Origin of the sequence: Bacteroides sp. AM16-24 (genome assembly GCF_003471885.1) — a bacterium.
Classification (GTDB): Bacteria; Bacteroidota; Bacteroidia; order Bacteroidales; family Bacteroidaceae; genus Bacteroides.
The window spans coordinates 120,102-176,211 of record NZ_QRKI01000014.1 but is presented as its reverse complement, the minus strand read 5'-3'; the positions used below and the strand labels follow the sequence as shown (position 1 = coordinate 176,211).

Here is a 56,110-nt window from a genome sequence, read left to right as displayed (position 1 = left end):
GAAAGCCTCCATATCGAGTGATATGGGGGCTTTTTGTATTTATACCCCCTGTCCAGATAATATTCTCTTTGTTTTTTCGTTTATATGTTGTAAATTTACACCTTATTTATATATGCTAAAGCAAATCCGTCCTATAAAGTTCTGGTTGATATTGATTGCTGTGATTATAGCTATCTCTTCCCTGTATGTTTCCCATTCTCTGATAAGCGATTTATCTGCTGAAGAACGGGTACGTATGGAAGTGTGGGCCGAAGCAATGAAGAATCTCCAAACCGCTGATGGAAATACGGATTTGACTATGGTACTGAAAGTCCTGAATGCCAATCATACGATTCCGGTAATTGTAGTGGATCAGAATGAAGATGTACAGACTTACAGGAATATTGAACTATCTCCAACCGATACAATTGCTTCGCTGAAAGAAAAACTGAATCACTTCAGCCATGAAGGGAACTGCATCCGTATTGACTTGAATGGTGGTGGTGACTATCTGAATGTGTATTATGGCCCTTCCCTGATGCTAACCCGGCTGGCTGTTTATCCTTATGTACAGTTGGCAGTGGTACTTATCTTTGTTTTGATTGCTATTTTTGCTCTGTTGAGCTCTAAAAAAGCAGAACAAAATAAGGTATGGGTGGGATTATCTAAAGAAACAGCCCATCAGTTGGGAACCCCTATTTCTTCATTAATGGCATGGACAGAACTGTTGAAGACGCAATATCCTCAGGATGATCTGATTCCTGCCATGGCGGAAGATGTGGAGCGCTTGCAGATGATTGCCAATCGTTTCTCGAAGATAGGTTCTGTTCCGGAGTTGGAAGAGGCGGACTTGAAAGCTCTGTTGGAACGGGTGACGGATTATATTGCCCATCGTACTTCGGACAAGGTGAAGATCATTACCCATTTGCCTGATTTACTTCCGCCTGTAAGGCTGAATGTTGCTTTGTTTGAATGGGTGATAGAGAACCTGTGCAAGAATGCGATTGATGCAATGGGAGGAGTCGGAACTCTGACTATTTCAGTACAGGAAACGTCAAGATTTTGGCATATTGATGTGGCTGATACGGGAAAGGGAATTGACAAACGGAATTTTGAAACAGTGTTTGCTCCCGGTTATACCACCAAAAAAAGAGGGTGGGGATTGGGCTTGTCATTGGCACGCCGGATTGTGGTGGAATATCATTCGGGGCGTATTTTTGTAAAGCAATCGGAGATCAATAAAGGGACGATATTCAGAATAGAGCTTAAAAAATGAATATTTCGTGGCTAATTTATACATTATGAGGATAATTATTTGTATCTTTGTCGCCCGAATAAATAAAAGAAGCTTTGGGAAAGTTTGATAAATACAAAATAGATTTGAAAGGCATGCAGGCAGACTCTTGTAAGTATGAGTTTGTACTGGATAACCTTTTTTTCGCTAACATTGATGGCCCGGAAGTACAGAAGGGCAAAGTTAATGTTACATTGGTTGTAAAGAAAACATCTCGTGCTTTCGAATTCAACTTCCAGACGGAGGGTATGGTGTGGGTGCCATGTGACCGCTGCCTGGACGATATGGAACAGCCGGTTAGTTCTACAGATAAACTGATGGTAAAGTTTGGTCATGAGTATGCTGAAGAAGGTGATAACCTCATTGTGATCCCTGAAGAAGAAGGGGAGATCAATGTGGCATGGTTCATGTATGAATTTGTTGCGTTGGCAATCCCGATGAAGCATGTACATGCTCCCGGAAAATGCAATAAGGCCGTCAGCAGCAAATTGCATAAGCATCTGCGTACAAAAGCAGATGAAGATGATGCGGAAGATGAAATCTTTATCGAAGGTGAAGACGCAATGCCGGAGAGTGATGCGGAGGAAACACAGATTGATCCGCGTTGGAATGAATTAAAGAAAATATTAGATAACAATTAAAGATTAAGAAAAATGGCACATCCTAAGAGAAGACAGTCTAAAACAAGAACTGCAAAGAGAAGAACTCATGATAAAGCAGTAGCTCCTACATTGGCTATTTGCCCGAACTGTGGCGAATGGCATGTATATCACACAGTGTGTGGTGCTTGCGGATATTACAGAGGCAAGCTTGCTATCGAGAAAGAAGCTGCTGTTTAATTTGCAGCCTGATGAAGAATATACTTGAATGCCGGATGTCTAAAAAGATTTGTAACACACAAACCTTTTTAGACTACCGTTGTTTAGGTATTTATTAACTTTAAGCAGGATTGATGGAAAAAATAAATGCAGTAATTACAGGAGTCGGCGGATATGTACCCGATTATATCTTGACGAATGAAGAGATATCAAGAATGGTGGATACCAACGATGAATGGATTATGACCCGTATTGGAGTAAAGGAAAGACATATCCTGAACGAAGAAGGACTGGGTACTTCGTACATGGCTCGCAAGGCTGCAAAGCAGTTGATGCAGCGTACTGGTTCTGATCCTGATGATATCGATCTGGTGATTGTAGCTACTACTACTCCTGATTATCACTTCCCTTCTACAGCTTCTATCTTATGTGATAAGCTCGGTTTAAAACATGCTTTTGCTTTTGACTTGCAGGCTGCGTGCAGCGGTTTTCTGTATCTGTTGGAAACAGGAGCTAACTTTATCCGCTCGGGAAGATATAAGAAGATCATTTTAGTAGGCGCTGATAAAATGTCGTCTATGGTAGATTACACAGAGCGTGCTACTTGTCCGATTTTCGGTGATGGTGCAGCTGCGGTTATGATGGAACCTACTACGGAAGATGTAGGTGTTATGGACGCTATCTTGAGAACAGATGGTAAGGGATTACCTTTCTTGCATATGAAAGCAGGTGGTTCTGTATGCCCTCCTTCTTATTTTACAGTGGATAACCATATGCACTTCATTTATCAGGAAGGCCGTACAGTATTCAAATATGCTGTATCGAATATGTCGGATGCGTGCGCTGCCATTGCAGAACGAAATAATCTCACCAAAGAGAATATTGACTGGATTATTCCTCACCAGGCCAATCTGCGTATTATCGATGCAGTAGCTCACCGTCTGGAGCTTCCCCATGAGAAAGTTATGATTAATATCGAGCATTATGGTAACACAAGTGCCGGTACGCTTCCGCTCTGTCTGTGGGACTTTGAGGATAAACTGAAAAAAGGCGATAACCTGATCTTTACAGCATTCGGTGCAGGGTTTACCTGGGGAGCCGTTTACGTGAAGTGGGGATACGACGGAAAAAAAAAGTAACTGTATAATTACACGGATTACGAATTACGGTTACTAACATATAAACTAAAAAAACGCATCCTACTTCGATTCGATGCGTTTTTTTGTCTCAACTAAAATACAGGAATGTGATGCATAAAGCTGGTTTTGTAAACATCGTGGGAAATCCGAACGTGGGTAAATCTACATTGATGAACGCCTTGGTGGGCGAGCGGATTTCGATTGCTACTTTCAAGGCGCAGACAACCCGTCACCGTATCATGGGAATCTATAATACGGATGATATGCAGATTGTATTCTCGGATACTCCGGGAGTGCTGAAGCCACAGTATAAGTTGCAGGAGTCTATGCTGAATTTCTCTACTTCGGCTCTGACAGATGCGGATGTGTTGCTATATGTAACAGATGTGGTTGAGACACCCGATAAGCATAATGAGTTTGTGGAGAAAGTGGCACACATGGAAATACCGGTGTTGCTCCTTATCAACAAGATTGATTTGTCGAACCAGGAGAAACTGGTGGAACTTGTGGAAGCTTGGAAAGCATTATTGCCCAATGCAGAGATTATTCCGATTTCTGCAACGGCAAAGTTCAATGTGGATTATGTGATGAAGCGGGTGAAAGAACTGTTGCCCGATTCACCGCCTTACTTTGATAAGGACCAGTGGACGGACAAGCCGGCCCGTTTCTTTGTAAACGAGATTATCCGAGAGAAAATTTTGTTGTACTATGATAAGGAGATACCTTACTCGGTAGAGGTAGTGGTGGAACAGTTTAAGGAGGATGCGAAGAAGATACATATCAGCGCTGTGATTTATGTGGAGCGCGATTCGCAGAAAGGAATTATTATCGGCAAGCAAGGTAAGGCACTGAAAAAAGTGGCTACTGAAGCACGCCGTGATTTAGAGAGGTTCTTCGGAAAAACGATTTTCCTGGAGACATTTGTGAAGGTGGATAAGGATTGGCGTAGTTCGGATAAGGAGTTACGCAATTTTGGCTATCAACTGGATTAGAGTATTCATACGACTGTGATAGTCGCAAAAACAAGAAGAGTGAACTATGGGAAATTTAGTTGCAATCGTAGGACGCCCCAATGTGGGAAAGTCTACTTTATTTAATCGCTTGACCAAAACACGTCAGGCAATTGTGAACGAAGAAGCAGGAACAACACGAGATCGCCAGTACGGTAAGTCCGAATGGCTGGGGAAAGAGTTCTCCGTGGTAGATACCGGCGGATGGGTGGTGAACTCTGACGATATCTTTGAAGAGGAAATACGCAAGCAGGTGCTGATGGCTGTGGACGAAGCAGACGTTATATTGTTTGTAGTAGATGTGATGAATGGGGTAACTGACCTCGATATGCAGGTAGCAGCCATTTTGCGCCGAACTCAAAAGCCGGTGTTGCTGATTGCCAATAAGACTGATAACGGGGAATTACAATATAATGCTCCCGAATTTTATAAGTTGGGTCTGGGTGATCCTTACTGCATCTCGGCTATGACGGGTAGCGGTACAGGAGATATGATGGACTTGATTGTGGGTACATTTAAAAAGGATACGGATGAGATTCTGGATGAGGATATTCCTCGCTTTGCTGTAGTGGGACGCCCAAATGCTGGTAAATCTTCTATTGTGAATGCTTTTATCGGAGAAGAACGTAACATTGTAACGGAGATTGCCGGTACAACACGTGACTCTATCTATACCCGTTATAATAAGTTTGGATTTGATTTCTATCTGGTAGATACTGCCGGTATCCGTAAAAAGAATAAAGTGAATGAGGATCTGGAATATTATTCTGTGATCCGCTCCATCCGTTCCATTGAGAATGCGGATGTGTGTATTCTGATGCTGGATGCTACGCGCGGTGTTGAAAGCCAGGACTTGAATATATTCTCACTGATACAGAAGAATGCCAAAGGTCTGGTGGTAGTAGTGAATAAGTGGGATTTGGTACAGGATAAGACTGTGAAAGTGATGAAGACTTTTGAAGATGCGATCCGTAGCCGTTTTGCTCCATTCGTTGACTTCCCTATCATCTTTGGTTCGGCATTGACCAAACAACGTATTCTGAAAGTGCTGGAGGAAGCACGCAGTGTATATGATAATCGTATGACGCGTATTCCGACTGCCCGTTTGAACGAGGAAATGCTGCCGCTGATTGAGGCATATCCGCCTCCTGCAACCAAAGGCAAGTATATCAAGATTAAATATATTACGCAGTTGCCGAATACACAGGTGCCTTCTTTTGTTTACTTCGCTAATCTGCCGCAGTACGTGAAAGAGCCATATAAACGTTTCTTGGAAAACAAGATGCGTGAAAAGTGGAACCTGACAGGAACTCCGATAAATATTTATATCCGTCAAAAGTAGATAAACCGATTACTGAGATATTGGTATGAAACCGCCCGATTTAGTTATAAATCAGGCGGTTTTTTTGTAGCTTATCAGGGAAATGTAAATAAAAAATAGGTTAATATGAATATAATATTTATTTTTGCTCTGACAACATAAAAAAGGATTAGATGAAACGTTACAGGTGGGTATTGGGATGCTGCTTGCTTCTCTCTATAGGTGTGCTGTGGGCAGAGGGCAAGTCAGATTTACGTGCATTACAACAAGAGGCAGCTCAAAACAGAAACCTGGATAGCTATGTCAAGGTCTGTAAACTCCTTTATCAGACAGAAGAAGATCCTGATTTACTTCTTGCATACGCCGATTCTATTCATCAACTGGCCATAGACACTGGGAAGCCGGAAATATTTATCGAATACTACATCTGGGCAAGTGAAGGTTACTTCATTAAAGGCGACTTCGAGCAGGGATACGCTCTGAAAAGGAAAGCCATTGGCTTGGCTGAAAAGGCTGGATTGAGATTTACAATAGCCCAGGCTTGCTGTGATATGGGATATTATTGTAATGCGGATGCCCGCTATGACTCTGCACGTTATTATTTTCATAAAGGGTTGCTAGCCGGTGAAGGTTTGCCGGGTGCGGAGGAGGCATGCCGCACCATATTGACGAATTACGCCAGTTCTTTTCTTTTCGAAGGGCAGACGGATTCGGCCTTAGTTTATACCATTCGTGCCAGTGAGCGCTCTGCTGCCGATAAAGATACAGCTATGTTGATTGAAAACCTGAATCAGTTGGGCACTATCTATCGTCGGAAAAAGAATCTGGAGGATTGTATCGCTAACTTTGAAGAAGCGCTCCACTTGTGTGAATTGTGTGGTAATTACAACACGGTCGCTTTTATATATGGAAATATAGCGACGGCTTATTGTGACTGGGATCGACCGGAAGATGCTATTTCCTTCTCCGAAAAGGCTTTGAAATATGCATTGAAGACGGATAATAAACGGAGGATAGGTACGTGTTATGTTAATTTGGGTGCCATCTTGGTGCGAATGGAGAAAATGCGTACAGAGGGCATTGACACATTACTGAAAGCTATTCCTTTTTTGGAGCAGGTGAATGACAGAAGGCAGCTATGTAATGCTTATAATTATTTGGTGAATGCCCACCGGTTGGATGGAAATCTGGGTATGGCGATGCAGTACTTGCAGAAGTTGGATAAATTGGCACATGAGATGCAGACTGATATAGAGCGTTTCAAGTATTACCAGGCAAAAGCTGCATTGTTGCAGGAAAGTAAGAACTATGCGGATGCTATTGTTTATTATCGCAAGATAGTTGATATGCTCCGTAGCGGATATAAAGATACGCGTGATTATGAGCATTACAAGAAATTATCGGAATGTTATCTAGCTGTGAATAATCTGTCTTTGGCTTATAACTATATGACGCAGGCTTATGTACTTCGTGATTCTGTGTTCCAGACGGAAGAGACTGACCAGTTGTCCGAATATTCCGTGAAGTATCGGACCAAAGAGAAGGAGTTGGAGCTTGTAAGTCTGAGGCGTGAACAGTTGGAACAGGAGACATATATGTTGCGTCACCGTATTATTGTAGGTTCGGTGATCTCTTTACTGGGTATTTTGTTACTGGGTTCACTTTATGCACGCCAGCGTCAGCGGGCAAGGATTGCTTTGCTGGCAAATGCAGCTTGTGAAAAAGAACGTGAATTCCTGGAACTCCAGAAAGAAACTGAACAGCGCTTAACGCGAAAATACATTGATGGTTTGGAGAGTGAACGGGAGCGTATGGCAACTGAATTGCATGATGATGTATGCAATAATTTGCTTGCGCTTGAAATGAATATTCGCACTATTTCTACTGAAGAAGGATCTGATATGGATAAGCAACTGGATTTATTGAATAATACCAGGGAAAGGTTGAGAAAACTTTCTCATGAACTGATGCCACCGGTTTTCCAGTATGCTACACTCGATGAACTGCTTGCCGACTATGTTTTGCACTTATTATTGCCGGAAGGTATGCATGCGGAATATCATTCTACGGTAGGTGTAGATTGGAATGTAGTGCCTAAATCAATCTGTTTTGAATGTTATCGCATTGTTCAGGAAGCAGTGAGCAATGCAGTGAAATATGCCGGCTCAGCCTGTATACAGGTAGGGCTAGTTCTGGAAAATAATGACCTTTCCATACTTGTAGCAGACGACGGAAAAGGGTTTGATATGAGCAAGAAAACTAAGGGTATCGGTTTACGGACTATCTGGCAGCGAGCGGAGACCATAGGTGCTGAAGTTGAACTGGTCTCTTCTCCTGGGGAAGGAACCCGTTTGAAAATTAACGTATTAATCTAATCGAACGATGGAAAAGAATGTGAAAGCGGAATTATTGGTAGTGGATGATCATAATCTGATTCTGGAAGGTATTTGTAAAGTGGTGAATAAGATGCCGGAAGTAACTGTGGCGGATGCTGTAACTTCAGGATTGCAAGCTGCAGAATTGATTGAAAGACGAGATTATGATATATATATTCTGGATGTCAGTATTCCTGATATGTCCGGATTTGAGTTGATTGCTAAAATCCGTGAAATGAATGACCTGGCAAAGATTATTGTGAATACAATGCACGAAGAAATATGGATGGCTAACAGGCTGGTACAGTGCGGAGTGAATGCTGTTATTCTGAAATCTTCGGCCTCTACGGAATTAATGGCAGCTATTCGTTGTGTGTTGAGGGGAGAAGCGTATACTTGTCCACGGTTTGCTGCTATCTCGCAGAAGCTGAATTCTGCATCGGCAGGTTTGCGGCCTAAGGATGCGCCTACCCGTAGGGAGCGTGATGTGTTGGAGGCTGTGGCTAAAGGAATGAATACCCATGAAATTGCTGATTTATTGAAAATTTCAGAGAATACTGTGGAAACATTTCGTAAAAGGCTTATTAGCAAGTTTGGAGCAAAGAATGCTATAGATATGGTGGTCAAAGCTGTTGCGCAAGGATGGATTACGCTGGAATGATTTACGGAAAATTCAGAATGTAACGGTTTTCCGTGATTTTTTATTAGTATCTTTTGGCTATCTTTGTTGCCGTAATTGAAGTTGTTCTTCATGTTTTCTCATGAAGATATAAGGGCAATCAAAGTATATCGTGAGGATATATGTCAATTCTATTAACTGGTTTTATGAGGAAAAGGACGTCCGGATGTTTTTCCGGACGTCCTATTTATAGGAGATTGCTAAATTTTAGAATCTTATCCTTCTATATTCTGAACTTCCACTTCCTTTACCTTCCGGAAGAGGTCGGATGCAAAAATAAAATCGTTGAGTTTCTTATTACTGGAAGTGAAGATGTCGTCTTTACTGCCTTCCCACTCCTTGTATCCGTCGTAGATATAGATAATTTTTTCACCGATACCCATTACAGAGTTCATGTCGTGGGTGTTGATGAGAGTAGTCATATTATATTCATGGGTGATATCGTGTACCAGCTCATCGATTACCAATGAAGTCTTTGGATCTAATCCGGAGTTCGGTTCGTCGCAGAACAGGTATTGCGGATTTAAAGCAATGGCCCGGGCAATAGCAACACGTTTTTGCATACCACCACTGATTTCACCCGGAAATTTATCTTTTGCTTCTGCCAGGTTTACGCGATCCAGACAGAACATGGCACGGCGGGTACGGTCGCGGAATGTATCGTTACTGAACATGTTTAAAGGAAACATTACATTGTCCAGCACCGTCATGGAGTCAAACAATGCCGCACTTTGGAATATCATTCCCATTTCGCGGCGCAATGCTTTCTTCTCATTCTTCCCCATGGCAAGGAAATTACGGTTGTCGTATAATAATTCACCCCGTTCCGGTGTGAGCAATCCAACGATACACTTCATCAATACGGTTTTTCCCGAACCACTCTGTCCGATGATGAGGTTGGTTTTCCCGTTTTCAAAAGTGGCATTGATATCCTTTAATACATCTCTGCCTTCAAATGATTTCCAAAGTCCTTTCAGTTCGATCATCCCATTAAGAGTTTAGTTAATATTAAGTCGGCAAATAAGATAAGTACGCTGCTACATACCACGGAGTCTGTAGAGGCCTTGCCTACCTCTATAGAGCCACCCTCGACGGTATAACCGAAAAAGGCTGATACACTGGCGATGATGAAAGCGAAGAACAATGATTTAATGATACCACACCAGATAAACCACTCTACGAACATATATTGCAAACCGTATTCCAGGTCTACTGCCGACATGATGCCACCGAACCAACACGTGGCAAAGGCTCCGATGATGCCGGCAAAGATGCTGAACGTTACCAAGAAAGGAATGGTAGTCACCATGGCGCAAATCTTGGGAAGGATCAGGTAATTAGCTGAATTGACTCCCATGATTTCCAATGCATCGATTTGTTGGGTTACTCGCATGGTTCCCAACTCAGAGGCTATATTGGAACCTACTTTTCCTGCTAATATCAGACACATGATTGAGGAAGAGAATTCCAGCAACATAATTTCACGTGTCACATAACCTACTGTCCAACGTGGCATAAAAGGGCTCTCGATGTTCAGTTTGATTTGTATGGTGATAACAGCGCCGATGAAGAACGAAATCAGCAACACAATGCCGATAGAGTTCACGCCGAGTTGCCCCATCTCATTGAGGTATTGGCGGAAGAACATACGCATACGCTCCGGGCGGGCAAAAGTACGCCCCATCAACATGATGTATCTTCCGACAGTTTTAAGTGCTTTTATCATGACTCTTAACTATTTTGTCTGCAAATATAGCCCATTTTCAGCTGATAATTGCTACATTTGCGGCAAAATGTGTGAGCTACAGGCTACAAGCTACAAGTAAAAAGAAGGTTGTGTGGTAGGTCTCTTGTAGCTCGTAGCTTTTGTAGCTTGTAACTGAAAAGAATATGGAAGAAAGCAAAATGGTGCTTCGCACCGAGGACCTGGTGAAAAAGTACGGTAAACGTACAGTAGTAAGCCATGTTTCCATAGATGTGAAGCAGGGAGAAATTGTTGGTTTGCTGGGACCTAACGGTGCCGGTAAGACGACTTCATTCTATATGACCGTGGGACTGATTACACCGAATGAGGGGCGCATCTTTTTGGATGACTTAGATATTACGAAATATCCGGTGTATAAGCGTGCGCAAACCGGTATTGGATATTTGGCGCAGGAAGCATCTGTATTCCGCCAGATGAGTGTGGAAGACAATATTGCTTCTGTGCTGGAAATGACGGATAAACCTCTGGAATATCAGAAGGAAAAACTGGAAAGCCTGATTGCGGAATTTCGTTTGCAGAAAGTGCGTAAAAATAAAGGTAACCAACTTTCGGGTGGTGAGCGCCGTCGTACGGAGATTGCCCGTTGTCTTGCTATCGACCCTAAGTTTATCATGCTCGACGAACCTTTTGCGGGAGTTGACCCGATTGCTGTGGAAGATATTCAGCAAATCGTATGGAAATTGAAGGATAAGAATATCGGTATCCTGATTACTGACCATAACGTGCAGGAAACATTAAGTATTACCGACCGTGCTTATCTGTTGTTCGAAGGGAAAATCTTGTTCCAGGGAACGCCGGAAGAGTTGGCTGAAAACAAAATCGTACGTGAAAAGTATCTGAGTAATAGCTTTGTGCTTCGTCGCAAGGATTTTATGAAATAATGATAGTGGTAAAACAAAGACCGCCTGCCCTCTTTTTTAAGAGTGAGCAGGCGGTCTTGTTTTCTTTCTCCTTTATATTAGTATTTCGGAGGTCTTGCTTCTTTAACTACCATGTTGCGGCCGAAATATTCAGCTCCGTCGAGTTCTTCAATCGCTTTAGCTGCAGCAGCTGCATCTTCCATTTCTACGAATGCGATGCCTCTGAAACGGCCTGTTTCGCGATCCTTGATGAATTTGACTTCGGTTACAGCACCGTAATCTTCCATGACCTTTTGCAGGTCTGACTCCCTAACTTTGTAGTTAAGGTTTCCTACGTAAATGTTCATAATGAAAATGTAAAATAAATAAATGAATAAAACTCTCTTAGAATAGTGACTATAATAAAAGGATTACAACAACAGAGAGTTTACAAAAGCGTTTTAATACAAACGGAAGTAAAAACCATGCAATGAAAATCTAAACAAATAGTACATCACCATTCTGCAACAAAGAAACAGAATAATTTCGGATTAGCAATATTTTCTATCTGTTTTTTTTGCTTTTTCTTTCGGATATATATATAAGTTCCTTATATGATTACTATTTGTCGGCTGTGTTTTATAAAGATAACCCTATTAATCTTAAAAGATATGCTTACCAACACCCGGGTGTCAGCACTCCCAACATCCCCATGTTGGTATTACTAACACCCGGATGTAAGTGTTACTTACACCCCCATGTTGGCAAGCCTTTCTTTAAAGAATACACCGAGGATCGTTTAATACAAATAAGCTCTCCTTCTGTTATAAAGAAATAATTCAGCTATGTTTTTTTGATAATTGAAAGAATAACGCTAATTTTGCACCCTCATTTGAGATTGGAATAAAGTATAAATCAAATAAATAATTGTCAGAATGAACGTTTCATTACAAAACATTGACAAAGTAAGCGCTCTGCTTACTGTAAAGCTTGAGAAAGCCGATTATCAGGAAAAAGTTGATAAATCATTGAAAAGTCTTCGTCAGAAAGCTCAAGTTCCGGGGTTCCGTCCGGGTATGGTTCCGATGAGCTTGGTGAAGAAAATGTATGGTAAATCTGTTATTGCCGAAGAAGTGAACAAGGCACTTTCAGAAGCTGTATATAAGTATATTCAAGATAATAATGTATCTATCCTCGGCGAACCGTTGCCAAACGAAGACAAGCAACCGGAGATCGACTTCGATACTATGGAAGAATTCGAATTCCTGTTTGATATTGCTTTGGCACCTGAATTCAAGGCTGAAGTAGACGCTAAAGATAAAGTAGACTACTATTTGATTGACGTTACCGAAGATATGGTAAACAATCAGGTGAAAGCTTATACACAACGTAACGGTAAGTACGAGAAAGTAGACGTTTACGAAGATAAGGATATGCTGAAAGGTCTGTTGGCTGAGTTGGACGAAAACGGCAATACCAAAGAAGGTGGTATCCAAGTAGAAGGTGCTGTAATGATGCCGTCTTATATGAAGAACGATGAGCAAAAAGCTATTTTCGCCAATGCAAAGGTAAACGATGTACTTGTATTCAATCCTCACACTGCATGGGAAGGTAATGCTGCCGAACTGTCTTCTCTGTTGAAGATTGACAAGGAAGAGGCTGCTGAAATGAAGTCTAACTTCAGCTATCAGGTAGAAGAGGTTACTCGTTTCGTAGAAGGAGAACTGACTCAGGAAATCTTTGACCAGGTATGTGGTAAAGACGTAGTGAAGACTGAAGAAGAATTCCGCGTTAAAATAAAAGAAGTAATTGCCAATCAGTTCGTAGCAGACAGCGATTATAAATTCCTGATTGATGTTCGTAAGATGTTGATGGAAAAGGTTGGTAAACTGGAATTCCCGGATGCATTGCTGAAACGCATCATGCGCATGAACAACCAGGATAAAGACGAAAAGTTCGTTGATGACAACTATGATAAGAGCATTGAAGAACTGACATGGCACCTGATCAAGGAACAGTTGGTGAAGGCAAATGATATTAAAGTTGAACAGGAAGATGTAGTCAATATGGCTAAGGAAGCTACTCGTGCTCAGTTTGCACAATATGGTATGATGAGCGTTCCCGAAGATCTTCTGGAAAACTATGCAAAGGAAATGCTGAAGAAGAAAGAAAGTGTGGAAGGTTTGGTGAACCGCGTTGTTGAAACCAAATTGGCTTCTGCTTTGAAGTCTCAGGTGAAGCTGAATAACAAAACAATTTCTGCAGAAGAATTCAACAAGATGTTTGAATAAGCTTTTTTATTCTGAAAACAGTTTAAAAACATTAAGAAACACAGAGTTTTATAGTATATAACTCTGTGTTTTTTTGTGTCTCTGTGTTCTTTTTTGTTTCTTTGCATTTCAATTTACTAAACCTAAATAAAGAAAGTAATATGGATGATTTTAGAAAATACGCTACCAAGCATTTAGGAATGAATAGTTTGGTGTTGGACGATGTGATTAAATCACAAGCCGGGTATTTAAATCCTTATATCCTGGAAGAGCGTCAGCTTAATGTAACACAGTTGGACGTTTTCTCCCGCTTGATGATGGATCGCATCATTTTCCTTGGTACGCAAGTTGACGATTATACCGCCAATACTTTACAGGCGCAGTTACTTTATCTGGACTCGGTAGATCCGGGTAAAGATATCTCTATTTATATCAATTCACCGGGTGGTTCTGTATATGCAGGATTGGGTATTTATGATACAATGCAGTTTATTACAAGTGACGTAGCAACTATCTGTACCGGTATGGCGGCAAGTATGGCTGCAGTGTTGCTGGTGGCAGGTGCTGAGGGTAAGCGTTCGGCACTGACTCATTCGCGTGTAATGATACATCAGCCGATGGGCGGTGCGCAGGGGCAGGCTTCAGATATTGAAATCACAGCCCGTGAAATACAAAAACTGAAGAAAGAACTGTATACTATCATTGCTGATCACTCTCATACTCCTTTTGATAAAGTTTGGGCAGACTCTGACCGTGACTACTGGATGACGGCACAGGAAGCCAAAGAGTATGGTATGGTAGATGAAGTGTTGATTAAAAAATAAATATGGCAGACTCAAAAAGAAACAAAGGAAGGTGTAGTTTTTGTGGGCGTATGGAAGATGAAGTCGGATTCCTGATAACAGGAATGAACGGTTTCATCTGTGATAGTTGTGCTACTCAGGCCTATGAGATTACTCAGGAGGCATTGGGTGGAGCAAAAAGAGGTGGCGCTGCAACAAAACTGAACCTGAGAGAACTTCCGAAACCTTTAGAAATAAAAGAATTCCTTGATCAATATGTCATTGGACAGGACGATGCCAAGCGTTTCCTTTCCGTGTCGGTATACAATCACTATAAGCGCCTGTTGCAAAAGGACGGCGGTGATGATGTGGAAATTGAAAAGTCCAACATTATTATGGTAGGAAGTACTGGTACGGGAAAGACCCTGCTGGCGCGTACTATTGCCAAACTGCTTCATGTTCCTTTTACGATTGTGGATGCCACGGTGCTTACCGAGGCAGGATACGTAGGTGAGGATATTGAAAGTATTCTGACTCGCCTGCTGCAGGTGGCAGATTATAATGTTCCCGAAGCAGAACAAGGCATTGTGTTCATTGATGAAATTGATAAAATAGCCCGTAAGGGTGATAATCCTTCCATCACTCGTGATGTGAGTGGAGAAGGTGTACAGCAAGGTTTACTGAAATTGTTGGAAGGCTCAGTGGTGAACGTACCGCCTCAGGGTGGACGTAAACACCCCGACCAGAAGATGATTCCGGTGAACACGAAGAATATCCTTTTCATTTGCGGCGGTGCATTCGATGGCATTGAGAAGAAAATAGCTCAACGACTGAATACGCATGTGGTGGGTTATAGTGCAGTGCGTAATACTGCGGTGATCGATAAGAGCAATATGATGCAATATATCGCTCCGCAGGATTTGAAGTCATTCGGTTTGATACCTGAAATCATCGGTCGTCTGCCGGTGTTGACTTATCTTAATCCATTGGACCGTGCTGCTTTGCGCTCCATCCTGACTGAACCCAAGAACTCTATTATCAAACAGTATGTAAAGCTGTTCGAGATGGATAAAGTGGAATTGAAGTTCGAAGATGAGGTTTTTGAATACATAGTCGATAAGGCTGTGGAATACAAATTGGGAGCCCGTGGATTGCGATCTATTGTGGAGACCATAATGATGGATGCTATGTTCGAAATCCCTTCTGAGCACAAAGATACCTTTGTTGTGACGTTGGATTACGCAAAACAACAACTTGAAAAAGCAAACATTGCAAGACTGCAAACTGCTTAAAATCAAATGATAAGGATGTGCAAAACTGACTTTTTTGTTTTTTATTGAAAAATATTCATTGGATTATGCTTGAAAATTAAGAAGTTGTTTATAACTTTGTTAGAGTTCTTATTAAAAAAGAATGGCTAAACGAGATGTTGAACAATCACTCAAAAAACAACCTAATGAATCATGGCAGGGAAGAAGATTAATTTGACAGACCAGCTGAAGAAATACTTCGGATTTGACACGTTTAAAGGGAATCAGGAAGCTATCATACAAAACCTGTTAGCAGGCAACGATACATTCGTGCTGATGCCTACAGGCGGTGGCAAATCATTATGTTACCAGTTACCTTCATTAATGATGGAAGGCACGGGTATTGTGATTTCTCCTCTGATTGCTCTAATGAAGAACCAGGTCGATGCGATGCGCAACTTCAGTGAAGAAGATGGTATTGCCCATTTTATAAACTCTTCCCTTAATAAAGGCGCGATAGATCAGGTAAAGTCTGATATCCTCAGTGGTAAGACGAAGTTGCTGTATGTGGCTCCTGAATCGCTGACGAAAGAGGAAAACGTGGAGTTTCTGAAGACAGTGAAGATATCCTTCTATGCTGTAGATGAAGCACATTGTATCTCCGAGTGGGGACATGATTTCCGTCCGGAATACCGGCGTATCCGTCCTATTATCAATGAAATCGGAAAAGCTCCGGTGATTGCTTTGACGGCGACTGCTACTCCTAAGGTGCAGCACGATATTCAGAAAAATCTGGGTATGGTGGATGCAGAGGTGTTCAAGTCTTCGTTCAATCGTCCGAACCTCTATTATGAGGTACGTCCCAAGACTAATAATATAGATAGAGATATCATCAAGTTTATCAAGAATAACTCGGAAAAATCAGGTATTATTTATTGCCTGAGCCGGAAGAAAGTAGAGGAACTTGCTGAGATTCTGCAGGCAAACGGCATCAATGCCCGCGCTTACCATGCAGGCATGGATTCTGCAACACGTACGCAAAATCAAGATGACTTCTTGATGGAGAAAATAGATGTGATTGTGGCAACCATTGCTTTCGGTATGGGTATTGATAAGCCCGATGTACGTTATGTCATTCACTATGACATTCCGAAAAGTCTGGAAGGATATTATCAGGAAACAGGACGTGCCGGAAGAGACGGGGGTGAAGGACAGTGCATTACCTTTTATACCAATAAAGACTTGCAGAAACTGGAAAAGTTCATGCAAGGCAAACCTGTAGCAGAACAGGAAATAGGCAAACAGCTTCTGTTGGAAACTGCTGCTTATGCCGAATCTTCTGTATGCCGCCGAAAGACGCTGTTGCATTACTTCGGCGAAGAGTATTTGGAAGAGAACTGTGGAAATTGTGACAACTGTTTAAACCCGAAAAAACAAGTGGAGGCTCAAGAATTATTATGTACCGTGATAGAGGCTATTCTCGCGGTGAAAGAGAATTTTAAAGCAGATTATATTATTGACATTATACAAGGACGCGAAACTACCGAAGTACAAGCGCACCTGCATGAAGATCTGGAAGCTTTCGGTTCTGGCATGGGCGAAGAGGACAAGACATGGAATGCTGTCATTCGTCAAGCGTTGATTGCCGGTTACCTGAGCAAAGATGTGGAAAATTACGGTTTGTTGAAGGTGACGGATGCCGGAAAGAAATTCCTGAAACATCCTAAGTCATTTAAGATAACCGAAGATAATGATTTCGAAGAAGTGGAAGAAGAAGCTCCGGCACGGGGAGGTGGTTCTTGCGCTGTCGATCCGGCTCTTTATTCCATGCTGAAGGATTTGCGCAAGAAGCTCTCTAAGAAGTTGGAAGTGCCGCCATACGTTATATTCCAGGATCCTTCGTTGGAAGCCATGGCTACCATTTATCCGGTGACATTGGACGAACTGCAGAATATTCCTGGCGTAGGAGCCGGTAAGGCGAAACGTTATGGTGAAGAGTTCTGTAAACTCATTAAGCGGCATTGTGAAGAGAATGAGATCGAACGTCCGGAAGATTTACGTGTCCGTACGGTTGCCAATAAGTCAAAACTGAAGGTTTCTATTATTCAGTCTATAGACCGGAAAGTGGCATTGGATGATATCGCTCTTTCCAAAGGTATCGAGTTCAGTGATTTGCTGGACGAAATAGAGGCTATCGTTTATTCCGGTACGAAATTGAATATCGACTACTTCCTGGATGAGATTATGGACGAAGACCATATGCTGGATATCTATGATTATTATAAAGAATCCACCACAGACAAAGTTGATGATGCCCTCGATGAGTTGGGAGATGATTTCACGGAAGAAGAAGTACGTTTGGTTCGCATCAAGTTCATTTCTGAAATGGCGAATTAACCCTTGGCTGTTGGTTTAAAAAAAGAAAAAAATATTGCGTGCAGATATACGGAATGGAATAAAAACCGTATATTTGCACGCAATAAATTTTAAACGCATAGCCCTATGTCATTTATTGCTGATAAGATTGTAATGGATGGATTAACTTATGACGACGTTTTGTTAATCCCCGCTTACTCTGAAGTACTCCCTAAAACTGTCGAACTCTCGACAAAGTTTTCTAAAAACATTGAGTTGAAAATTCCGTTTGTAACGGCCGCTATGGACACGGTTACTGAAGCGAAAATGGCTATTGCCATTGCACGTGAAGGTGGTATCGGCGTTATTCATAAGAATATGTCCATTGAGGAACAGGCACGTCAGGTTGCCATTGTGAAGCGCGCTGAAAATGGTATGATTTATGATCCGGTAACCATTAAGAGAGGTTCTACTGTAGGAGATGCATTGGCATTGATGGCAGAATACAGAATCGGTGGTATTCCAGTAGTAGATGATGAAAGATATTTGGTAGGAATTGTTACTAATCGTGACCTTCGCTTCGTAAGAGATATGAATAAGCATATCGATGAAGTGATGACAAAAGAAAATATCATTACTACAAATCCGACTACCGATATGGAAGCTGTTTCTCAGATTTTGCAGGAACACAGAATTGAGAAATTGCCGGTTGTGGATAAAGAAGGTAAGCTGGTAGGACTGATTACTTATAAAGATATTACGAAAGCTAAAGATAAACCGATGGCTTGCAAAGACTCTAAAGGCCGTTTGCGTGTAGCTGCCGGAGTGGGAGTAACTGCTGATACCCTCGACCGTATGCAAGCTTTGGTGGATGCCGGTGCCGATGCTATCGTTATCGATACTGCTCACGGACATTCCATCTATGTGATAGAGAAATTGAAAGAAGCAAAGAAGCGTTTCCCGAATATTGATATTGTAGTAGGTAACATTGCTACCGGAGAGGCTGCAAAGGCATTGGTAGAAGCTGGTGCTGATGGTGTGAAAGTAGGTATCGGTCCGGGGTCTATTTGTACTACTCGTGTTGTAGCAGGTGTGGGTGTTCCTCAGTTGTCTGCTGTATATGATGTTGCTAAGGCATTGAAGGGAACAGGTATTCCTTTGATTGCTGACGGTGGATTGCGTTACTCAGGAGATGTTGTGAAGGCTTTGGCTGCCGGAGGCTATAGTGTAATGATCGGTTCGCTGGTTGCCGGAACGGAAGAATCTCCGGGTGATACGATTATCTTCAATGGACGTAAATTCAAGTCGTATCGTGGTATGGGCTCGTTGGAGGCAATGGAAAATGGTTCAAAGGACCGTTATTTCCAGAGCGGAACCAATGACGTGAAAAAGTTGGTACCCGAAGGTATCGCTGCTCGTGTTCCTTATAAAGGAACTTTGTATGAAGTAATCTTCCAGTTGGTAGGTGGTCTGCGTGCTGGTATGGGTTACTGTGGTGCAGGTAATATCGAGCAGTTGCACAATGCCAAGTTTACCCGCATTACCAATGCAGGTGTACTCGAAAGTCATCCGCACGATGTAGCGATTACGAGCGAGGCTCCGAATTACAGTCGTCCCGAATAAAAGTATAGGCAAGTTAGATAAGAATACCCGGAAAGGAGCAGTTTCTTTCCGGGTATTTTAATTTCTAAAAATACATGGTCTATTCGGTATAAACAGGCCATTTGTTTGAGGTAAATAGATCATCCGTTTGAGGTAGGCAGATGATGTGTTTAAAGAAAGCCGTTGAAGGCAAACAATATAAAAGATGTTTCCCCGTTATTACATTGTTCTTTTTCAAAAGAAGATAGTTATGATAAGAAGTGGATTGATAATAATTCTCCTTTGTCTGGGATGGACAGCTTTTGCTCAGCAAGACCCTGTGCTGATGCGTATTAACGGGAAAGATATTCTCCGTTCAGAGTTTGAATATATCTATAATAAGAATAATGCTCTTTTCGGTATAGAGCGGAAAACATTGAACGAATATGTTGATTTATTTGTAAGCTTTAAGCTGAAGGTTGCTGCAGCTGAGGCTATAGGATTGGATACTACCCGTGCTTTCCGTGAAGAACTGGAAGGTTATCGTCGTCAGTTGTCAAAGACTTATTTAACAGATGGAACCGTATCAGAACTTGCCGCGCGGCAAGTATATGACAAGATGAAAGCCAATCAGCGTGCGGGACAAGTACGGGTTAGTCATATCTTTAAATCCCTGCCTCAGACAGCTACCAGTCATTTACTCCGTACTACTGAAACCCACATGGATTCTCTTTATACTGCATTACAGAACGGACAAGCGGATTTTGATGCTTGCGTACGTAACTTTTCTGATGAAAAAAAGTCTTTCTGGGTAAGTTGGCTACAGATGCCGGCTGAATTTGAAGATACGGTCTTTGAAATGAAACCGGGTGAAATATCCCGTCCTTTCTTCACTCCGCAGGGTATTCATATTGTCAAAGTACTTGAACGGAAAGATATTTTGCCTTTCGAGGATGTGAAAGATGAAATTATCCGTCGCCAGACCCGCCGTTATGGAATGGATAAGGGAACAGAATCTTTGGTAGAGAAGTTGAAAAAAGAGTATCAATACACACCGGATAAAGCGGGAATGGATGAATTGCTGGCAAAAGGGCAGACTGAAAAGAAACTTTTTACTCTTGGTGGCAGAGAATATACGGGGCAAATGTTTGCAAATTTTGCTATTGCCCATTCTCGGGGGATACAACGTCAGTTGAAAGGGTTTATCATGAAATCTGTGCTTGACTATGAATACGGTCGTTTGGAACAGAAGTATCCGGAGTTTCGTATGCTTATGCAAGAGTATCGTGATGGTATGTTGTTGTTTGAAATCAGTAACCGGGAAATATGGGAGCGCGTGCCTTCGGATGAGGTGGGAATGGCTGCTTACTTTGATAAGCATCGTTCGGATTACTATTGGAAAAAACCTCATTATAAGGGAATTGTGATACATTCTGCTACGAAACGAATAGGGAAACAGGTTCGTAAACTTTTAAAATCTTTGCCGGAAGAAGAGTGGCAGGATGCCATCCGGTTGACATTTAATGCCAAAAAACAGCAAGTACAGGCCGAACAAGGATTATTTGCTCTTGGAGATAATGTCTATGTGGATGATGAAATCTTCAAAAAAGGGGAGGCCGACCCCGTACCGTCATTTCCTTTTACCACTTTCCTGGGTGAGAAAATAAAGGGTCCTGAGAGTTATCAGGAGGTGCGTGGACTGCTTGCCGGTGATTATCAGAATTACTTGGAAGAGCGTTGGGTAGCACGATTGCGGGCAGCTTCTAAGGTTGAAATAAACCAAGAGGTTTTAAAAACCGTTAATAAGCACTGATGCAACCGATTAAACCGCTATCTTCGTAGCTTGAAATAAAGTAAATATCAATCGGTAATGCGAATAATCTTTCTGGGAATCCTATCCATCCTTTTCTGTGTGGCTTGTAGCGAGCAGCACGACCATAAAGGTAAGACGCCATTGGTGGAGCTGGACGGCAATTTCCTTTATCAGGAAGATTTGCAATCTGCACTTCCGGCAAGATTGTCGAAAGATGATAGTTTGCTGTTTGCTGAACATTATATCCGCAACTGGGTGGAAGATATCTTGCTGTACGAGAAAGCTCAAAGCAATATCCCTGATAACGGGGAAATAGAAAAATTAGTGGAGAACTATCGCAAGGCATTGATAATGCACACTTATCAACAAGCGTTGATTCATCAAAGGCTCTCGAATGAGATATCAGAAGGGGAGTTGACGGATTATTATGAAAAGAATAAAGAACTATTCAGATTGGAACGCCCGCTTATGCAAGGGTTGTTCATTAAAGTACCCCTCACTGCACCGGAACTAAACAAAGTACGTCGTTGGTATAAGACTCCTACGCAAGATGCAGTGGAGCATTTGGAGAAGTATAGTTTGCAGAATGCTGTAAAGTATGAATACTTTTATGACAAGTGGGTACCGATGGCGGATGTGTTAGATCTGATACCGCTGAAAGTTCCGGAGGTAGAGGATTATGTGAATAAGAACCGCCATATCGAATTGGAAGATACGGCGTTTCATTATTTTCTGAATGTGAGCGATTTCCGTACGGTGGGCCAACAGGAACCATATGAGTTTGCCCGTCCTAAAGTAAAAGATATGGTGTTGAATCTGAAACAAGTAGAATTTATGAGAGCTGTGAAAGATGACTTGTATCAGCAGGCAGTGAAAAGAGATAAGATTAAATATAATTAGTTTAGATACACAGAATGAAGAATTTTATGAACTTTAAGTTTGTAGTTTTATGTGCCTTGGCGCTGATGACCGGTTCTGCCGTTTACGGACAAGACAACGTGATTGACGAGGTAGTTTGGGTAGTGGGCGACGAGGCTATATTGAAGTCTGAAGTGGAAGAAGCACGTATGAGTGCTGCTTACGAAGGACGCAAGTTTGACGGCGATCCTTACTGCGTGATTCCGGAAGAAATAGCTGTGCAGAAGCTGTTTTTGCATCAGGCTGCTCTCGATAGTATCGAAGTACCTGAAAGTGAAGTTATCCAGCGTGTGGACTATATGACGAATATGTATATCGCCAATATCGGTTCGCGTGAAAAAATGGAAGAATACTTCAATAAGACATCCAGCCAGATTCGTGAGACTTTACGTGAAAATGCACGCGAAGGTCTGAAAGTGCAGAAGATGCAGCAGAAACTGGTGGGAGAGATTAAGATTACTCCGGCAGAAGTACGTCGTTACTTCAAAGACCTGCCGCAGGATAGTATCCCTTATATCCCTACCCAGGTAGAGGTGCAGATCATCACACAGCAACCAAAGATCCCTTTGGATGAGATTGAAGATGTGAAAAGAAAGCTGCGTGAATATACGGAGCGTGTGAATAAGGGGGAAAGTTTCTCTATGTTGGCACGTTTGTATTCTGACGACCGTGGTACGGCTATCAATGGTGGTGAAATGCCATTTACAGGACGTGGATACTTGGACCCCGCATTTGCAAATGTGGCTTTTAACTTGCAAGACCCTAATAAGGTTTCTAAGATTGTAGAATCTGAGTATGGTTTCCACATTATCCAGTTGATGGAAAAACGTGGTGACCGAATCAAGGTGCGTCATATTTTGCTGAAGCCTCATGTACCGGAAGAAGCATTGATGGCAGGTACTGCCCGTCTGGATTCTATTGCAGATGATATCCGTAATGGTAAGTTCTCTTTTGAGGAAGCTGCTTCTGTACTTTCGCAGGATAAAGATACACGCAACAACCACGGTTTGTTGCCTAATCCTAACAATAATACTTCTAAGTTCGAGATGCAGGAACTTCCGCCCGAGATTGCCAAAGTGGTAGATAATATGAAAGTAGGAGAAATCTCCACAGCATTTACCATGATTCCGCAAAAGACCGGTAAAGAAGAGTGTGTGATCGTGAAACTGAAAAGCCGCATCAACGGACACAAAGCTACAATTTCAGAAGACTATCAGAATCTGAAAGAAATCGTTTTGGAAAAACGCCGTGATGAAATGCTGGATAAGTGGATTCGTGAAAAGCAGAAGCATACGTACGTACGCATCAACGATAACTGGAAGAACTGTACATTCAAGTATCCGGGTTGGGTTAAAGACTGATTCCGGATGATACATTGATTCTTTTTGTATGCAGAAAAAAAATACAAGAACTAATTTTCTGAACAGGCATAGATTCCTTCTCGCAGGCTTTCTATGCCTGTTTGGTGTCTGTTTACTGAGCGCTCAGGATAAGAAAAAGGAACCTGAAAAGAAGAAAACCCGGGTCGATTTGCTTCATGCTGAAGAGGCACAGGCGGACAAAGTGTTACATCCGGATATCCAGATACTGATCCGGTCGGTGAAGTTGCGTCACGATAGCATGTATATGTATTGTGACAGTGCGTTGATCTACGAAAAGACAAATTCGGTAGAAGCGTTTGGTAATGTTCGTATGGAGCAGGGGGATACGCTTTTTATCTATGGAGATTATCTGTATTATGACGGTATGTCGCAGTTGGCAATGCTTCGTGAAAATGTCCGTATGATCAACCGAAATACTACCTTGACAACTGATAGTTTGAACTACGACCGTTTGTATAATCTGGGTTACTACTTTGAGGGCGGTACATTGACTGATGAAGAGAATGTACTGACGTCTGAGTGGGGGGAATATAGTCCGGCAACGAAAATATCTGTATTCAACCATGATGTGAAGTTGGTGAATCCGAAATTCATATTGACTTCGGATACCTTGAAATATAGCACTGCAACTAAGATAGCCACGATTCTGGGGCCTTCGGATATCGTGAGTGATAATAACCATATCTACTCTGAACGAGGATTTTATAATACTACTACTGAACAAGCTGAACTGCTGGATCGCTCCGTGTTAACTAATGAAGGTAAGAAGTTGACAGGTGACAGCATTTTCTACGATCGTGTATTAGGATACGGTGAAGCATTTGAGAATGTGCAGATGAATGATACTATCAACAAAAACATGTTGACAGGTAACTATTGTTTCTATAATGAAATAACGGGAAGCGCTCTCGCTACTCAGCGTGCTGTCGCCATTGATTATTCACAAGGTGACAGTTTGTTTATGCATGGTGATACGTTACGGTTGATTACTTATAATATAAATACGGATTCCATGTATCGTGAAATGCGTGTTTATCATAAAGTCCGTGCTTACCGTACCGATGTACAGGCTGTGTGCGACTCTTTGGTTTATAATTCAAAAGATTCTTGCATGACGATGTATACTGATCCTATTTTGTGGCACGGTGCGCAACAGGTATTAGGTGAGGAGATCAAGGCATATATGAATGACAGCACTATAGACTGGGTACATATCATTAACCAGGCTTTTACCATAGAACAGAAAGACTCTATCCATTATAATCAGGTGTCGGGTAAAGAGATGAAAGGATTCTTTGTAGCAGGAGACATGCGTCAGGTTGACGTGAACGGTAATGTGCTGGTTATCTTTTATCCGGTAGAAGAGAGAGATAGTAGTTTGATAGGACTGAATTATGCCGAAGGTAGCTTCTTGCGTATGTTGCTGAAGGATAGACGTATGGAGAAAGGTGCTTTTATTGGTAAAGCTAACGGTACGATGTATCCGATGGATCAGATTCCTGCGGAGAAATACAAATTGCCTACCTTTGCTTGGTTTGATTATATTCGTCCGCGAAATAAGGAAGATATATTTGAATGGAGGGGAAAGAAGGCTGGTCAGCAAATGCAGAAATCAGACCGGAAACCTTTAACTTCACCAAGGAATATGAATATTAAACGAAATAAATAAACGCTATGGGAATGTTCACTATGAGAAAGCCGCGCGGCTTTAACCATCCATACATATATGTGGATGAGCGGAAAGAGAAGTTGGCGAAAATGGAAGAGAGCGCCAAGCGTGATTTGGGGATGTTACCTGAAAAAGAGTTTTCACCGGAAGATATCCGGGGGAAGTTTGTAGAAGGAACTACTCATTTGAAGCGACGCAAGGAAAGCGGACGTAAACCGGTACATCTGGGGGTGATATTGGTTATTATTGCCTTGCTGATATACTTGTGGTATGCAATAAGTACCGGAATTATTTAATTTAATTACGAATTACAAATTACGAATTACAATGTGGCATCATGTAATCTGTTGTTATTCGTTATTTGTAATTCATAATTCATAATTTGTAATTATAATGAGCGACATTATTCATTTGCTGCCCGATTCGGTTGCCAATCAGATTGCTGCCGGAGAGGTGATTCAGCGTCCGGCATCTGTGATAAAGGAATTGGTAGAAAATGCGATTGATGCCGAAGCACAAGAAATACACGTATTAGTGACGGATGCAGGAAAAACCTGTATTCAGGTGATTGATGATGGAAAAGGTATGTCCGAAACGGATGCTCGCCTTGCCTTTGAACGCCATGCCACTTCTAAGATAAAAGAAGCAGCCGATTTGTTTGCTTTACGTACGATGGGATTTCGTGGCGAGGCATTGGCCTCTGTGGCTGCGGTAGCAGAAGTAGAATTGAAAACCCGTACGGCAAATGAAGAATTGGGCACACGGATTGTGATAGCTGGTTCTAAAGTAGAAAGTCAGGAAGCGGTATCCTGCCCTAAAGGAAGTAACTTCTCCATTAAAAACTTATTCTTTAATATTCCTGCCCGTCGTAAATTCCTGAAAGCGAATTCTACGGAACTTAGCAATATCCTTACAGAATTTGAACGCATCGCTTTGGTACATCCCGAAGTGGCATTCTATCTATATAGCAATGATACCGAACTGTTTAATTTGCCGGTTATGCCGCTTCGGCAACGTATTCTTGCTGTGTTTGGCAAAAAGCTGAACCAGTATTTGCTATCGGTGGATGTGGATACCACCATGGTGAAGGTATCGGGCTTTGTAGCCAAGCCGGAGACGGCACGAAAGAAAGGTGCTCATCAGTACTTCTTTGTGAATGGCCGTTATATGCGTCATCCATATTTCCATAAAGCAGTGATGGATGCTTATGAACAGCTGATTCCGGCTGGTGAGCAGATCTCTTACTTTATCTATTTTGAGGTAGATCCGGCAAATATAGATGTGAATATACATCCTACAAAGACGGAAATCAAATTTGAAAATGAACAAGCGATTTGGCAGATACTTTCTGCGTCTGTTAAAGAATCATTGGGCAAGTTTAATGCCATACCGTCTATCGATTTTGATACCGAAGGTATGCCTGATATTCCGGCATTTGATCAGACACGCCCGATAGAACCGCCGAAAGTGCATTATAATTCAGACTTCAATCCGTTTAAAACTTCTTCTGCCTCTTCTTATAGCGGTGGCAACTATTCCCGTCCGAAAGTAGACTGGGAAGGATTGTATGATGGGCTGGAAAAAGCCAGCAAAATGAATGCTCCGATGGAAGAAGAACCGTTTGTAGATGAAACAGATTGGGCTTCTGCATCGGTATCGACTGATATGTCTGAAGAACGTACACCATATATACCGGAAACGCAGGCTTCTTCTTCCTTATCTGCACCGTTGTATGCTAATGAGCCGGCAGTGGAAAAGGGAGCGCAGCATTTCCAATTCAAGGGACGTTTTATTCTGACTTCGGTGAAGTCCGGCTTGATGTTGATAGACCAACACAGGGCACATATCCGGGTATTGTTTGAACGTTATATGAATCAGATCAGTCAGAAGCAGGGAGTATCTCAGGGCGTCCTGTTTCCGGAAATCGTACAGTTGCCGGCTTCGGAAGCTGCTGTGTTGGAAAGCATTATGGAAGACTTCTCGGCAGTTGGATTTGAATTAACCCCGTTGGGCGGTGGCAGTTATGCTATCAATGGTATTCCGTCTGGCATTGAAGGGCTGAATCCTGTGGAATTGGTGCGCAATATGGTACATACTGCCATGGAAAAAGGAAATGATGTAAAAGAAGAAGTGCAAACCATATTGGCTTTGACGCTGGCAAAGGCTGCGGCAATCGTTTATGGACAAGTGCTGAGCAATGAAGAAATGGCTAATTTGGTAGATAGCCTGTTTGCTTGCCCTACTCCAAACTATACACCGGATGGACGTACCGTATTGTCAACTATAAAAGAAGAGGATATTGAGAAATTATTCTCGCGATAAAGATTAAAGGTAATAACAAAAAATAATCTCTTTCAAAAACCTTTTAGTGGGGATGGTGTTATTTAGTCAGTTATAATAATGAATTTAAATTAACCACTTAACTATTTAGGTATATGAAAAAGATTCTAATGTTGCTGGCTTTGGCCGGTCTGACTTCTGCCGCCTGGGCGCAGAACAGTACAAGTGAAGTTGTAGAGTATGAAGTAATCCAGGTACAGGATAAGTATCAGGTGATAACGAATCCTTTCTGGAGCAATTGGTTCTTCTCTATTGGCGGTGGTGCCGAAGCTACATTTGGTGATAACGATTCAGCCGGAAGTTTTGGCAAACGTATTAGTCCGACACTGAATGTTTCCGTCGGTAAATGGTTTACCCCTGGTTTAGGATTGCGTTTGCAATATAGCGGTCTTCAAGCAAGAGGTTTCACATATGATGCAGGAGCAGATTATGTAAAAGGCACTCAGATGAAAGACGGTTATTATAAACAGCGTTTTGATTATATGAACCTCCATGCTGATGTGATGTTCAATCTGAATGCGCTTTTCGGTGGTTACAATCAGCATCGTGTTTATGAAATTATTCCTTATGTCGGTGCCGGTTTTACCCACAACTATTCAAAACCTCATCGCGAGGCATTGTCTGTGAATGCAGGTATCATCAATAAATTCCGTATTTCGAATGCATTCGATATTAATCTGGAATTAAGTGCAATGGGCGTTGAAGATAAATTCGATGGTGAAGTTGGTGGCGATCATGGATATGATGGCGTACTGAGTGCTACAGTCGGTTTGACTTACCGTTTCCCTGCCCGTGGTTTCCGTCGTCCGATGCCGCAGTTGATTTCTCAAATCGAGTTGGCTGCTATGCAAGATAAGTTGGCCGCAATGGGTGCGCAGAATGCACAGTTGAAGAATGCTTTGATACAGGCTCAAAACCAACCGGTAGCCGAAGTTACAGAAACAGAAGTAATCGTTCCGGATCCGGATATCGCACCGCGTACTGTATTCTTCACAATCGGTTCTGCTGAACTGTCTCCGCGTGAAATCATGAACCTGTCATATCTGGCAGAACAGATGAAGCAGTTCCCGAATGCAACTTACACCGTGAATGGTTATGCAGACTCTGCAACCGGTACTCCGGCATTCAACAAAGAGTTGAGTTTGAAACGTGCACAAGCTGTTAAAGATGCACTGGTTAAGAATTACGGTATTGCTGCCGACCGCTTGAATATTGAAGCCGGTGGTGGTGTAGACAAATTTGGTCAGCCAATTCTGAACCGTGTGGTATTAGTGAAATCTGCCAATTAATAGTTCTTTCATAAGCAAGGAAACGCCCTGCCTTCTCGTTAATCTATGGGAGGCAGGGCGTTTCTCTATTTGATAATAGTGCGGGAATTATTCTGCACTGAATTTCTTCACCTGTTCAGCTATCAGTTCCGCATCGTCGAAATAGTTTATCTTCATCGCTTTGCGTACATCGTCCAGTGTGGCAGCAGCAACTTCGCGTGCCGCATCACAGCCTTTCTTCAGCATCTCATAGATGGCAGGTATATCTTTCTCAAACTCTTTACGGCGGTTGCGAATCGGTTCCAGTGTCTCCTGCATGATGGAGTTCAGGAATCCTTTCACCTTCATATCACCCAGACCGCCACGCTGATAATGCGCTTTCAGTTCATCGAGATTCGGATAGTCGGGCAGGTAAAGACCGAAGTGTTCGGGACGGCAGAAGGCATCCAGATAGGTGAAGACAGGATTGCCCTCTACTTTACCCGGGTCTTGTACACGCAAGTGATCGGGATCGGTGTACATGCTCTTCACTTTTTTCTGTATTTCGTCGGCAGAGTCGGAAAGGTAGATACAGTTACCCAGGCTCTTGCTCATTTTGGCTTTTCCGTCTGTTCCGGGAAGGCGCAGACAAGCGGCATTGTCGGGCAGAAGGATTTCCGGTTCAACCAGCGTTTCACCATAGATATAGTTGAAGCGACGAACGATTTCGCGGGCTTGCTCCAGCATTGGCTCCTGGTCTTCACCTACAGGGACAGTTGTTGCCTTGAAAGCTGTGATATCTGCTGCCTGGCTAATGGGGTAGGTGAAGAAACCCACGGGAATGCTGGCATCGAAGTTGCGTAGTTGGATTTCGGCTTTCACAGTAGGATTGCGTTGCAGGCGGCTCACAGTTACCATATTCATGAAGTAAAAGCTCAACTCGCATAATTCGGCAATTTGTGATTGGATGAAGATGGTGCTTTTCTCCGGATCCAGTCCGCATGCCAGATAGTCAAGGGCCACTTCGATGACGTTCTGGCGTACTTTTTCCGGATTGTCCACATTGTCTGTTAATGCTTGTGCATCAGCAATGAAGACAAATATCTTGTCATATAAACCGGAGTTTTGCAACTCTACTCTTCTTCTCAATGAGCCTACATAGTGTCCTATGTGCAGGCGTCCTGTTGGGCGGTCGCCCGTGAGGATGATTTTCTCTTTAGTCATATCTATGATTTTCTTTGTTTTTTCTTTCGTGAATTTTAATATGACTGCAAAGATACCGATATTTATCGAAACCTCAAGGAAAAGCTGTTTCTTTCCGCTTCACATAGAGCTTATGCGAACCTCGTCCGTTGGTGCTAATGCCTGTTTCCGGCATTTCCCTCCAGTGCTTCAGTTCCTTGGCGGCGGTGTTTCGCAGCAAACCGGTTAGTTGGCAATAGTCATTCACTCTCATATAAGGATGTTCTTCCAGATATTTTTGTGCCAGTTGTAACCGTTGTTCCGGCGTGTATTTTGAGGATGAGCGGTTGGGCTTTATCTCCGAGCGGTTTAATATGCAGCGTCTTCCGGTTTCCTCGATGAATTGCTTGTCGGCACGGAAATTAATATTCTGTACGCAGATGCTCATCGCATTTCGTCGCTGTCCCTTTTTCTCGCCCGATTCCCGTTCTTTGCCTTTGCGCAATCCCAGTGCTGGCGTGAAGATGCCCAGTCCGTCTACCTTTACCGAATTGCCTTGTGCCATTTGGTAGGCAATTTCTTGTGTGAGCGAGTGTACCAATCCGATGATGTCTCCCGGGGTGAAGGTACTGGCATAATTAATGTTGCTCGCAATGTATTCCAGATTTACTTGGTTCCATAACTTCATGCGTGGAAAGAGGATTCGTTTGCCCTCTTCATTTGGCAGGTTCGACTCCTGCATTTCATATTCAGCCATTGTATTTTAATGCTATTAATGATGTTCGTGCTAACAGTTAATGATAAATGAAGACTCTCCTTAACTTTGAGGTGCCTTCTCTTTAGGGATGGAGATACCTGTGATTAGGAAGAAAAGTTATATTCAGGCTGGAGATAAATATCTTTAAGTTGAAGATGCTTATGTTCAGTTTGAAGATATAGATCTTCAGTGCAAAGATAAAGTTTAAAACCGGAGTGAGAAAGTTTTGTAGTAGGTTTATTGTGTTTTTGTGGTAAGGAGAGTGTGACTTTATAATAAAGCTAATTTCATGGGCTATAATTTGTTTATTATTGAAATAAGTCGTTACTTTGCACAAATTTTAAAGCAACGATGCAACAACACGGGAAAAGAGATACATATAATCTGCATTCGAATGAATTTCATTCGTTAGTCGATGATTTCTCTTTCTCTGAGAAGATATTGTTAGTTCTTTGGTAATGCGTTAATCCTTTGTTGGGTAACGCATTTTTTTTTGTGCCCGAATGTATAGAAAGAAACTTAATAGACAACAAGAGAATATATGGAAAAGAATTTGAAGAAAGTGTTGGTCTTGGGCTCAGGTGCACTCAAGATCGGTCAGGCCGGGGAGTTCGACTATTCCGGTTCGCAAGCATTGAAAGCTTTGCGTGAAGAAGGTATCAGTTCAGTATTGGTAAACCCGAACATTGCGACTATCCAGACTTCGGAAGGTATCGCAGATAAGGTTTATTTCCTGCCTGTAACTACTTATTTCGTAGAAGAAATCATCAAGAAGGAACAACCTGATGGTATCCTGTTGGCTTTCGGTGGTCAGACTGCCTTGAACTGCGGTGCTGAGTTGTACACAAGTGGTATCCTGAACAAATATGGTGTACGCGTATTGGGTACTTCGGTAGAAGCTATCATGTATACGGAAGACCGTGACCTCTTCGTGAAGAAACTGGACGAGATCGAGATGAAGACTCCTGTCAGCCAGGCTGTAGAGAGCATGGAAGATGCTATTGCGGCTGCTGAACGCATTGGCTTCCCGGTTATGGTTCGATCTGCTTACGCACTGGGTGGTTTGGGCAGCGGTATCTGTCAGGATAAGGAAGAGTTCCTGAAACTGGCTGAAAGCTCCTTCGCTTTCTCTAAACAAATTCTGGTAGAAGAGTCTCTGAAAGGTTGGAAAGAAATTGAGTTTGAGGTAATCCGTGATGCAAATGACCACTGCTTTACAGTGGCAAGCATGGAAAACTTCGACCCGCTGGGTATCCATACGGGAGAGTCTATCGTAGTAGCTCCGACTTGTTCACTGACTGACGAACAGGTGAAGATGTTGCAAGACCTCTCTACAAAGTGTATCCGTCACTTGGGTATCGTGGGCGAATGTAACATTCAGTATGCATTCAATGCTGAAACAAACGACTACCGTGTGATCGAGGTAAATGCTCGTCTGTCCCGTTCTTCTGCTTTGGCTTCTAAGGCTACAGGATATCCGTTGGCATTCGTTGCCGCTAAGATTGCATTGGGCTATACGCTCGACCAGATTGGTGAAATGGGAACTCCGAACTCTGCATACGTGGCTCCGCAACTGGATTACCTGATTTGTAAAATCCCTCGTTGGGACTTGACGAAGTTCGTTGGTGTATCTCGCGAAATCGGTTCCAGCATGAAGTCTGTTGGTGAAATCATGTCTATCGGACGCTCTTTCGAAGAAATTATCCAGAAGGGGTTGCGTATGATCGGTCAAGGTATGCATGGATTTGTAGGCAACGACCTGCACTTTGATGATCTGGACCGCGAACTTTCACGTCCTACGGACTTGCGTGTGTTCGCTATTGCTGAAGCTTTGGAAAATGGCTATACAATAGACCGTATCTTCGACCTGACGAAGATCGATCCCTGGTTCCTTGGCAAATTGAAGAACATTGTTGACTATAAGTTGAAACTTTCTCAATATAATAAGGTGGAAGATATTCCGGCAGATGTATTGCGTCAAGCAAAAGTGCTGGGCTTCTCTGACTTCCAGATTGCACGTTTTGTACTCGATCCGCAAGGTAATATGGAGAAGGAAAACCTGATGGTGCGTGCCCGTCGTAAAGAGTTGGGTATTCTGCCGGCAGTGAAGCGTATCAATACCGTAGCTTCCGAGCATCCGGAACTGACTAACTACCTGTACATGACATATGCCGTTGAAGGGTATGATGTGAACTATTATAAGAATGAAAAATCAGTAGTTGTACTGGGTTCCGGTGCTTACCGTATCGGTTCTTCCGTAGAGTTCGACTGGTGTTCGGTAAATGCAGTGCAGACAGCACGCAAGTTGGGTTATAAGTCTATTATGATCAATTACAACCCCGAAACTGTATCTACTGACTACGATATGTGCGACCGTCTTTACTTCGACGAACTTTCTTTCGAACGTGTACTCGATGTTATCGACTTGGAACAGCCTCGTGGTGTAATTGTATCTGTAGGCGGACAGATTCCGAACAATCTGGCAATGAAGCTGCACCGTCAGTCAGTACCCATCTTGGGAACTTCTCCTATCTCTATCGACCGTGCTGAAAACCGTAACAAGTTCTCTGCAATGCTCGACCAACTGGGTATTGACCAGCCGGCTTGGCAGGAACTTACCAGTCTGGAAGATGTGAAAGGTTTCGTAGAAAAGGTCGGTTATCCGGTATTGGTTCGTCCGTCTTATGTGCTTTCGGGTGCTGCGATGAACGTATGCTATGATGAAGAAGAATTGGAAAACTTCTTGAAGATGGCTGCTGAGGTATCAAAGGAATATCCGGTAGTAATCTCTCAATTCTTGCAGAATACAAAAGAAATCGAATTTGATGCTGTAGCACAGAATGGTGAAGTGGTGGAATATGCTATTTCCGAGCATGTGGAATTTGCGGGTGTGCACTCTGGTGATGCTACGTTGGTATTCCCGGCACAGAAGATTTACTTTGCTACGGCACGTCGCATTAAGAAGATCAGCCGTCAGATTGCGAAGGAACTCAATATCTCCGGTCCGTTCAACATCCAGTTCCTGGCACGTAACAATGAAGTGAAGGTTATCGAGTGTAACCTTCGTGCTTCCCGTAGCTTCCCGTTTGTTTCTAAAGTGCTGAAACGCAATTTTATAGAAACTGCTACCCGTATCATGCTGGATGCTCCTTATACACGTCCTGATAAATCAGCATTCGATATTGATTGGATCGGTGTGAAAGCTTCTCAGTTCTCCTTCTCTCGTTTGCACAAGGCAGACCCGGTACTGGGTGTGGATATGTCTTCTACGGGTGAAGTTGGTTGTATTGGTGATGACTTCTCAGAAGCATTGCTGAGTGCAATGATTGCTACAGGTTTCCAGATACCTCAAAAAGGTGTTATGTTCTCTTCCGGTGCAATGAAATCAAAAGTAGATTTGTTGGAGTCCAGTCGTGTACTTTTCGATAAAGGCTACAAGATTTATGCAACGGCAGGTACGGCTGCGTTCTTAAATGCTCATGGTGTATCTACCGAAGCCGTTTACTGGCCGGATGAACGCCCTGATGCTGAGAACAACGTAATGAAGATGATAGCTGAACACAAGTTCGACTTGATCGTTAACATTCCGAAGAATCATACGAAGCGTGAATTGACGAACGGTTACCGTATTCGTCGTGGTGCTATCGACCATAACATTCCGTTGATTACGAATGCTCGTCTGGCAAGTGCCTTTATCGAAGCATTCTGCGAATTGAAGCTGGAAGATATTGCTATCAAGAGTTGGCAAGAATATAAGTAATCAGGTATTTACCTGAAGTTAAAAAAAGAGATGCTAAATTGGCATCTCTTTTTTTTATGCTTATCTTTGTGGGTAAGATAAGGTTTAGTTATTGTTTAACCAGAATGCGTTCTTAAACCATGAAAAAAATCCCCCATTTCTTTATTGTTTTAGTTTGTATATTGGCTGCTGTACAATTAAAGGCAGCAGATGATTTCCTTCCTCAATCCAAATGGATTGGTAGTGAACATTGTCAAAGTACTCCGAATACCTGGCTTTGTTTTCGTAAAACGGTGCATCTGCCCGGCGTTCCGGGTGAGATGATTGCAAATATCGCTGTGGATTCTAAGTATTGGCTATGGATTAACGGCAAGATGGTGGTGTTTGAAGGCGGATTGAAACGGGGGCCTGCTCCCGGAGCGACTTATTATGATCAGGTGGATATTGCCCCTTATCTGGAGAAGGGGGAGAATACCATTGCTCTGCTGGTGTGGCATTTCGGGAAAAACGGATTCAGTCATGTGAATAGTGGAACGGCAGCTTTGTTGTTTTGTGCCCAAGGGGCAAATTTATCCATTGTCAGTGATAAGAGCTGGCAATGTAGTGTGTATCGGGCTTATCAGAATACAGAAGCCCCATTCCCCAATTATCGTTTATCCGAAAGTAATATCCGCTTTGATGCCCGTAAGGAATTGGCAGGTTGGAATATGCCGGATTTCAGTGGAAAGCTGGGAGCATCTATCGAAATTGTGGCTCCGAACGAAATGCCGTTTGGAAAATTGGTAGCCCGTCCCATTCCGATGTGGAAGAATGGTGGGTTAACGGATTATCCGGAAGTAGTCAAAAATGAAAAAGGGGATACTATTCGGTGCCGTTTGCCCTATAATTGTCAGATAACTCCTTATCTGCATGTAAAGGCTCCTGCCGGATTGGTGGTTGGCATGCTGACCGATAATTATACGGGAGGAAGTGCTAATAATGTGAGAGCTGAATACATTACTCGTGAGGGTGAGCAGGAATATGAAAGTTTCGGCTGGATGAATGGTCATGAGGTGCTTTATGTTGTTCCTGCCGGCGTGGAAGTGCTGGGCGTTAAATACCGGGAAACGGGTTATAATGCGGATATGAAAGGTTCTTTCGCATGCGATGATGATTTCTATAATGAATTGTGGAAGCGAAGTGCGCGTACTTTATATATTACCATGCGCGATAATTACATGGACTGTCCTGATCGTGAGCGTGCTCAATGGTGGGGAGATGAAGTAAACGAGTTGGGTGAAGCTTTCTATGTACTTGATCCGCGCGGTTGGCAGTTGGCCGCAAAAGGTATCTATGAATTGATGAACTGGCAACGTCCGGAAGGCGTTATTGCTTCTCCTGTTCCATCGTTGAACTGGTGTAAGGAACTTCCTTTGCAGATGCTTGCGTCTGTAGGCTGGTATGGATTCTACACGCAAGCGTTCTATAGTGACGATTATTCTTTTGTTCCGCATATTTACGACGGCCTGAAGAAGTATTTGCATGAAGTCTGGCAGGTTGATGGCCAAGGTATGCCTGTGGTTCGTCAGGGTGATTGGAGTTGGGGCGATTGGGGAACGGATGTTGATATGGAGGTTCTTACTACCTGTTGGTATTATCTGGCTCTTAAGGCTGAAAAAGAGTTTGCCCTTCATCTGCGTAAACTGTATGATGCCAATCAGATCGGTGAAATGATGAAACGTATCTCTGCGGTTTTTGACGCCCGCTATTGGAATGGTAAGGCTTATCGTTCCAAATTGCATAATGGGGAGACGGATGACCGTGCGCAGGCAATGGCTGTAGTGAGTGGATTGGCACCGGTCGGTAGATATAAAGCTTTGCTAAAGGTTTTCAAGAAGGAATATCATGCCAGTCCTTATATGGAAAAGTATGTAATGGAAGCCTTGTTTATGATGGGCGAACCGGAGTTTGCATTGAAACGTATGCGCGACCGTTATGCTAAAATGATGTCATATCCTTATACCACCTTATTTGAAGGGTGGGGGATAGGCGCCGAAGGTTTTGGTGGAGGCACTATAAATCATGCATGGAGTGGTGGTCCGCTGACTATATTGAGTCAAAAACTGTGTGGAATAGAACCACTTGCTCCCGGATTTAAGCAATTCCGTGTTGCTCCGCAACTGGGTTCGTTGAATAAAGCTTCGGCGGTGGTGCCTACTCTTTATGGTGACATCAGGGTTGATATAAGGCAGCAAGATCATAAACTCGGTATTCAAGTGGTTGTTCCGCAAGGCACCACGGCAGTAGTGGCATTGCCTGGCAGTAAGGAAAAAGTGCTTTCACCGGGTACTCATATTCTTCCGTAAGGCGAAGAATCGGTTTATAGCGATTATGTTGGTGAAATGTCTCAGAAAAAAGTTACTTATTTAAAATGCTGAAATTCAATAAGTATATATCTTTCTGTATAAATTTCTTAGAAAATAGTTCGCAATTGTTTTGGTAATATCAAAATAAGCTGTACCTTTGCATCGCTTTTGAAACGAAAGTGTATGGGCGTTTAGCTCAGCTGGTTCAGAGCATCTGCCTTACAAGCAGAGGGTCGGCGGTTCGAATCCGTCAACGCCCACTAAAAAAAACAAGCACTTTCGGTCCAAAAGGGCGTTTAGCTCAGCTGGTTCAGAGCATCTGCCTTACAAGCAGAGGGTCGGCGGTTCGAATCCGTCAACGCCCACTAAAAAAAACAAGCACTTTCGGTCCAAAAGGGCGTTTAGCTCAGCTGGTTCAGAGCATCTGCCTTACAAGCAGAGGGTCGGCGGTTCGAATCCGTCAACGCCCACAGATGTAAAATTATTAAATAGCCTTGCAAGTTCTTGCAGGGCTATTTTTTTATCTGTTAACGTCCTTTCTTAACTTTCTTATCTCTTTATGGCTTGTTACTCAGAAAAAAACGCTAATTTTGCGGCTCGATAATTATCAAAATACGACGTATGGAACTTGATTTACTTACAGCTATCTCTCCGATTGATGGTCGATATAGAGGAAAAACGGATGCCTTGGCGGCTTATTTCTCGGAGTTTGCCTTGGTGAAATACCGCGTGCAAGTGGAAGTGGAATACTTCATCACCTTGTGCGAGCTGCCTTTGCCGCAGTTGAAAGGCGTAGACAAAAGTGTATTTGAAACTTTAAGAAATATCTATCGTAACTTCTCAGAAGCTGATGCACAGCGTATCAAGGATATTGAGAGTGTGACAAACCACGACGTGAAAGCCGTGGAATATTTCCTGAAGGAGGAGTTTGATAAGATGGGTGGAATGGATGACTATAAAGAGTTTATTCATTTCGGACTGACTTCACAGGATATCAATAATACTTCTGTGCCTCTGTCTATCAAGGAAGCTCTGGAGCAGGTATACTATCCGCAGATAGAGGAATTGATAGCGCAGCTTCGCACGTATGCGGAAGACTGGGCTGCTATTCCTATGCTTGCTAAGACACATGGTCAGCCGGCTTCTCCTACCCGTTTAGGGAAGGAGGTAATGGTGTTCGTTTATCGTCTTGAACGCCAATTGACTACATTAAAGGCTTGCCCCATTACTGCTAAGTTTGGCGGTGCTACCGGAAATTACAATGCACATCATGTTGCCTATCCGGAGTTTGACTGGAAAGCATTCGGCAACAAATTCGTTGCTGAAAAGCTGGGATTGGAACGCGAAGAGTATACTACGCAGATCTCCAATTATGATAATCTTTCCGCTATCTTTGATGCAATGAAACGCATTAATACAGTGATGATCGATATGAACCGTGACTTCTGGCAATATATTTCCATGGAATATTTCAAGCAGAAGATCAAAGCTGGTGAAGTGGGATCCAGTGCTATGCCGCACAAGGTGAATCCGATTGACTTTGAAAATGCGGAAGGTAACTTGGGTATAGCTACTGCAATTCTGGAACATCTGGCTGTGAAATTGCCGGTATCTCGTTTGCAACGCGACCTGACTGATTCTACTGTATTGCGTAATGTAGGCGTTCCGTTTGGACATATCGTGATTGCCATTCAAAGTTCGTTGAAGGGGTTGCGTAAGTTGTTGCTGAATGAAACTGCTATTTATCGTGATTTGGATAATTGCTGGAGCGTGGTAGCTGAGGCTATTCAGACTATCCTGCGCCGTGAAGCATATCCGCATCCGTATGAGGCATTGAAAGCATTGACCCGTACCAACCAGGCTATTACGGAAGCTTCCATAAAAGAATTTATCGAAGGGTTGAATGTAAGCGAAGAGATTAAGAAAGAATTGCGCGTCATTACTCCCCATACATATACAGGTATTTAAAGCAGAGCAAGAAAGAATAGCCGGATAATGAAGCCAACATTTTAAATCCGGTGATTGTTAATATAGTATACATATATAATATAAGGTATAAAAGTGATAATAGAATGGCCGTGAGGCCAACGTTTAATTTTATTCGAATAAAACAATGAGTACAGAAAACGAAACTTGGCGTGACGATTCTTCCAATGAGGAGAATTCAGGCAACAGATTTGACAGAGAAAACAATTACAGCCGTCCGTCTTACAACCGTGAAGGTGGTGACCGACCTTATCGTCCGCGTTTTAACAGCGAGAGTGGTGATCGTTCACAGCGTGCTTACAGCAGTGATCGCCCGTATCGCCCGCGCTTTAATCCTAATGCCGAAGGTGGTGAACGTCCACAACGTTCATATGGTGACCGTCCGTCTTACAACCGTGAAGGTGGCGACCGTCCTTATCGTCCGCGTTATAACAGCGAAGGTGGCGATCGTCCGCAACGCCCATCCTATGGAAATAACAGTGGTGGTGATCGTCCTTACCGTCCTCGCTATAACAGTGAAGGTGGCGACCGTCCTCAGCGTCCTTCTTATGGTGACCGTCCTCAGCGCCCACGTTTTAATAGTGGTGATGGTGGACAGCGTTCCTATAACAATGACCGTCCTTATCGTCCACGCTACAATAGTGGTGATGGTGGCGACCGTCCTCAGCGTCCTTATGGAAGTTCCTCTTATGGTGGTTCTTCTTATGGCGATCGTCCTCAACGTCCGCGTTTTAATCCCAATGGTGGTGGAAGACCGGGTGGATATGGCCGCCCTCAACAACGCCGTACACCGGATTATGATCCGAATGCAAAGTATAGCCGTAAGAAGCAGATAGAATATAAGGAGCAGTTTACTGATCCTAATGAACCGATCCGTTTGAATAAGTTCTTGGCTAATGCAGGTGTTTGCTCTCGTCGTGAGGCAGATGAATTCATCACAGCAGGTGTGGTTTCTGTAAACGGAGCAGTGGTTACAGAGCTCGGAACCAAGATCAAACGCGGTGACGAAGTGAAATTCCACGATCAGCCGGTAAGTATCGAACGTAAGATCTATATCTTGCTGAATAAGCCGAAAGATACTGTAACTACCTCGGATGATCCGCAGGCACGCCGCACGGTAATGGATTTGGTGAAAGGTGCTTGTGATGAACGTATTTATCCGGTAGGTCGTCTGGACCGCAATACTACAGGTGTATTGCTACTGACGAATGACGGTGATTTGGCTTCTAAGTTGACTCATCCGAAGTTCCTGAAGAAGAAGATTTATCACGTACATACAGATAAGAATGTGACAAAAGCTGATATGGATCAGATTGCAGCTGGTATTCAGTTGGATGATGGTGAAATCCATGCAGATGCTATCAGTTATACGGACGATGTTAGACGGGATGAAGTGGGCATTGAAATCCACTCAGGTAAGAACCGTATTGTTCGTCGTATATTTGAGTCACTGGGCTACAAGGTAGTGAAACTCGACCGCGTATTCTTTGCCGGACTGACTAAGAAGGGCTTGCGTCGTGGCGAATGGCGCTATTTGAGCGAACAGGAAGTAAACTACCTGCGCATGGGCTCTTTTGAGTAATTATATAATATAGGTTTAACACAAATTTATGGAAAAGATTAGTAGAACAAAGATTGTTGACGTATTGAAGCGCGAAGATTTTGGCGCTATGGTCAACGTGAAAGGCTGGGTTCGTACCCGCAGAGGTAGTAAACAAGTTAATTTTATCGCCCTGAATGACGGTTCTACAATAAATAATGTGCAGGTTGTGGTAGATTTGGCAAACTTTGATGAAGAGATGCTGAAAGACATTACTACCGGTGCTTGTCTGAGCGTGAATGGTGAACTGACGGAATCTGTAGGTTCCGGCCAGAAAGCTGAGATTCAAGCTCGTGAAATTGAAGTTCTGGGAACTTGTGATAATACATATCCTTTGCAAAAGAAAGGCCATACACTGGAGTTTCTGCGTGAGATTGCTCACTTGCGTCCCCGTACGAATACTTTTGGTGCAGTGTTCCGCATTCGTCATAACATGGCGATAGCTATCCATACTTTTTTCCATCAGAAAGGTTTCGTCTATTTCCATACACCTATCATCACGGCTTCTGACTGTGAAGGTGCCGGACAAATGTTCCAGGTAACAACGAAGAACCTCTATGATTTGAAGAAGGATGAAGCCGGTTCTATCATTTATGATGACGACTTCTTTGGTAAGCAGGCCAGTCTGACGGTTTCCGGACAGCTGGAAGGTGAACTTGCTGCTACGGCATTGGGAGCTATTTATACGTTTGGTCCTACATTCCGTGCAGAAAACTCCAATACTCCACGCCATTTGGCTGAGTTCTGGATGGTAGAACCGGAAGTTGCGTTCAATGACATTACGGACAACATGGATCTGGCAGAAGAGTTTATCAAGTTCTGTGTGAAGTGGGCTTTGGATAACTGCGCTGATGATGTGAAGTTCCTCAACGATATGTTCGACAAAGGTTTGATTGAACGTCTGCAAAGTGTATTGAAGGAATCTTTCGTACGTTTGCCTTATACGGACGGTATTAAGATACTGGAAGAGGCTGTTGCTAAAGGTCGTAAGTTCGAATTCCCGGTATACTGGGGTGTAGACCTAGCTTCTGAGCACGAACGTTATCTCGTGGAAGAACACTTCAAACGTCCGGTTATCCTGACTGACTATCCGAAGGAAATCAAAGCGTTCTACATGAAGCAGAACGAAGATGGTAAAACGGTACGTGCAATGGACGTATTGTTCCCGAAGATTGGTGAGATTATTGGTGGTTCCGAGCGCGAAGCGGATTACAACAAGTTGTTGACGCGTATTGACGAAATGCATATACCTATGAAGGATATGTGGTGGTATCTCGATACCCGTAAGTTCGGTACGTGTCCTCACTCAGGTTTTGGTCTGGGCTTTGAGCGTTTGCTTCTGTTCGTGACGGGTATGGCGAATATTCGTGATGTGATACCTTTCCCGCGTACACCGCGTAATGCAGAGTTTTAACTCATAAATAAACAGATGAAGTAGCCCGCACAATCTTGGTTGTGCGGGCTCTTTTTTTATAGATAAATTGTTATAATATCAAAATAAATACTTATATTTGTGACAGTCAGATGCCAATACGTTAACCCAATATATACGAACATGAAGAAGAAGTATTTCATTACCATGTTGGCAGCGGTGCTGCTGGCGGTAACAGGAGCGATGGCACAAAAAAAAGCGAGTTTCAAACCTGCAGATTTGAAAGGCATCTGGCAGTTGTGTCACTATGTATCTGAAATTCCGGATGTTCCCGGTGCTTTGAAGCCCAGTAACACGTTTAAGGTGTTGAGCGACGACGGGCGTATCGTCAATTTTACTCTTATTCCCGGCAAAGATGCTATAATCACCGGATATGGTACCTATACCCAACTGACGGATAATAGCTATCGGGAAAGTATTGAGAAAAACATTCACCTGCCCATGCTGGATAATAAAGATAATATTCTGGAGTTTGAGATGGGAGAGGGTGGACTTATGCATCTGAAGTATTTTATTTCTAAAGATTTGAACGGCAACGAACTGAACTGCTGGTATCATGAAACCTGGAAACGGGTAATGATGCCACTTGCATTCCCTGAAGACATTGTCCGTTAAAGCGGGTTGTCCTAATATGATAAGCAGTGTTACGATGCATAACAAGTAATCTTGTGCATCGTAACACTGCTTGTTTTGTGTCCTAACATTGCTTGTGATTGATAGTTAGCTTCTTTAAAAAAAAGAAGAAAACGTTTGCCAGTTTTGGGAAAATCCGTACCTTTGCAAGCCGATTATTATCTAATAAGGATAAGCGATTAATTCAGAGCGAGTTAATCTACCTTTGTCCGGGGTAGCTAATCCGTAATGAAGATTTTTTTAGTAGTAACATTTAAAAAACAAATCAAGAGTGGATACTTTAAGTTACAAGACCATTTCTGCAAACAAAGCTACGGTAACCAAAGAATGGGTTATTGTTGACGCTACAGACCAAGTATTGGGTCGTCTGGGCGCAAAAGTTGCGAAACTGTTGAGAGGAAAGTATAAACCAAACTTTACTCCTCACGTAGATTGCGGTGATAATGTAATCATTATCAATGCCGACAAAGTTAAAATGACAGGTAATAAGTGGACTGACAAAGTGTATTTGTCATACACAGGTTATCCCGGTGGTCAGAGAGAAATGACTCCTGCTCGTCTGCAGGCTAAACCGAACGGTGATGACAGACTGTTGAGAAAAGTAGTAAAGGGTATGTTGCCTAAGAACAAATTGGGCGCTAAATTGCTGAGTAATATGTACGTATATGCCGGCAGCGAGCACAAACATGACGCTCAGAACCCGAAATCAATTGATATAAACTTACTTAAATAATAGATATGGAAGTAGTAAATGCATTAGGCAGACGTAAAAGTGCAATTGCACGCATTTTCGTAACCGAAGGTACAGGAAAGATTACTATTAACAAGAGAGACCTTGCAGAGTACTTTCCATCAACTATTCTTCAGTATGTAGTAAAACAACCGCTGAGCAAGCTGGGTGTTGCTGAAAAATATGATATTAAAGTAAATCTTTGCGGTGGTGGTTTCACCGGTCAGTCTCAGGCTTTGCGTTTGGCTATTGCCCGCGCATTGGTGAAGATGAATGCTGAAGACAAAGCTGCTCTTCGCGCTGAAGGCTTCATGACTCGTGACCCGCGTTCTGTTGAACGTAAGAAACCGGGACAACCGAAAGCTCGTAGAAGATTCCAGTTCAGTAAACGTTAAGAGTTGCAGAAACGTTGGGGCGGACAAGTTGCTTAATTCTCAACTTTTATCTCTCAACTCTCAACTGAAAGAGCGTTTAGTATCTAAACTACCGGGACTCTGGAATGATAGACTACCCGGCGGTTGGTTTAGAAAAAACAAAAAAGAAAGTAAACGATTTAAAGAAAAAACAAGATGTCAAGAACAAATTTTGATACATTATTGGAAGCCGGTTGCCACTTTGGTCACCTCAAAAGAAAGTGGAATCCTGCAATGGCTCCTTATATTTTCATGGAACGCAATGGTATCCATATCATTGACCTCCACAAGACAGTTGCTAAAGTAGACGAAGCTGCTGAAGCTTTGAAGCAAATTGCTAAATCAGGAAAGAAAGTCCTGTTCGTTGCTACTAAAAAACAAGCTAAACAAGTGGTTGCTGATAAAGCTGCCTCTGTAAATATGCCTTATGTAATCGAGCGTTGGCCGGGCGGTATGTTGACTAACTTCCCTACTATCCGCAAGGCTGTTAAGAAGATGGCTACCATCGACAAATTGACAAATGACGGTACGTACTCTAATCTGTCTAAGAGAGAAATCCTGCAGATTTCACGTCAACGTGCTAAGCTGGACAAGACTTTGGGTTCTATTGCTGACCTGACTCGTCTGCCGTCTGCACTGTTCGTTATCGATGTTATGAAAGAAAACATCGCAGTTCGCGAAGCTAACCGTTTGGGTATCCCCGTATTCGGTATCGTTGATACGAACTCTGATCCTTCTAACATTGATTTCGTTATCCCGGCTAATGATGATGCTACTAAATCAGTAGAAGTAATTCTGGATGCTTGCTGCGCCGCTATGCAGGAAGGTTTGGAAGAAAGAAAAGCTGAAAAAGTAGACATGGAAGCAGCTGGTGAAGCTCCTGCCAATAAAGGCAAGAAGAAAGCTACAAAAGCAAGACTCGACAAATCTGACGAGGAAGCAATCAATGCAGCTAAGGCTGCTGCTTTCCTGAAGGAAGACGAAGAGGCTTAATCATACTTGAATGGTAAGATGGTAAAATGATAAGATGATAATGTCGTCTTACCATCCTATCATCTTACCATTCTATCATTTTGAATATTAATTATAAAAAGAAAATATATTATGGCTGTAACAATGGCTGATATTACCAAACTCCGTAAAATGACCGGAGCAGGTATGATGGACTGCAAGAATGCGTTGACGGAAGCTGAAGGCGATTTCGACAAGGCAATGGAAATAATCCGTAAGAAGGGACAGGCTGTTGCCGCTAAGCGTTCAGACCGTGAAGCTTCTGAAGGTTGTGTTCTGGCTAAGACTACCGGTAACTTTGCCGTTATCATTGCTTTGAAGTGTGAAACTGACTTCGTGGCTCAGAATGCTGATTTTATAAAATTGACTCAAGATATTCTGGATCTTGCTGTAGCTAACAACTGCAAGACTTTGGATGAGGTAAAAGCATTGCCGATGGGTAACGGTACTGTACAGGATGCAGTGACTGACCGTAGCGGTATTACAGGTGAGAAGATGGAGCTTGACGGCTATTTGACTGTAGAGGGTGCAAGCACTGTCGTTTACAATCACATGAATAGAAACGGTCTTTGCACGATCGCTGCTTTCAACAAAGAAGTTAACGAACAGTTGGCTAAGGAAGTGGCTATGCAGATTGCAGCTATGAATCCTCTTGCAATTGATGAGGACGGCGTTTCTGAAGATGTGAAGCAGAAAGAGATTGAAGTTGCTATCGAAAAGACAAAAGCAGAACAGGTACAGAAAGCTGTTGAGGCTGCTTTGAAGAAAGCAAATATCAATCCGGCTCACGTGGACAGCGAAGACCACATGGAAAGCAACATGGCTAAAGGTTGGATTACAGCTGAAGATGTAGCAAAAGCAAAAAAAATCATTGCTACTGTTTCTGCTGAAAAGGCTGCACACCTGCCTGAACAAATGATCCAGAACATCGCTAAAGGTCGTCTGGCTAAGTTCTTGAAAGAAGTTTGCTTGCTGAATCAGGAAAATATTATGGATTCTAAGAAGACTGTAAGAGAAGTGTTGGCAGCAGCTGACCCTGAATTGAAGATTGTAGATTTCAAGCGTTTCACTTTGAAAGCTGAATAATTCAACTCAATATATATATAGAAAACGACCGCACGGGAATTTCCGTTGCGGTCGTTTTTTTATGCATATTTGCTTCTTTTAGAAGAAGTGATATACTTACTGATAGACCGTCTGTTTCGGTGAACCGGATTATCCGACCGGCTTAGTCTGCGTATATCCCTCCTTTTTAAGTAGTTCCAGCACTTTCTGCTTGAAATCTCCTTGTACGATGATTTCTCCGTCTTTGGCACTTCCGCCTACGCCACATTTAGACTTCAGCAATTTACCTAATTCCTTCAGGTCATTCTCCGTACCTACGAAACCTGTGACAAGTGTGACTACTTTTCCTCCTCTATTCTTGCGATCCAACTGAACACGCAATTTCTGTTGAGAAGCTTCCGGGGTAACTTGTTCCCCATTATCTTCCATTTCATAACTATAGTCCGGATTGGTAGAATAAACCACATTCAACCGTTCTTTCCAATCATTATTCTTCATATTCGTTCTGTTTTAAGAATCAAAAGTAATATTTTGCGTGGAACTTTGCAATCTTTTGAGACTTTTGTCGTCTAATAGAAAACGCTAATTAGCTTCAAGTATACGAAATATGAAAAGAATCATCTGGCTATTTCTATTGTCTTTGGTTACTCTACTATCTTTTTCGCAATCTTTCAAGGGTACTGTTACGGATACTGATGGGAAGCCGGTTCCTTATGCCGCCCTCTATCTAAGAGAAATGAAGTCAGGTTTAACTACCGATGAGCATGGGCGGTTTCAAACGAAATTATCTGCCGGACAATATACCTGTGAGGTCTCTTCTTTAGGATTCATATCCCAGACCTTTACTTTTCAAATGCTGAATCGTGATTATGAGAAGGATATAGTGCTTGCCGAACGTACCTATAGCCTGCCGGAAGTAAGCATCACCAAGGGAAATGAAGATCCCGTCTATGCAGTGATGCGCAAAGCGATAGCGCGTGCTCCTTATTATCGTACTCAGATAAAAAGCTATACAGCCGGTACATATCTGAAAGGAACCGGTAAAGGGATCGCTATTCCTGCTGTCCTGAAACTATCCAAAGAGGTGCGGAAAGATGCAAAAGAATGGCTTGGAAAGCTGTTTGTCTTGGAGCAACAGCAGATCGTGAATTTTACTGCTCCCAATATCTGGAATAATAAGGTATTAGCCAATAAAAACTCTTTTCCTGAGGAAATACAGGTGGACATGGGGATAACTACAGTTAATCTCTATACTTCTGAACTTTTCGGTAAAGTCTCTCCTTTAAACAAAAATGCCTTTTCATACTATCGTTTTAAACTTGACGCTTGTTTTGTAGAAGAAGGGCAAATGATAAATAAGATCCGTGTGATTCCCAAGAAAGATGATAACCGTTTGCTGGAAGGAGACCTGTTCATTGTAGAAGATTTGTGGTGTATATCGGCTGCTGATGTCAATGTTCGTGCTACCGGGCTGAAAGCAAAGATTAAGATCACTTGCAAGGAAGTACAGTCTTCTGTCTTTCTGCCGGTTTCTATTACTACCTCTTCTACCATCGATATAATGGGTTTCAAGGCAGAGGCTTCCTATCTGGCGGCAATACACTATAGAGAGGTAAAAACGGATATCCAGCCGGAAACCAATACGGATACAACAACAAAACCTGTAGTTACCACCACCGCAATGGTGCAGCCAAAGAAACATAAATTTGAACGTCCGGCACGGATCGGACGCAAAGATACTCAGGTTGATTCGCTTGCCGACAAGCGAGATTCTCTTTATTGGACCACTATCCGTAACGTGCCGTTGCGGTTGGAAGAAGTGCAGAGTTATCAATATAAAGAAGAAAAGATTGCTTTGAAAGATTCGTCACCCGGAGAAAAGTCCGGGAAGAAAACAGTAGTCGGGCAAGTACTGAACACCATTATGTGGGGAAAGACTTTCAGAACTTCCAATAAAAGTGCTTGGCTCACTTTACCCGGTCTTTCCGCTTATATTCCCGAATATAATTTTGTGGATGGTTTCTGGTTAGGAGTTAAGCTGAAGACGGGAGTGAAGTTGTCAGAATCCTCAACGCTTCGTTTTGTGCCTTCTTTCTACTATACTACAGCTCGTAAAAACTGGATTGGGCAAGGAGAATTGACACTGGATTATGTTCCCCGGAACCGTGGCTATTTATCCCTTTCCGGAGGTCTTATGTCTGCCGATTATAATTCGGAAAGCGGAGAATCCCGTTTGATTAATAGTATGTCCAGCTCGTTGTTCGGCCATAACCATCTGAAGCTTTATGAGAATACTTTCTTCACAGTTGACCATGCGATAGAGCCGGCTAACGGATTACTTTTTTCTTCCTCACTTTCTTGGCAACGCAGGAAGATGCTGGATAACCATATTCGTAAAAGTTGGTTCAAGAGGGATGCCGAACCGAATATTCCGGAAAACACTGCTTTCCGGCCGATGCCTGAGAATGATATCCTGAAAGCTTCTTTTGAGTTGGAGTATACTCCGGTTCACTACTATCACATGTCGCAAGGTAAGAAAGTGTATGAAGCTTCCCGTTATCCTACATTTGCCCTGAAATATGACAGAGCCTTCCCTATGAGCGGTAGCCGTTATCTGACCTCGTACCACCTGATGCAATTCTCTGCCAAACAGAAAATCGAGTTCGGCATGTTCAATCGTCTGTATTGGTCAGTGAATGCAGGCTCATTCTTTGATGCCAAGAATCTCCAGTTCCCCGACTTCAAGCATTTTGCTTCTACCCGCATACTGGTTACGGAACGTTCTTTCGATACCGGGTTTAGTTTACTGGATAACTATGCTTTGTCCACTAATACCCGCTGGACACAGGCTAATGTCTCCTGGTATACTCCATATCTGCTTTTGAAACATCTTCCTTTTCTGTCAAGAAAAGCATTTGATGAAGCATTGCATCTTCGTTCCATTGTGATATATGGTCGGCGTCCCTATACGGAGATCGGATATTCGATCGGGTTTTCCGATAGGGCACGGATAGGAGTCTTTGCCGGTTTCGATTGTCTGAAGTTCCATTCGGTGGGAGTTTCCCTTAGTTTACCGTTATCTCTCTTTGGCGATCAATAAAACTTTTGTAGAAATTATGTTAACTTTCTTCTATAGGACTATTCTTTTCAGAAAAAAACGTATTTTTGTCAACCCGTAACCGAAAGAAATGAAGAAAATGACCACGAACCAGGCAATTCAATATAAGGATAGCATGAAAGTGCCGGAGCCTACTTTGCGCAGGTTGCCGTGGTACTTGTCGAATGTTAAGCTGCTCAAGCAGCGGGGCGAACGGTACGTCTCTTCTACACAGATATCCAAAGAAATCAATATAGATGCTTCCCAGATAGCCAAGGATTTGTCGTATGTCAACATCTCCGGGCGTACGCGTGTGGGCTACGAAGTCGATACTCTGATAGCCGTATTGGAAGACTTCCTCGGATTTACCGATATGCATAAAGCATTTCTGTTTGGAGTAGGTAGCTTGGGTGGTGCATTGTTGCGCGACTCCGGTTTGAAGCATTTCGGGCTGGAAATTGTAGCGGCATTTGATGTGAACCCGGAATTGGTAGGCACTACATTGAACGGAATTCCGATCTTCCATTCCAGTGAATTCGAGCAGAAGATGCGCGAATATGATGTGAACATCGGTGTGCTGACTGTACCTATCGAGATAGCCCAATGCATTACGGACACCATGATAGCCGGTGGCATCAAAGCTGTATGGAACTTTACGCCGTTCCGTATCCGTGTGCCGGAAAATATCGTTGTTCAGAATACTTCTCTATATGCTCATTTGGCGGTGATGTTCAACCGCCTGAATTTTAACGAAATCAAATAATGAAGATTATTGCTGTCGGAATGAACTATGCACTGCACAATAAAGAGCTGGGGCATACGTTAGTTAATAAAGAGCCGGTTATCTTCATGAAGCCCGACTCGGCTATATTGAAAGACGGAAAGCCTTTCTTTATTCCCGATTTTTCGGATGAGGTTCATTACGAAACTGAGGTGGTGGTACGTATCTGCCGTTTGGGAAAAAACATTGCGCCGCGTTTTGCCAACCGTTACTATGACGCAGTGACTGTAGGCATCGACTTTACGGCACGCGACTTACAACGTAAGTTCCGTGAAGCGGGTAATCCCTGGGAACTTTGCAAAGGGTTTGACAATTCGGCAGCTATCGGAACTTTTGTTCCTTTGGAGCAGGCAGGAGGCGATTTGCAGCAGCTTGATTTCCGTCTGGAAATAGACGGAAGGGAAGTACAGCATGGCAATACTTCGGATATGCTTTTCAAAGTGGATGAGATAATTGCATACGTCAGCCGCTTTATGACGCTGAAAATTGGTGACCTGTTGTTTACGGGAACTCCCGCAGGCGTAGGCCCGGTACAGATAGGACAGCATTTACAAGGATACCTCGGAGAAGATAAGTTGCTCGACTTTTATATTCGTTGAGTCAATTTATTACGATATGTTTATCAAACGTTGCTGGTTGCTTTGTTGCTTTATTGCTTTTCTTCTTCCGGTTTCAGCGCAGGAATTCATTACGCTGAACTGGCAGGAATTGTCTTCTGCACAGACGCTTCCTGTGGTGACGCGCGAACTTCCGTTAGGGAACGACTTCCGTTCCTTTACTTATCAGGTAGAAATTGAATTTCCGGAATACCAGAAACTAAGCCGGAATGAGGTGACAGCATTAGAGATACGGCTCGACAGTTTGCGTCAGCTACCTAATGAAAATGTTGCTTTCCGGGAAGGTTTACCGGCATCTCCGCAGATAAACTCTTTCACAAAAATCTCTGCACATCATGGTTTTCTCTCCATAAGTTTTGTCCCTGTAGTTTTTCGTGAAGGAAGCTACCAACGGCTGAACTCGTTCAAGTTATCCGTGAAATCCTATCCAAAGAAAGATGGAATAGGAGAGGGAACAGCCACTCGAGGCTCGGGAACAACTTTAACCAGAGCTTCTTTAAAAGATTGCACTACTTCGCTTCTCGCTTCAGGTCGTTGGACAAAGATAGGTGTGAGAAATACCGGAGTCTTTAAAATCACGAATGCCGAATTAAAGAAGATGGGATTCTCAAGACCCGAGAAAGTCCGCGTATTTGGTTATGGTGGTTATTTGTTATCCCAGCGTTTCAATGAACATCCGGCAGCAGATTTACCCGAAGTTCCCTTGCTGCGTTTGTCAGACGGTGTGTTGTTTTATGGTCGTGGCACTGTATCCTGGAAACCGAGTTCCGATAACACTTACTTTGTTCGCGAACGTAACTTCTATTCCGATGAAGGTTATTATTTCCTGACTGACCGGGAGGATATTCCGGAAATGGAAGTCGAAGTCCTTTCTTCTTTGAAAGAACCTTCTACCAACAGGTTGACGGCCTTTAATTCCTATACTCTGCATGAAAAAGAGGTATATAGTTGGGCAAGTACCGGCAGACAACTATATGAAGATTATGATTATGCGACGGGTAACACCAAGAATTATACGTTGAGTTTGCCGGGTATCGTTCCGGAAGATTCTGTATGGCTGACCACAGTTTTTGCTGCCCGTTCCATTGGAGCATCTACCTATTATTCGGTTGCAGTGAATGGTAAGGCGAGAGGAAATGCTACACTGGCATCCATATCTTCCGACAATCAATATTACACTAGAGCTACTTCTGCCTCCATAAGTACCTCCTGGCTGGGTACAGAGTCGGAGAATACTGTAGTGACCGTTACCCATACCCGCCCTTCCGGGACATCGGGGCGCCTGGATTATATTGCTTTGAACTATATCCGCTCGCTTACGCTGAATGCTGCTCCTTACCTTACTTTCCGTTCTTTGACCTCCATCAATAAAGAGACGACATTTGTACTTTCCGGTGCCACAGCTTCTACTGTTGTGTGGGATGTCACCGATCCCGCAAATATTTGCAGGATGGAAGGCAGCTTTGCAGGCGACACATATACGTTTACCATTCCCGCAGGAAAATTGCGTGAGTTCGTAGCCATCACTCCGGAAGCTTCCGGCTTTGATACGGTAGAAACAGTCGGGAATATTGCAAATCAAAATCTGCACTCTTTGGGAGCCACGGATATGATTATTATTTCTCCCGACCGGAAAGACCTGATGACACAGGCGGAACGGCTGGCACAAGCACACCGTGAAAAAGATGGCCTGTCTGTTCTTGTTCTTGCTGCTCCGCAAATCTACAATGAATTCTCTTCCGGTACACCGGATGGAACGGCTTACCGTCGTTTGATGAAGATGTTGTATGATCGTTTTCCGAATAAGGCTGAAAGTCCTAAATATTTGTTATTTTTCGGAGATTGCAGTTATGATAACCGTATGCTGACTTCCTCCTGGAAGAATTATCGGCCTGAAAACTTTTTGCTATCTTATCAATCGGAAACCTCTCTTGAGGAAACCTCTTCCTATGTAACGGACGATTATTTCGGCTTTCTCGATGATGGAGAAGGTGAAAATCTGTCAGATGCCATGCTGGATATAGGTATCGGGCGTTTCCCGGTTCGCACGGCTGCTGAGGCAAAAGCTACTGTTGATAAGACCATCGCTTATATGGAAAATAAGCATGCAGGACCGTGGAAACACACCGTTTGCTATGTGGGCGATGACGGGGATGGCAGACTGCACATGTCCCAATCTGAAATCCTGGCAAGTTATACAGAACGGAATTATCCTTCCTTCCTTGTTGAAAGAATCTATGCCGATGCTTTCCGTCGCGAATCTTCTGCTACCGGAGAAACTTATCCCGATGCAACAAAACGCCTATTGCAATTATTCGACAAAGGCATGCTGGTAGTCAACTATACAGGGCACGGAAGTACTTCCGCCTGGGCAGAGGAGAATCTGCTGAACATGGGAGATATTACCAAGATGACATCCCCACGTCTTCCTCTATGGATAACAGCTACTTGTGACTTTACCCGTTTCGACGATATCCAGACTTCCGCCGGAGAGCAGGCATTCCTGAATGCCAAAGGCGGGGCTATTGCTTTGCTCACCACTTCCCGGGTGGTATATGCTGCGCAGAATTCTATTTTAAACCAGGCTTTCCTTCGTCATATCTTTTCCCGCCCTGAAGGTAAACGCCTGCGACTGGGAGATGTTATGCGGCTTTCAAAGTGCGATGCATCTTTGGCTACTGACAAGAATAAATTGAATTTCTCTCTGATCGGCGATCCTGCCTTGACCCTGGCATATCCTGATTATCAAATCCTGGTGGATGAATTTGCCGGAGTGAATGTAGCAGAAGAAACAAACACCTATCCGCAGGTGAAAGCCGGTAGCAAGATTACTGTAAAAGGACGTATCCTGACTCCCGAAGGTGCTTTAGCAGAAGACTTTACCGGCACAGTGCATCCTACTGTACTGGATAGTAAGGAAGAAGTAACCACTCTTGATAATCGTGGTGAGGGGGCTTATACTTATACGGAGCGCAGTAAAACTCTCTTCTCAGGCAGTGATTCGGTTCGTCAGGGGCGGTTTGAGTTTACTTTCCCTGTACCGTTGGATATCAATTATTCCGATGAAGAAGGCTTATTGAGTCTTTACGCTCTGGATGCTGTTCACTCTAATGAAGCGGGCGGAGCTTTCGACCGTTTCTTGGTAGGCGGTACGGATGATGATGTTTCTTTGGCAGATACGTTAGGCCCTAAGATAACCATTTATCTGAATACGCCGGACTTCAGTTCCGGTGGACAAACCAATACTACTCCCTTGTTTGTAGCCGAGTTAGAAGATGCGGATGGTATCAATACGGTTGGCAATGGTATCGGGCATGACCTTTCGCTTAGTATAGACGGCAGTGCGGTGTCGACTTACAATCTGAATGATTATTATACTCCGGTAGCGGGAGATTATACCCGGGGTACAGTGCATTTTTCAGTGCCCGAACTTACGGAGGGGAAACATATATTGTCATTCCGTGCTTGGGATTTACTGAATAATTCTTCTACAAAGACTTTAGAGTTTGAGGTGGTTCGAGGGCTACGTCCCGGTCTCTTTTCAGTAACTTGCACACAGAGTCCTGCCCGTGAAAGTACTACATTTATTCTTTCTCACAATCGCCCCGGTTCCACACTTTCAGTCCGTATGTCCGTGTATGATTTTGCCGGGCGGGAAATGTGGACACAGATGGAGAAAGGAATATCTGAAGGACAAACCTACTATGTAGAATGGGATTTGTGTAGTAACGGTGGGCAACGCCTGGCACCGGGTGTTTATCTATATCGTGCTTCTATTGTCTCTGATGGCAGTCGTGAAAGTACGAAATCACAGAAAATCATCATCCTGTCACAATAAACAGGGGGATTCTCTGTTTAATTAGTATTAAAAAGATATTCTTCATCCGCAGATGAAGAATTAAATGATATCGTATGAAGAAATACATCTTACCATTAATCATAGCTTTCTTGTCCGTACACCTTCTTGCTCAGGACAAGAATCAGTTTAACCCTGTTAATACCGGTGTTAACTCTCTAGGGATTGCCCCTGACTCCCGTGGTGGTGGTATGGGAGATGTGGGCGCGGCTACAGATCCGGATGTGAACTCCCAATTCTGGAACCCGGCAAAGTATCCGTTTACTATCAGCCGTGCCGGAGTGGCGGTTTCATATACTCCCTGGTTGCGTAAGCTGGTGAATGATATTGACTTGGCATATCTGGCAGGGTACTATCGCATCGGAGATTATCAGGCAGTCAGCGGTTCTTTGCGCTATTTTTCTTTGGGGGAAGTACCCGTGGGATATACCGGTGACGAGAATTCTCCGGGATATACGATTAAACCTTATGAGATGGCGGTGGATATAGCTTACTCACGTATGCTTTCCGAGCGTTTCTCTGCAGCGGTTGCATTACGGTATATTTACTCCGACCTGGCATACAGGGAAGACGAAGAAGTTTCTGCCGGTTCCGCTTTTGCTGCCGACATTGCCTTCTATTATACAAATTACGTCATACTTGCCCAGCGTGAGTGCATGCTTTCTTTCGGATTGAATGCTTCTAATATCGGTACGAAGATTTCTTATGATAGCGGTAATACCAGTCAGTTCCTGCCTACTAACTTGCGTTTGGGTGCTTCTTTACTGTTCCCGATAGATGATTACAATACAATTGGAGTTAGTTTCGACGCCAATAAATATATGGTTCCCACCCGTCCTATCCGTGGAGAAGACGAGTCACAGGAAGAATATGAAGAACGTCTGGACCGTGATTATAATGATATCTCACCCATTAAGGGTATTTTCAAATCTTTCAGTGATGCTCCCGGTGGTTTCAAGGAAGAACTGCAGGAGATACAATGGTCGTTGGGATTGGAATATACCTATCACGAACAGTTCTCCATTCGTGGTGGTTACCATTGGGAACATGAGAACAAAGGAAACCGCAAGTATTTCTCTTTCGGAGCAGGTTTCAAGATGAGTGTGTTTTCACTGGATGCTGCTTACCTGGTATCTACAGCACAGAGCAATCCACTCGACCAGACACTTCGCTTCACGTTAGGTTTCGACCTTGACGGAATAAAGGACTTGTTCGGACGTCGTAGAAGATAAATCAGCTCATAACTTTATTCCTTCTTTTCAGATAAGAATTATCTTACTTCACCTTTATAAGCACACAGTTGTCTTTCATGGAAGTTCAGTTTACTCCAAATGGTAACTTTAGTAACTCCACACGGTAACTCCATTTACATGCCGTGGTAAAGACCGTTACATGCCGCGGTAAAGGTCGTTACAATAAGGGGTAAAGGCCGTTACATGCGGCAGTAAATGCTTTTACATCTTGCAGTAAACCGTCGGTAAATGCTATTGATTGATTATCAGTAAACTAACAAGAATAGAATTACAGAGCACTGAATCTTGTCTTTTTCAGTGAATACTATCCACAGACGATTGAATTCGCATAAATTAAATTTGGAGGCAAAGATAAACAGTTATATCTTTGTCTCTCAGATTCAGTCATTGATTCCTGAATAGTTGTATGGAATAGTATGAAATGAAAAAAATGATTTTAGAATCGGTGAAAGACACAGAAGATATCCATAGCCTCTTAACAATGATTCAAGAGGAAAATACATTGGCATTCAATATGTTCTATGAGATGTATTATGACCAGGTATTTCGCTATACTTACTATTTTCTGAAAGATACAGAATCTTGTCGGGAAGTAGTTGCTGATGTTTTCTTTGCTGTATGGCAATCGCGCAAAAGACTAAAGGATATAGAAAATCTGGAAGCTTATTTATTTATATCCGTAAGAAACGAGGTTACCCGTTACAATAAGAAAAATGGCAGGCAAAACCGTGTCTCATTGGATGAATTACCTGTCCAATTGGAAATCACAGAAGAAGAATCTCCTTAC

43 protein-coding genes and 3 tRNA genes (1 of these 46 running past the window's edge) are annotated in these 56,110 nt (G+C 43.0%); 40 read left to right on the top strand and 6 right to left on the bottom strand.

Going from position 1 to position 56,110, the window contains the following annotated elements:
- Nucleotides 1-112: 112 nt before the first annotated feature.
- The 8 genes from DW182_RS16230 (at nucleotide 113) to DW182_RS16195 (ending at nucleotide 8,597) form a co-directional block, all read left to right on the top strand.
- A complete protein-coding gene (locus tag DW182_RS16230) occupies nucleotides 113-1,255 on the top strand; it encodes a HAMP domain-containing sensor histidine kinase (RefSeq protein ID WP_118296179.1) in 1,143 nt (380 codons plus the stop codon).
- Nucleotides 1,256-1,329: 74 nt separating this feature from the next.
- On the top strand, nucleotides 1,330-1,914 hold the full coding sequence (locus DW182_RS16225; RefSeq protein ID WP_007659541.1) for a DUF177 domain-containing protein: 585 nt from the start codon (nucleotides 1,330-1,332) through the stop codon (nucleotides 1,912-1,914).
- Between the two features lie 12 nt (nucleotides 1,915-1,926).
- Complete coding sequence (rpmF, locus tag DW182_RS16220) at nucleotides 1,927-2,112, top strand: 50S ribosomal protein L32 (protein ID WP_002562387.1); 186 nt, start codon at nucleotides 1,927-1,929, stop codon at nucleotides 2,110-2,112.
- A gap of 113 nt (nucleotides 2,113-2,225) precedes the next feature.
- Nucleotides 2,226-3,230 (top strand): beta-ketoacyl-ACP synthase III, encoded by a 1,005-nt coding sequence (locus DW182_RS16215; RefSeq protein ID WP_118296178.1) that lies wholly within the window; start codon nucleotides 2,226-2,228, stop codon nucleotides 3,228-3,230.
- A 110-nt stretch (nucleotides 3,231-3,340) separates the two neighbouring features.
- Nucleotides 3,341-4,222, top strand: a complete 882-nt coding sequence (gene era, locus DW182_RS16210) for a GTPase Era (RefSeq protein WP_118296177.1) — start codon at nucleotides 3,341-3,343, stop codon at nucleotides 4,220-4,222.
- Between the two features lie 46 nt (nucleotides 4,223-4,268).
- Entirely contained in the window at nucleotides 4,269-5,582 is a 1,314-nt protein-coding gene (gene der, locus DW182_RS16205; RefSeq protein WP_007659544.1) for a ribosome biogenesis GTPase Der, read from the top strand.
- Nucleotides 5,583-5,734: 152 nt separating this feature from the next.
- Nucleotides 5,735-7,936 carry a tetratricopeptide repeat-containing sensor histidine kinase gene (locus tag DW182_RS16200; RefSeq protein WP_118296176.1) on the top strand — a complete coding sequence of 734 codons (2,202 nt, stop codon included), beginning with the start codon at nucleotides 5,735-5,737 and terminating at the stop codon, nucleotides 7,934-7,936.
- 7 nt (nucleotides 7,937-7,943) lie between these two features.
- Nucleotides 7,944-8,597, top strand: a complete 654-nt coding sequence (locus DW182_RS16195) for a response regulator transcription factor (protein WP_118296175.1) — start codon at nucleotides 7,944-7,946, stop codon at nucleotides 8,595-8,597.
- A 233-nt stretch (nucleotides 8,598-8,830) separates the two neighbouring features.
- On the opposite strand, the gene DW182_RS16190 is transcribed toward DW182_RS16195, so the two are convergent.
- Nucleotides 8,831-9,601, bottom strand: coding sequence for an ABC transporter ATP-binding protein (locus DW182_RS16190; RefSeq protein WP_007659547.1), 771 nt, complete (start codon nucleotides 9,599-9,601; stop codon nucleotides 8,831-8,833).
- Nucleotides 9,598-10,341 (bottom strand): ABC transporter permease, encoded by a 744-nt coding sequence (locus DW182_RS16185; protein WP_007659548.1) that lies wholly within the window; start codon nucleotides 10,339-10,341, stop codon nucleotides 9,598-9,600. The genes DW182_RS16190 and DW182_RS16185 overlap by 4 nt, the downstream gene beginning before the upstream one ends.
- Nucleotides 10,342-10,505: 164 nt before the next feature.
- Between DW182_RS16185 and lptB the strand changes: the two genes are divergently transcribed.
- A complete protein-coding gene (lptB, locus tag DW182_RS16180) occupies nucleotides 10,506-11,261 on the top strand; it encodes an LPS export ABC transporter ATP-binding protein (RefSeq protein ID WP_007218708.1) in 756 nt (251 codons plus the stop codon).
- A 77-nt stretch (nucleotides 11,262-11,338) separates the two neighbouring features.
- On the opposite strand, the gene DW182_RS16175 is transcribed toward lptB, so the two are convergent.
- Nucleotides 11,339-11,587, bottom strand: coding sequence for an RNA-binding protein (locus tag DW182_RS16175; RefSeq protein WP_115503174.1), 249 nt, complete (start codon nucleotides 11,585-11,587; stop codon nucleotides 11,339-11,341).
- 567 nt (nucleotides 11,588-12,154) lie between these two features.
- Here DW182_RS16175 and tig point away from each other — a divergent pair.
- From tig to DW182_RS16115, 12 genes are all read left to right on the top strand, one after another.
- The gene (tig, locus tag DW182_RS16170; RefSeq protein ID WP_118296174.1) at nucleotides 12,155-13,510 is read left to right on the top strand and encodes a trigger factor; all 1,356 of its coding nucleotides are present in this window, start codon (nucleotides 12,155-12,157) and stop codon (nucleotides 13,508-13,510) included.
- A 140-nt stretch (nucleotides 13,511-13,650) separates the two neighbouring features.
- The gene (gene clpP, locus DW182_RS16165; RefSeq protein WP_007659551.1) at nucleotides 13,651-14,313 is read left to right on the top strand and encodes an ATP-dependent Clp endopeptidase proteolytic subunit ClpP; all 663 of its coding nucleotides are present in this window, start codon (nucleotides 13,651-13,653) and stop codon (nucleotides 14,311-14,313) included.
- Between the two features lie 2 nt (nucleotides 14,314-14,315).
- Entirely contained in the window at nucleotides 14,316-15,563 is a 1,248-nt protein-coding gene (gene clpX, locus DW182_RS16160) for an ATP-dependent Clp protease ATP-binding subunit ClpX (RefSeq protein WP_044154505.1), read from the top strand.
- A 171-nt stretch (nucleotides 15,564-15,734) separates the two neighbouring features.
- Nucleotides 15,735-17,918, top strand: a complete 2,184-nt coding sequence (recQ, locus tag DW182_RS16155; protein ID WP_007659553.1) for a DNA helicase RecQ — start codon at nucleotides 15,735-15,737, stop codon at nucleotides 17,916-17,918.
- A 105-nt stretch (nucleotides 17,919-18,023) separates the two neighbouring features.
- Complete coding sequence (guaB, locus tag DW182_RS16150) at nucleotides 18,024-19,499, top strand: IMP dehydrogenase (protein WP_044534627.1); 1,476 nt, start codon at nucleotides 18,024-18,026, stop codon at nucleotides 19,497-19,499.
- A gap of 229 nt (nucleotides 19,500-19,728) precedes the next feature.
- Nucleotides 19,729-21,270 (top strand): peptidylprolyl isomerase, encoded by a 1,542-nt coding sequence (locus tag DW182_RS16145; protein WP_199678599.1) that lies wholly within the window; start codon nucleotides 19,729-19,731, stop codon nucleotides 21,268-21,270.
- 57 nt (nucleotides 21,271-21,327) lie between these two features.
- A complete protein-coding gene (locus tag DW182_RS16140) occupies nucleotides 21,328-22,170 on the top strand; it encodes a peptidyl-prolyl cis-trans isomerase (RefSeq protein WP_118296173.1) in 843 nt (280 codons plus the stop codon).
- 14 nt (nucleotides 22,171-22,184) lie between these two features.
- Nucleotides 22,185-23,549: a peptidylprolyl isomerase gene (locus DW182_RS16135; RefSeq protein WP_118223484.1), complete on the top strand. Its 1,365-nt coding sequence runs from the start codon at nucleotides 22,185-22,187 to the stop codon at nucleotides 23,547-23,549.
- Nucleotides 23,550-23,577: 28 nt separating this feature from the next.
- Nucleotides 23,578-25,239 carry an OstA-like protein gene (locus tag DW182_RS16130; RefSeq protein WP_118296172.1) on the top strand — a complete coding sequence of 554 codons (1,662 nt, stop codon included), beginning with the start codon at nucleotides 23,578-23,580 and terminating at the stop codon, nucleotides 25,237-25,239.
- A gap of 5 nt (nucleotides 25,240-25,244) precedes the next feature.
- Complete coding sequence (locus DW182_RS16125) at nucleotides 25,245-25,535, top strand: hypothetical protein (RefSeq protein ID WP_007659566.1); 291 nt, start codon at nucleotides 25,245-25,247, stop codon at nucleotides 25,533-25,535.
- Between the two features lie 97 nt (nucleotides 25,536-25,632).
- Nucleotides 25,633-27,561: a DNA mismatch repair endonuclease MutL gene (gene mutL, locus DW182_RS16120; RefSeq protein ID WP_117693933.1), complete on the top strand. Its 1,929-nt coding sequence runs from the start codon at nucleotides 25,633-25,635 to the stop codon at nucleotides 27,559-27,561.
- 113 nt (nucleotides 27,562-27,674) lie between these two features.
- Nucleotides 27,675-28,868, top strand: a complete 1,194-nt coding sequence (locus DW182_RS16115) for an OmpA family protein (RefSeq protein ID WP_117693935.1) — start codon at nucleotides 27,675-27,677, stop codon at nucleotides 28,866-28,868.
- Between the two features lie 87 nt (nucleotides 28,869-28,955).
- On the opposite strand, the gene trpS is transcribed toward DW182_RS16115, so the two are convergent.
- Nucleotides 28,956-30,050: a tryptophan--tRNA ligase gene (gene trpS / locus DW182_RS16110; protein WP_007659570.1), complete on the bottom strand. Its 1,095-nt coding sequence runs from the start codon at nucleotides 30,048-30,050 to the stop codon at nucleotides 28,956-28,958.
- Nucleotides 30,051-30,123: 73 nt separating this feature from the next.
- The gene (locus DW182_RS16105; RefSeq protein WP_118296171.1) at nucleotides 30,124-30,765 is read right to left on the bottom strand and encodes an HU family DNA-binding protein; all 642 of its coding nucleotides are present in this window, start codon (nucleotides 30,763-30,765) and stop codon (nucleotides 30,124-30,126) included.
- A gap of 541 nt (nucleotides 30,766-31,306) precedes the next feature.
- Here DW182_RS16105 and carB point away from each other — a divergent pair.
- From carB to tsf, 13 genes are all read left to right on the top strand, one after another.
- A complete protein-coding gene (gene carB / locus DW182_RS16100) occupies nucleotides 31,307-34,525 on the top strand; it encodes a carbamoyl-phosphate synthase (glutamine-hydrolyzing) large subunit (RefSeq protein ID WP_007659579.1) in 3,219 nt (1,072 codons plus the stop codon).
- Between the two features lie 119 nt (nucleotides 34,526-34,644).
- Complete coding sequence (locus DW182_RS16095; protein WP_118296170.1) at nucleotides 34,645-36,849, top strand: alpha-L-rhamnosidase C-terminal domain-containing protein; 2,205 nt, start codon at nucleotides 34,645-34,647, stop codon at nucleotides 36,847-36,849.
- A gap of 185 nt (nucleotides 36,850-37,034) precedes the next feature.
- Nucleotides 37,035-37,109, top strand: a tRNA-Val gene (locus DW182_RS16090).
- 30 nt (nucleotides 37,110-37,139) lie between these two features.
- Nucleotides 37,140-37,214: transfer RNA gene (locus tag DW182_RS16085), tRNA-Val, on the top strand.
- A 30-nt stretch (nucleotides 37,215-37,244) separates the two neighbouring features.
- Nucleotides 37,245-37,319, top strand: a tRNA-Val gene (locus DW182_RS16080).
- A 151-nt stretch (nucleotides 37,320-37,470) separates the two neighbouring features.
- Nucleotides 37,471-38,817, top strand: a complete 1,347-nt coding sequence (gene purB / locus DW182_RS16075) for an adenylosuccinate lyase (RefSeq protein WP_022392336.1) — start codon at nucleotides 37,471-37,473, stop codon at nucleotides 38,815-38,817.
- Nucleotides 38,818-38,962: 145 nt separating this feature from the next.
- Nucleotides 38,963-40,417, top strand: coding sequence for a pseudouridine synthase (locus DW182_RS16070; RefSeq protein WP_118296169.1), 1,455 nt, complete (start codon nucleotides 38,963-38,965; stop codon nucleotides 40,415-40,417).
- 28 nt (nucleotides 40,418-40,445) lie between these two features.
- Nucleotides 40,446-41,849, top strand: a complete 1,404-nt coding sequence (gene asnS, locus DW182_RS16065; protein ID WP_118296168.1) for an asparagine--tRNA ligase — start codon at nucleotides 40,446-40,448, stop codon at nucleotides 41,847-41,849.
- A gap of 141 nt (nucleotides 41,850-41,990) precedes the next feature.
- Entirely contained in the window at nucleotides 41,991-42,482 is a 492-nt protein-coding gene (locus DW182_RS16060; RefSeq protein ID WP_118296167.1) for a DUF4488 domain-containing protein, read from the top strand.
- Nucleotides 42,483-42,771: 289 nt separating this feature from the next.
- Complete coding sequence (rplM, locus tag DW182_RS16055) at nucleotides 42,772-43,233, top strand: 50S ribosomal protein L13 (protein ID WP_007659593.1); 462 nt, start codon at nucleotides 42,772-42,774, stop codon at nucleotides 43,231-43,233.
- Between the two features lie 5 nt (nucleotides 43,234-43,238).
- Nucleotides 43,239-43,625, top strand: a complete 387-nt coding sequence (gene rpsI, locus DW182_RS16050; protein ID WP_007210470.1) for a 30S ribosomal protein S9 — start codon at nucleotides 43,239-43,241, stop codon at nucleotides 43,623-43,625.
- A 174-nt stretch (nucleotides 43,626-43,799) separates the two neighbouring features.
- Nucleotides 43,800-44,636, top strand: a complete 837-nt coding sequence (gene rpsB, locus DW182_RS16045; RefSeq protein WP_044532541.1) for a 30S ribosomal protein S2 — start codon at nucleotides 43,800-43,802, stop codon at nucleotides 44,634-44,636.
- 111 nt (nucleotides 44,637-44,747) lie between these two features.
- Nucleotides 44,748-45,740, top strand: coding sequence for a translation elongation factor Ts (gene tsf / locus DW182_RS16040; RefSeq protein ID WP_118296166.1), 993 nt, complete (start codon nucleotides 44,748-44,750; stop codon nucleotides 45,738-45,740).
- A 129-nt stretch (nucleotides 45,741-45,869) separates the two neighbouring features.
- Here tsf and DW182_RS16035 read toward each other — a convergent pair whose 3' ends face one another.
- Nucleotides 45,870-46,217 (bottom strand): translation initiation factor, encoded by a 348-nt coding sequence (locus tag DW182_RS16035; protein WP_117707854.1) that lies wholly within the window; start codon nucleotides 46,215-46,217, stop codon nucleotides 45,870-45,872.
- A 109-nt stretch (nucleotides 46,218-46,326) separates the two neighbouring features.
- On the opposite strand from DW182_RS16035, the gene DW182_RS16030 reads away from it, so the two are divergent.
- From DW182_RS16030 to DW182_RS16005, 6 genes are all read left to right on the top strand, one after another.
- A complete protein-coding gene (locus tag DW182_RS16030) occupies nucleotides 46,327-48,819 on the top strand; it encodes a DUF5686 family protein (RefSeq protein WP_118296165.1) in 2,493 nt (830 codons plus the stop codon).
- A gap of 97 nt (nucleotides 48,820-48,916) precedes the next feature.
- Complete coding sequence (locus tag DW182_RS16025) at nucleotides 48,917-49,579, top strand: redox-sensing transcriptional repressor Rex (RefSeq protein ID WP_022392328.1); 663 nt, start codon at nucleotides 48,917-48,919, stop codon at nucleotides 49,577-49,579.
- Nucleotides 49,579-50,196 (top strand): fumarylacetoacetate hydrolase family protein, encoded by a 618-nt coding sequence (locus DW182_RS16020; RefSeq protein ID WP_115503185.1) that lies wholly within the window; start codon nucleotides 49,579-49,581, stop codon nucleotides 50,194-50,196. Before DW182_RS16025 ends, DW182_RS16020 begins: the two co-directional genes overlap by 1 nt.
- A 16-nt stretch (nucleotides 50,197-50,212) precedes the next feature.
- On the top strand, nucleotides 50,213-54,052 hold the full coding sequence (porU, locus tag DW182_RS16015) for a type IX secretion system sortase PorU (RefSeq protein WP_118296164.1): 3,840 nt from the start codon (nucleotides 50,213-50,215) through the stop codon (nucleotides 54,050-54,052).
- 74 nt (nucleotides 54,053-54,126) lie between these two features.
- Nucleotides 54,127-55,302 (top strand): type IX secretion system outer membrane channel protein PorV, encoded by a 1,176-nt coding sequence (gene porV, locus DW182_RS16010; RefSeq protein ID WP_021967681.1) that lies wholly within the window; start codon nucleotides 54,127-54,129, stop codon nucleotides 55,300-55,302.
- A 451-nt stretch (nucleotides 55,303-55,753) separates the two neighbouring features.
- Nucleotides 55,754-56,110, top strand: partial view of an RNA polymerase sigma-70 factor gene (locus DW182_RS16005; protein WP_118217011.1) — the 5' portion only. Its footprint extends 264 nt past the window's final position; the window shows 357 of its 621 coding nt (coding positions 1-357); it begins with the start codon at nucleotides 55,754-55,756; the stop codon falls past the right edge of the window.

Coding starts and splice junctions, on each gene's coding strand:
- asnS (WP_118296168.1), top strand. CDS start 40,446: ATGGAAAAGATTAGTAGAACAAAGATTGTTGACGTATTGAAGCGCGAA.
- DW182_RS16020 (WP_115503185.1), top strand. CDS start 49,579: ATGAAGATTATTGCTGTCGGAATGAACTATGCACTGCACAATAAAGAG.
- DW182_RS16095 (WP_118296170.1), top strand. CDS start 34,645: ATGAAAAAAATCCCCCATTTCTTTATTGTTTTAGTTTGTATATTGGCT.
- purB (WP_022392336.1), top strand. CDS start 37,471: ATGGAACTTGATTTACTTACAGCTATCTCTCCGATTGATGGTCGATAT.
- DW182_RS16135 (WP_118223484.1), top strand. CDS start 22,185: ATGAAGAATTTTATGAACTTTAAGTTTGTAGTTTTATGTGCCTTGGCG.
- DW182_RS16145 (WP_199678599.1), top strand. CDS start 19,729: ATGATAAGAAGTGGATTGATAATAATTCTCCTTTGTCTGGGATGGACA.
- clpX (WP_044154505.1), top strand. CDS start 14,316: ATGGCAGACTCAAAAAGAAACAAAGGAAGGTGTAGTTTTTGTGGGCGT.
- era (WP_118296177.1), top strand. CDS start 3,341: ATGCATAAAGCTGGTTTTGTAAACATCGTGGGAAATCCGAACGTGGGT.
- DW182_RS16190 (WP_007659547.1), bottom strand. CDS start 9,601: ATGATCGAACTGAAAGGACTTTGGAAATCATTTGAAGGCAGAGATGTA.
- DW182_RS16195 (WP_118296175.1), top strand. CDS start 7,944: ATGGAAAAGAATGTGAAAGCGGAATTATTGGTAGTGGATGATCATAAT.
- lptB (WP_007218708.1), top strand. CDS start 10,506: ATGGAAGAAAGCAAAATGGTGCTTCGCACCGAGGACCTGGTGAAAAAG.
- DW182_RS16115 (WP_117693935.1), top strand. CDS start 27,675: ATGAAAAAGATTCTAATGTTGCTGGCTTTGGCCGGTCTGACTTCTGCC.
- mutL (WP_117693933.1), top strand. CDS start 25,633: ATGAGCGACATTATTCATTTGCTGCCCGATTCGGTTGCCAATCAGATT.
- porU (WP_118296164.1), top strand. CDS start 50,213: ATGTTTATCAAACGTTGCTGGTTGCTTTGTTGCTTTATTGCTTTTCTT.
- porV (WP_021967681.1), top strand. CDS start 54,127: ATGAAGAAATACATCTTACCATTAATCATAGCTTTCTTGTCCGTACAC.
- DW182_RS16025 (WP_022392328.1), top strand. CDS start 48,917: ATGACCACGAACCAGGCAATTCAATATAAGGATAGCATGAAAGTGCCG.
- guaB (WP_044534627.1), top strand. CDS start 18,024: ATGTCATTTATTGCTGATAAGATTGTAATGGATGGATTAACTTATGAC.
- recQ (WP_007659553.1), top strand. CDS start 15,735: ATGGCAGGGAAGAAGATTAATTTGACAGACCAGCTGAAGAAATACTTC.
- DW182_RS16130 (WP_118296172.1), top strand. CDS start 23,578: ATGCAGAAAAAAAATACAAGAACTAATTTTCTGAACAGGCATAGATTC.
- trpS (WP_007659570.1), bottom strand. CDS start 30,050: ATGACTAAAGAGAAAATCATCCTCACGGGCGACCGCCCAACAGGACGC.
- rpsB (WP_044532541.1), top strand. CDS start 43,800: ATGTCAAGAACAAATTTTGATACATTATTGGAAGCCGGTTGCCACTTT.
- rpsI (WP_007210470.1), top strand. CDS start 43,239: ATGGAAGTAGTAAATGCATTAGGCAGACGTAAAAGTGCAATTGCACGC.
- DW182_RS16070 (WP_118296169.1), top strand. CDS start 38,963: ATGAGTACAGAAAACGAAACTTGGCGTGACGATTCTTCCAATGAGGAG.
- tig (WP_118296174.1), top strand. CDS start 12,155: ATGAACGTTTCATTACAAAACATTGACAAAGTAAGCGCTCTGCTTACT.
- clpP (WP_007659551.1), top strand. CDS start 13,651: ATGGATGATTTTAGAAAATACGCTACCAAGCATTTAGGAATGAATAGT.
- DW182_RS16035 (WP_117707854.1), bottom strand. CDS start 46,217: ATGAAGAATAATGATTGGAAAGAACGGTTGAATGTGGTTTATTCTACC.
- DW182_RS16125 (WP_007659566.1), top strand. CDS start 25,245: ATGGGAATGTTCACTATGAGAAAGCCGCGCGGCTTTAACCATCCATAC.
- DW182_RS16200 (WP_118296176.1), top strand. CDS start 5,735: ATGAAACGTTACAGGTGGGTATTGGGATGCTGCTTGCTTCTCTCTATA.
- rpmF (WP_002562387.1), top strand. CDS start 1,927: ATGGCACATCCTAAGAGAAGACAGTCTAAAACAAGAACTGCAAAGAGA.
- DW182_RS16185 (WP_007659548.1), bottom strand. CDS start 10,341: ATGATAAAAGCACTTAAAACTGTCGGAAGATACATCATGTTGATGGGG.
- DW182_RS16105 (WP_118296171.1), bottom strand. CDS start 30,765: ATGGCTGAATATGAAATGCAGGAGTCGAACCTGCCAAATGAAGAGGGC.
- DW182_RS16030 (WP_118296165.1), top strand. CDS start 46,327: ATGAAAAGAATCATCTGGCTATTTCTATTGTCTTTGGTTACTCTACTA.
- carB (WP_007659579.1), top strand. CDS start 31,307: ATGGAAAAGAATTTGAAGAAAGTGTTGGTCTTGGGCTCAGGTGCACTC.
- DW182_RS16215 (WP_118296178.1), top strand. CDS start 2,226: ATGGAAAAAATAAATGCAGTAATTACAGGAGTCGGCGGATATGTACCC.
- tsf (WP_118296166.1), top strand. CDS start 44,748: ATGGCTGTAACAATGGCTGATATTACCAAACTCCGTAAAATGACCGGA.
- DW182_RS16060 (WP_118296167.1), top strand. CDS start 41,991: ATGAAGAAGAAGTATTTCATTACCATGTTGGCAGCGGTGCTGCTGGCG.
- DW182_RS16175 (WP_115503174.1), bottom strand. CDS start 11,587: ATGAACATTTACGTAGGAAACCTTAACTACAAAGTTAGGGAGTCAGAC.
- der (WP_007659544.1), top strand. CDS start 4,269: ATGGGAAATTTAGTTGCAATCGTAGGACGCCCCAATGTGGGAAAGTCT.
- DW182_RS16140 (WP_118296173.1), top strand. CDS start 21,328: ATGCGAATAATCTTTCTGGGAATCCTATCCATCCTTTTCTGTGTGGCT.
- DW182_RS16230 (WP_118296179.1), top strand. CDS start 113: ATGCTAAAGCAAATCCGTCCTATAAAGTTCTGGTTGATATTGATTGCT.